Origin of the sequence: Paralteromonas sediminis (assembly GCF_003820355.1) — a bacterium.
GTDB classification, from domain to species: Bacteria; Pseudomonadota; Gammaproteobacteria; order Enterobacterales; family Alteromonadaceae; genus Alteromonas_F; species Alteromonas_F sediminis.
In genome coordinates this window covers 229,025-286,695 of record NZ_RPOK01000004.1, presented here as the reverse complement: position 1 = coordinate 286,695, position 57,671 = coordinate 229,025, and the positions used below count along the sequence as shown (strand labels likewise).

Genomic DNA, 57,671 nt, shown 5'->3' with positions numbered 1-57,671 from the left:
GATGAAGTCCCGAGTATTTATTGTGTTCGCCTTCATTGATTTGCACATTAATGTGAATGACCCCATTGTTGCGGATTAATGCCGACATATTCTTTAGAATTAATAAAGGATCTTCTGCATGGTCTAGCGCATTACAACAATAGACAAGGTCAAAACTAGCAGATGGATAAAGGTCTAATAGTTCTTCTCCAGCTCCTCTTTTAGGTTTGACCGGAGGATGAAAATTAAATTTTTCATAGAGTTGATGATAGAAATCTGCAAGCGGGTCAACCATCTCAAGGTTTATTTTTGTACCTTTGGCTACGTAACCTAATACTGAAACAACACCAGAACCAACGTCTAGCACATCCAAATGCTTTGGATTTTTAAACAAGGACAATAGTTCGGGTTTAAATTCAGTGGCTGGGTTTGCACGAGTATTCATAGACGGTTCAAATATGTCGCGACATCCAATTTTAGTCGTCCAATAATGCACTTCTTCTTTCGCGCCATTTATCCATTCATCATTATGAGCATGGCTAAAATCACCCACTAACTCATTTTGCTTTACCAAGAAGATGCGGTTTGTGTTTATTCCTTTTTCTTCACTAAGGTAAGTTGCGATAGATTGACTAGCTGAGAAATTAGTAATAAAAATTCGCTCAAACATGCCCTTGTCGGCATCTTTGGGTGAGGAAACAGGAAAAACAGGGGAGTCTTTGTTTATTTCATCAGCTTTAATATCATAAACAGCGACCAAGTGATCTGTGTTACCAGCTTCTTTTGTCTGAGAATATAGCAGCTTACCTGTTGCTGCAAATCCATATATGGCAAAAGGAACTTCCGATTTGCACATAGCGATTGCTTCATCAAGGGATACCGTTCGAATAGTCATCTGAAATAAATAACCTTTTTACATTTCAAGGAAACGTTACAAACATACGATCACACAATTACTATTACTTTGGAACTGATTAGATGTTTTTAATATTTTTTGTAGCTTCAAGACACATCAAAATGATTTTCGATTGACTTGCCAAATGAATAGAAATTTACATTAACGATGATGATTGTCTAAAAAACATCTCTCTCAGCAGAGAAACTTTCCTACTCTTTCTGCGTATGTTTGGCAAAGCCGGTTAGCTTCACCGGTTCTGCCGGTTTGCTTGAGTACTGCGGTAAGTCCCTTAGTTGCCATAGCGTCAAAGGGTGCAAAGCTCAAAACATGCCGAAACCATAATTCTGCTTCATTCAGATTGCCCCGTTGAAGGTATTTTTCACCGATAAGACCGCCCAAATCTGCCCGCCAGTTATTGCCGTGATTTTCCTCATCAGGCAGTTGTAAGCTCATAGCGTTGAGTGCCTTTTTGTAATAGGTAATAGCGTCTGTTTGCTGACCCAATATTTCATGCACATCACCCATATTTATAAGTACATCCCAGGCGTGAGGGTTTAACTGAAGCGCTTTATTGTAGGTATTTACTGCGTCGGTTAACTTATTTTGTGCTGACAACACAAAACCAAGGGCTTTGTATGCCTTTGCATTCTCGGGAGCTAGTGAGATAGCTTTTTGGGATAGCATGAACGCTTTATCTAATGCACTTTTTGCACTGTCAGAGAACAACCTCCCGTCTGACAAGGAAAGGCGCAAAGTTGTGTTTTCCCACACTGACGTCTGGTTATCAGCCGGCATTCTGATCGCCCTTTGAACTAATGTGTTCGCTAGCCCCGCATGGGCCTCAGGTGAGTTAGGGTTAAACGCCAGTGCTTGTTGATAAAGTTCGAGGGCCATTTCATTATCCTGACGACTCACTTTATGATAGTACCTGTCAGCCTGCTGAATAAGCGTTGTTACTTCATCATTCTCGATGGAAGAAGGGACTAGAGGGTAAATTAAATAGACGGCTACCACAACGAATAACAAAACTATGCCTACAGCAGATATCGGCCAAATCTTTAAATTGAGTTTCTCTTTCGGCTTGCTTAGCTCGTCAGTATGCGATGAGGCAGTTATCCATTCTGCATTAGAAGCAACAAGGCGATAGCCTCTTTTAGGTAAGGTTTCGATGTAACTGGGATCTCTTGGATTGTCGCCCAACAGTTTCCGCACCCGAGAAACACAACGAGACAAAGCATCATCAGTAACGACAACATCGGGCCAAAGAGTCGAGAGTAAGGTGTCTTTGCTAACCATGTTTCCATTCGCTTGGACTAACGCAATTAGCAAGGTTATTCCGATTGGATCAATACGCTCTTTGGCGATCTTGTTCGCCCGTGTATCAAACAGTTCGCCCGTTTCTGTATTGACATGCCAATGATTGATACGCAGAGTCTTTTTTTCAGTGATCGTCATAAAATGATTGATTTTCAAACCCATTTACAAGTTTTGTCAGGTAAACAAGAGGCTTTTGTCAGGACTTTCAGGTAAGAATGGGGAACGCTATTACACACCATTTATCTAACTAAAACACCATTATGAAGCACTCGATACACGTTTTGAAAATAGCCTGTTTGGTTGTCTGGTTCTCACTTTCGCAGTTAAGCATGGCAAAGGAGTTTGCACAAGAACAAGTGATTAATGACTTTGATACGCTCTACCAGTCTTTGATTGATACACATTACAACCCATATGCTTATGTAACACCGCAAGCGCTCGAGGGTGAGTATAAGCGTTTAAAGCAAGCGCTACGCGCGCCATCTTACACCAAATTGCAAGCCATCAAGCACTACCAGCAACTGGTGTCTTTTATTAACAATGGTCATACTGAAATTGACTTTCCCGTGGGCCCCTATCTCAACTACGCAGAGGCTGGCGGTAGCCTTTTTCCCCTGGATTTAGCATTTGAAAACGGAAAAGCCTTAGTAAGGACTAATTATTCTAATCATCGTCAAATAAACGCAGGCGCAGAAGTCGTAGCCATTAACCACACACCAATAGCTGAAATACTGAAAGCCATTTATCCGTTAATTTCCGCAGAGCGAGAGTACTTTAAACTCGCCAAACTCGAAGTGTTATCTTTCCCCCGGTACTTTTGGTATGCCTTTGGTGAGCAGGAAGTCTATGTGGTTGATATCGTTCAGGAGGGGAAGCGCAAGCGTGTACAAGTAGAGCCTGTGCCTGTTTTTAGTGGTTTTGAAGAAAAGAAAGATGAGATACTGAGTGCCCAGCAAATACTGACGTTTTATCAACATACGGCATATTTAAATCCCGGACATTTTTCCGGTGACGAAGACAAATACAAACAATTTATCGACAATTCTTTTGACACAATAAGTCATCGCAAGGTCGAAAATTTGATTATCGATCTGCGCAATAATGCAGGAGGAAATGATTCTTTCAGTGATTATTTAGTAGCCTATCTTGCTGACAAGCCGTTTAAGTGGCACGCAAGGTTTAGTCTCAGAACCAGTCAACGCTTAAAAGAAGATACAAAGGAACACCGAGATTTGAGTCATCCATATTGGCAGTCTGTGATGGACAATGAAAACGGCGCCCGTTACATATTTGATTTCGAACCTCATCAACCTGTCCCAGAAAGTAAAAGATTTAAGGGAAATGTTTACGTTCTGATCAATCGGCACAGTCACTCTCAAGCCAGCGTAACAGCGGCGCAAATCAAAGACTATGGCTGGGCGGTCACTGTCGGAGAAGAAACGGGCGATTATCCGACACTTTATGCCTCTCAATTTCAGTACACTTTGCCCCTTACGCAGATTTCAGTGAAAATTTCAAAAGGCTATATAGTTCGTGTGAATGGAAGTGAAAATCCACAGGGTGTAATGCCAGACATACCCATACGTGACCACTTGCTCGACAAGAATGATGAGATACTTGACGGCGTATTGGCACATATCGCTGAGCGGTATTAACACGCCTTTAGGGGCCGCTTATGCCCGCTTCAGTGCAATGGCCGTTCGCAATTTTGATTTTCCGAATGCACAGAGCGTATCAAAACGCGCACGTGCAATGGGCACATGCTGACAGTCTAACGGGGTTTGTTGCTCGCCAACGTCGGGATCGTGCACATAGATAAAATCTTTATCGATATGGGTTACCGCTACCCAATGGGGGGCCTTTCGTTTATCCAGCTGATAGGTACTTATCAGTATGATGACGCTGTAACCACCTTGTAAGTGCTGTTCAATCCAGTCTTGTGTCGGCGCTGTGTATTCCAGCGGAATTTTTGCTTGTGACAGCTGTTCGCTAAACGTATTGTGAACAGCTGTCATGACCGATTTTTTATGGTCACTTCGCACGCTATCTACAAAAAGTGGGGCGTTGTCACTTACCCGCACTTTTACCGCAAACCCCCTTTCCTTAGCCGCCAAGGCTAAACCGAAAGGGTGAGTACCACCGTGCCCGGACGTCATGAAAATAGTGGTGGCTTTACGCCAAATGTCCAGTTCCGTGTTTTGATTAAGCTGTTCGCGGGAACCGTAATTTGCCATGGCCATCATGAGTGCAGCGGGTCCACAGGTAAAGTCTGTGGTTTGGCTAAACCAAGGAAGTGGATTCTTCAGCCGTAATACTTTGTTTTGCCAAATACTTTTTTGCATTCGCAGTGCATCGTCATGGTCATCATAGTAATCGGTATATTCACCAAATTCCCGATATCCCATTCGTTTATACAAATCGATGGCATGTACATTCTTTTTGGCTACTTCAAGTCGCATATAAAGTCTGCCAGCCTCAACACTCTTTTGCTCGAGTGTTTCAACTAGTCTTATTGCAATACCTTTACCTTGAAACGGCGGCACAATTGCCAACGAATAAAGTCTTGCCAAAGAGGTGCCTGGATGGCTAATGACAAGACCATAACCGACTACCTTTGCGTCCACTATCGCCACCAAAAAAACACCATTTTCATGTTTTATCCAGTGCTTGAAACTGCGTTTTGATAAGCGGTCGGATTGGAAACACATACTTTCTATCGCCAACAATTCATCGAGATGGCTAAGGTCAGCAGAAATCACTGAAGTCTGTGTTTTCATTATGGTCTGCCGCGCGCTTCGAGACGTTGCCGAAATTCAGTCATGACTTGCATGTATAATTCGTTACCTAAATAAGCATCCTCGACCTTGTGTTCAATACTGGGATTGTCATTGACCTCAAGCACATAAGGTTTGTTGTTCTTAACTTTTATGTCGACACCATAAAGGCTCTTGCCAATAATGTTGGACGCTTTGATGGCGACGTCGAGTACTGATTTCGGTACTTCAAAAGTGGGTAGGGTTTTAAAACCACCGCTGATCCCTCTTTTGGCATTGTGATTGTAAATTTGCCAATGGTTACGTGCCATTTCATATCGGCATGCGTATAACGCACGACCATTTAACACCCCAATGCGCCAATCAAAGTCTGTGTACATATACTCTTGAACCAGTACTAATGCTGAAACGGAAAACATTTCTGTAAGCTTTTCTCGCAACTCCTGGGCATCATTCACTTTAAATACGCCTTTAGAAAATGACCCTTCAGGTAATTTAAGCACCATAGGAAACGCAAATTCTTCGGCCAAAGAAAGCAGGGTATCGTCAGTTATTCGATGTAAGATTCTGGTTTTCGGTGTCGGAATGCCTTGGTAATTAAATGCATCGTGTAAAAAGACCTTATTGCAGCAACGCAAAATTGATTGTGGGTCATCAATGACCACGAGCCCCTGATTTTCAGCCTCTACTGCCAGCCGGTATGTTGGGTGATCAATGGCGGTTGTTTCACGCAGAAACAAAGCGTCAAACCTCGCTAATGACGATAACTCGGATTGTGTGATCAGGGTGGCATTGATTGACACTTTTCGCGCTGCTTTTATAAATGCATTCAGTGCTTTTTCATCGCTAGGTGGATTAGGTTCGTCAGGGTTGACCAGAATGGCCATATCCCAGCGCAACTGTTTGCGTTTTGCTTTTGACGACCATGTTCGCTCGGTAAAACTGCGCACTTCGTTCCAAAACGCATTTTTTTGTTGGTTAGTGAGTGAGGATAGCGCGGCTCTCTGCACCGACACTCTTATAGAATTGTTCGATGATGGCTTTAACCATTCTATTTTTAGTAAAGGTAAAGGAAAGGCCTGAAAAACAAGCGCCGCAATATTTGTATAGGCGGAATCTTCCGTTTTGCCAAAATAGATAAAGTGATCGCCGCCCTTGTGGACTCCCTTAGCAATGTGCTCAGGAACGTCAATGTATACAGGTACTTCTTCGTCTTTTGTTCGCAAGCTGTTGATTTGCTTCACAGAAGGCATAACCTTATGTTGCCTGGCCTCTGCAAGCAAAGAGCAATAGTAGCCCTGACTGAGATAATGCTCCGTATCACACAAATTGATAATGGTTGTGGTTGGAGCGTTTTTTTTGGGGTACTCGGTGAGGTAAGTTTCAAAGTCAATGACAGAGCAACCCGCCAACTCCAAGTCTGGCCAATCGTTAGTATCGACAACAATCAGCGTTTTCTTCATCAAGGTTCACTTATTAAAAAGACGTCTTTAGCAGACAGGAAAAATGCCACTATTGACACTAAACCAGCCTGCCACTGACAAACGTTGCCGAGAAGCTGGCAACACCTCGTGAGGAAAATCCTCGCTTAAAAACAAGGCTAAGGTGGCGAAACCGGGCTGAACCTTAATTCCATTGCGATCTATATCATCCTTATAAATGACTAACTCTCCGCCATCATCGAGCGTCCAATTGTGATTTAGATAAAGCACCATTGATACTTTTCGGTTCGAGTGGCCTTTAAACGCGTCTAAATGACGCTTGTAAAAGTGACCTGCGGGGTAGCGCGCAAAGTGGCTTTCAAATGATGTTAGACCTAAAAATAAGGTGCGATTAAGATGCCGCATCAAAGCATCAGAAAATCCTAGCCAGTCTTGTTCTACAGGGTCATCGCCGTAAATCCAGGCAATGTTGTCATTGCGAACAAACTGATTGACTTCATAATCTGATTGACGTCCTATTCCTGCAGTTTTAAACGCGTCTCCTGGCAATCGGCAGGCTAGATCATGAAGTCCTTGGGCGATGTCAGTGGGGACAGCAAAAGGATTGATGCTCAACCCCTTTTCTCGTAAATCTTCACTTATTTTTTCAAATAAATAGTCAAGTGCAGGCTTGCTTTCTTCGCCTGCACTGAATAATTCAAGATTTGTCATTAAGAGATTAAGCGCCCGTCATTCCAATCATTTTCTTCACATCCGAGAGAGACGTAAACGTTTGATAGCTCAGAGTGCTTAGCTCCTCGTTGATACAGGTCAACATGATTTTCTCATCGTTGACGTTGGTGTCATTAATATCAGCGCAGTACTCATAGATATCGACGAGTGTTTCTTTGTCAACGGGGTCGAGATCTTCAGCCATAACGCTGGTAGAGGCCAACAAAAGTAGTGTAATCAAGCGTGTATTCATAAGGTTGCTCACCGGGTTAATCGCGCCGAAGATAGCAGTGTTACAGTGAGGCAAAAAACGAATTATTTTGTTCGTGAAGACAAAAAAATTATTATTTGTTCGGCAATTACAGCCAGCATTAATAAATCATAAACGGCCATTCAAAAAGGAGAGCGGGCTATATTGATAGCTGATAAGCACAAATCCCAACCGAGCTTGCCAGATTGAGTGAATCAATGGTGCCGCTGCCCGCAATAGTAAACGCCTCAGCGTTAAATTCGGCCAATGCTTGATTGGGCACACCGCGTGCTTCATTGCCAAAGAGGTAGCAATCAAAATCACCAAACTCTGGCGCTGTAATTGCGGTGCCCTGCAAATCTAAATACGCCATCTTATTGAAGCGTTGTGGTAATGCCTCTATGGGGCAGTCCACTTCAATTGGCAGGTGAAAGATGGCCCCCATACTGGCACGAACTACTTTGGAGTTGAAAGGATCAACACTGTTAGGGCTTAGTAGCAAACGGAACCCGCCAAACCAAGCGAGTGTGCGAATGATCGTGCCTAAATTACCGGGGTCCTGTACTTGGTGTAAAAAAATGTTGCGCACATCATGAGTTTGAGGCGCATGGCTTTCTGAATGCGTCGGTAAAGGCACGCATGCGACAACCCCCTGGGGAGTTTGTGTATCGCTGAGCTGGGACATCTTTTTATCAGAGACAACGACCCGTTTAAAATCATCAGTAAGACTTTTTGCCCACGACAAGCGAGATTCAGTAACATATAGTGTTATTTGCTTGGCTTCTGAGGTTTTTGCAAGGGACTTTTGTAGCTCCATCACAAGGTGTTCACCTTCAATCAAATAGTGTCCAAATTCTGCACGATATTTCTTTTGATGCAGTTTTTTAACGTCATCTAATTTCATTTAAGTTAGCCTAATGATGGGGGGAGCATTTTGCATTTCTGGCCGGCAAGTTTACAATACTCCACCTTTTTGCGATACCGAAGTAGGCAAACTAAATGGCGCGATCAAAAACTAGTAAAAAGTGGCTGGACGAACATGTAAATGATCCCTATGTCAAAAAAGCGCAAGTTGACGGCTATCGGTCTCGTGCCAGTTACAAACTAATTGAAATAAATGAAAAGGATGCTTTGTATCGAACTGGAAGCGTCGTGGTGGATCTGGGGTCTGCACCTGGAGGGTGGTCTCAAATCGTGGCCCCTGTGGTAGGCGATAGCGGACGTGTTATCGCGTCCGACATTCTGCCTATGGATTCTATAATAGGCGTAACCTTTATTCAGGGCGATTTTACCGAAGAGGCCGTATATAACGAAATACTCCAAGCTCTTGATGGACAGCAAGCTGATTCTGTTATTTCAGACATGGCGCCCAACTTAAGCGGGGTAAAGAATACTGATCAGTACGCCGCCATGTACCTTGTTGAGCTAGCGCTAGATATGGCCCGCAATGTTCTCAAGCCGGGAGGACATTTTTGTGCAAAGGTATTCCAAGGCGTGGGCTACGATGATTATGTCAGAGCGGTTCGTGAGTCTTTTCAAAAGGTGATTGTGCGCAAGCCCGCAGCGTCAAGACCTCGCTCTCGCGAAGTGTATCTAGTAGGGAAGGGCTTTAAGGGGTAAAACTCCTATTTACGACCCTGCTTCATTCTTTTACTCTGTGCTTCGCGTTTCTCAACCCGTTTTTCTTTTCGGTCACGTTTGTCCGGCGTCAGAGACCCGTCTTTAAAGCGTTGTTTGCGTTTGGCTTTATCTTCCGCCTTTTTCTTTGCAGCAGCTGCCATTTCTATTTTTTCATGTGCTACCATCTCGGGCGTTTCAAGACTTATTCTACCCAGCTTTCCGGCTTGCAACTCGTTAATCAACACTTCACATATTTTGTGAAGGTTAATTCTACCGCCCCGCATAATCGCACCACGTTGTTTTGCTGCTGCTTCTAAAAATGCCAATTCTGTATCGGGTATTTCATCTAGTTTAAAGCGTGCTTTCATCAATTCGGGATACGCTTTTATAAGATAATCCGCGGCGAAAAAACCGACGTCTTCATATTCCATAACCGTATTTTTAACAGCGCCTGAGGACGCCAAACGGTAGATAGAATGCGGGTTTTCTAATTTTGGCCACAGCACGCCCGGTGTATCATACAAAACAATGCCACTGCCCAAATTAATGCGTTGCTGGCTTTTTGTAACCGCTGGCTCGTTGCCCGTTTTGGCGATGGTACGTTCCGCCAATATATTGATTAACGTCGATTTACCAACATTGGGTATGCCAGTGATCATGGCATTAATTGATTTTATCGAGGCGTCTTTTTTTGCAAAGTGTTCGCGTAGAAGGCCTAAGACTTGCTTACTCTCAGCGGGCTTGTCACTGGATGTTGTCAAGGTGAAAACGTTCCGATCGTTTTCTAGTGATTTTTGCCATTGCAGGGTAACCGCTGGGTCTGCCAAATCAAATTTATTGAGAATCTTCAAGCAGGGTTTATCTCCCCGGATCTTGGCGATTTCCGGGTTTTCACTGGAGTAGGGGATCCGTGCGTCAAGCACTTCAATCAATATGTCGACCTGACGTAACGACTCTTTTATCTCTTTGAGGGCTTTATGCATATGCCCTGGAAACCACTGTAAGGCCAAATTCACCTCTCCCACTGCCTTTCTTTGTTGTATTCTACTGCATTGGCAACAGATAAGCTCTGCTTAAAGACGAATACTGAAACAAGGTCGCCGGTGCTTCTATATAACTTAGATTACATGATGGAAAAGTATTCAAATAGGATGCTATTTTGCAAATACCACATATAAGATTTTGGAATGGGAATAAATCGACACCACGCAGAATGTATGAAAAAGCATTGATTGCCATGTGTCTCCAGCACGCAGAAATAGGCGACTTTTCACTGCATATCGACGAGACTGACTACCCAAAACCTGAAGATGAAGGACAAATATTAGATTCAAAGTGTGACGTGTTAGTGACGGTAGAGGGCAATAGTAAATTTGCTGGGCAGTCTTTCATTAAAATTGATACGCCATTGTGCAATGACTTATTGAGTCACAGGCTTTGTATCATTAGAAGTGACAAACAGGACGTATTCTCAGTTGAACTAACGGATAGTAAATTGAGACGATTGAAGGCTGGTATACCAGCTACGTGGGCGGACGCTGATATTTTGCGTTACAACGAATGTCACGTGGTTGAACAAGGCGACCTAAATCATATTCTTGAGGCTATACACAAAGGAGACTGTGATTACATCCCTTTAGGTGCAATTGAGATTGAAGCAATAATGGCAAGTGGTTTTGGCAATCAAAATGCGCTGACTATTGAAGCTAATCACATCATCCATTACCCGCTACCATTGGTGTTTTATGTCGCTCCAAGACGTCCTGAATTGGTTTCAATTATTGAGTTTGGATTAAATAGGGCAATGAGTAGTGGGGATTTTCAGCAATTGTTCGAGCATCACTTCCCTTCTGTAAAGAGTCGGCTGAACTTAGCTACAAGAAAGATACATACTTTTTCTAATCCGAAATTGACCGATAAGTCCGTGAATTAAACTCTTTCGGATAGTGCCTAGCCGAATACGGGCTTAATACAGCAATTGAAAACAGCGTCGCTGTAAAAAATTGAGGTAATAAAAAACCGACTTTCGTCGGTTCAATAGGGGACTAGAGGCCGGACCTGAACCAGTAAACTTACGGTTACCGGCATGGGGTATTTCACTTCATATCGACCTTGCGCATAAGATATTCAGGCCAAAAATTTCCTTAATGTTAGAAAGTACTTCAGCGGTCTTTTCCCTTGATGCTTGGCTCCCCTGAACCAAAACATCTATCAATTGTGCCTTATCACTTAAAAACACATTTCTCCGGTCTCTTATAGGTCGAATCATGTCTTGCAAACACGTTTCAAGTATCTTTTTCGTGGTTCCATCACCAAGACCTCCATGTCTATAACGTTCTTTTAACCGACTGACATACGCCTTATCAGTATGAAATGCATCGAGGTAGGTAAACACCACATTTCCTGCGACTTCCCCAGGGTCTTCAACCCTAAGATGATTGGGATCTGTGTACATCGATTTTACCGCTGTCCTAATTTCTTTTTCACTCGCTCCAAGATTAATAGCGTTGCCCATTGACTTGGACATCTTATTTTTTCCATCGGTGCTAGGAAGTCGCGGAGCGTCACTCAACAAAGGTTTACATTCTCGTAAAACAACACGCCCTGCCAGTGAGTTAACCTTTCTTACAATTTCATTTGTTTGTTCAAGCATGGGCAACTGGTCACCTCCTACAGGCACTAGAGATGCGTTAAACGCTGTGATATCAGCAGCTTGTGATATTGGGTATGTTAGAAAACCTGCTGGAATAGAGCGTTCAAACCCTTTGCTTGCGATTTCACTTTTCACTGTTGGATTTCTTTCTAACCGACTTATGGTTACAAGGTTGCTGTAATACATAGTTAACTCAGCAAGAGCGGGAAGTTGCGATTGAAGGCAAATAGTTGTTTTAGAAGGGTCAATACCTACAGCGAGATAATCAGCAACAACATTAAGAATATTAGATGAGACTTTTTTTGGATTGTGGGCGTTATCAGTCAGACCTTGCATATCAGCAACAAGGATCGTTTGTTCGTGAACTTTCTGTAGCGTGACGCGCTGCTTCAAAGAGCCAACATAGTGACCAAGGTGCAAGGGGCCTGTTGCTCTATCACCGGTCAAAATGATTTCTGGTTTATCGGAACCTTGTATTGGGTTCATAGGGGTATCTCCAAATTAAAAAATCGCTACCGGAGATACAAAAGATTTTACAGTCTAAGCTACCTACCAGCAGCGTTAGAATGCAAGGATTCTGTGCCGCTCTAAATAGAGCGCCACCAGAAGAAAAGTGATGTAAGGTTAGGTGCATATATCATGGCGATAACTTAACGTTAAGTACTCAAGAACGCAACGCCATTAGGTGTTTTATTAAGAAAAACTTTTGTAAAAATATAATTCTGAGAAAAGACAATTTGAACACTCATAGAATGCGATGGCGTTTACATCTTGTGTGCAGTTCGATACTGACTTGGTGTCTGGTCAGTGAATTTCCTGAACGCTTTATAAAATGAGGATCGCGAGTTAAAACCGGTTGCTAGTGCAACATCGAGGACTGATGTTTCTGTCTCTACGAGCATATGCTTAGCGCACTCTATTCTCGCATTATTAATGAAGTCAAAAAATGTCGTTTGCAAATGCTGCGATAATGTTTGCGATATATACTGAGAAGGCTCCAGAGCAATCGCTGAGAGTTTTGCCAGTGTTAATTCAGGATCAAGGTGGGCTTTGTCCTTTTCCAGTGCATGTGTCAGCCTTTTGGCTATTGCAGCTAAGTCTTTGTCAGTTAACGCTGACTTTTCGTATGTTTTGGTAGATGGTTGTTGTGCGGTAGCTTTTATTGGAGGTGAGTTGTTTTCAAAAATGGGCCTCTGTCGGATTCCATTTGCACACATTATCCAGACAATAATTACAAGTAACACTAGTACACCGCTCTCAGAGACGCCCATATACGCAAACTTGTTATCAACAGCTAATACAGCAAGCGCATAAACCCACGAAAATGCTATCAGTACAGAGACGCCAACTAGCCAGTTCAGGCTCTTACCTTGCTCATTTGAAAACACATTTTTTAGCTGGTTTCTGTGTTGCACCGTTCGTTTCAGTAACATAACCATGTAGCAACAGCTGAGCACACACCAAAGTACAACCGCGATAAAGAAAGCACCGGCAAGTAGTTTGACACGAAAGTCATTGCTTCCCTGGTCGGAAAAAAACATTGCGATGAAAGCCGACTCTGGCAACAGGAAAATTGCACTTCCTAAAGCAAATACGAATGGCAGCGGTAAAAGGTGTTTCCACACAGCCGATGTCCACTGCCACTGCTGTTCTGCAACTAACGTTTCGTGATAGAACCATAAACTGGGCAATAGCAAATAAAATAAAAAAGGCAATACACTAATATATGCTTGAGTGAGCCAAGGAAAAAAAGCAAAAAAGAGAGGGCCAGTAGACAGCACTCCCAAGCAAATTAAAACAAGCATCAAGGGCTTTTTTGATGGTGAGGCTGTTTGTAGTGGCATCAACAACAATGTAAAACTTGCCACCGCCACCGTCATTGTTGCTAAGAAAACGTCAAGCATACCGCTAATCCCATACTCTCTCTTTCACAAACCTATTTGACACTAAATTGAGTTTTTTACGCTCAATGTATGCAACCAACTTACCACAAAGCAAATGATTGTAGAGCGACACAAATAAAATAAGCACATAAGCAGCGAAAAACTGTCCGCGTTACTTAGAAAGGACGAATCGAGACACGTAGTTCCCTATTGTGGACATAATGATTACGTCGCTTAAGGATGTAAACCTGTTTATGAAGAATGAAAAAGTGGATGAACTGCGCGCTTCAAACCGAATGTTAATGAGGTATGGCGCTAGCGCTTTTTTTGGCATGCCAATTTGTTATATCGTTATGTTTTTAGTCTTTGGTGTTGCGCTATCCATTCCTCCGACCGCGACTGTAGGCGAAAAAATTGCTTTCATTGAGTCACAACAATCACTAATTAGCTTCGCGTATATCGCTGGGTATTTACTGTTCGGATGCTTACTTCTTGTTGCAGTTCAGGCAACGCATAGGCGTCTTAATATGGTGCCGTCTCACCTTCTCAACACCGCGAGTATATTTGGCTATATATGGGTCGTGTTGATGTTTGGAGCTGGAATGACCGCGTTAGTCGGTATGAATACTATGCTTTCACTGAATGCCAAAGGTAGCCCCTATTCTGACACCCTGTTTTATGTCTATACCACAGTGACAAACGGATTAGGGGGGGGGATTGAGTTGGTGGGTGGAATGTGGGTATTGCTTATCAGCCTTTATGGACTGCAGCAAGCACAATCAGAAAAGCGATTGCATACGGTAGGTCTTGTCGTAGGTACCCTTGGAATACTCACGCTGTTTCAGTCAGTAGCTGAGATAAAAGCAGCATTTGGTTTAAGCCAGATCGCGTGGTTTATCTGGATGGGATACGTTTTACTAAAAGATACTACTCATAACTATGAGAAACCACATTGACGTGCTAGAGATTGTTATTTGTGGCCTTGAACGAATAGAGTGGCAAAAGACATTTAATTGAGGAGTAGTCATGCCAAAACCAACAAAAATCCTTTTCGCATTCTTCCTGATAACAACAGGAGGTGTGCATGCAAACGAAGTGAAGACAGTAAATTTTACACAATCATCCCCTCTTTTGGATGGTCGTTGTGAGGCACAAGAATGGCAATACGCCATCAAGTCTAATCTAGCCGCAAACACTGGTGTTTACCTTATGCACAACGACGAATCAATCTTCGTTTGTGCAACGGGAAAGGCGGAAGATTACACAGTGTTAGATATATATATCGAAGATCCCAAAACCGGTTTGCTGCACAACCTTCATGCATCAGCGCAGCTGTCTGAGAAAGTGATGAAAGGCAACGAATGGGAGAGTGTCGGTCAGTGGGAACTGCACCAATGGAGTGGTTTTTGGGTGCCTTATGCAGGACAGGAAGGTGATGAAAATCGCAAGCGCCCGATTTTTCTTAAAGGAAAAGACAGAGAAATTCGTATTCTCAAGGAAAAGTTTTCGGGCAACTCATGGAATATGATGTTTGGTTTAGGCGGCGTGAAACAGGACGGGGAATTCGGGCCAACTATTCTGTACCCAGAGGGTGGAGTATCTACAGACAGTTCTACGTGGATGACGTTTTCGTTTGTGGGGGCTGCCAACATGCAGGAGTAGTAATGAAAGTTAACTCAGTTAGAAACAGCTTCAGAGAAAAAGCAGGTTAAGAGCCTTAAGAAATTAGCGCTGAGACGCCAGACTTACAGATATTCGCCTTCAAGTCCCTGAGCGCTATTTTTACGATACCCACTTTTTTAAATTTTTCTGTAACCTTTTAAGGTTTTCACAATATTTATCTTTAAACGCAATCAAAATTAAGAAAAGGTAAATTCATTGTTTAAAACGTTATTGAAAGTTTCAGGTGCTTATATTTTGTTTTCCGGTGCAGCATTTGCTGAGCCTAGTCCGAATAATATAATAGGAGAATACCTCCCTAGTTTGTTCAGTGAGCGAGTACTCAGTATTACCAATGATGCCAACGGTTTGATGGCTCACTCCAAAGGTCAGGGGGCATTCAAATTGATCAAGAAAAGTCATGCAGAATACCAGTTAGACGGCCCGCCAGTGACACTCAATTTCAATGGGTTAGAAAACCAGAAGTTCAATGAAGTCACGCTGGCTACACCCAAAGGTGGTGTAGATTATTATCGTAAGTCTTATCTTTTCAAAAAGTACAAGGAAGTCGCCCACAATGTTCGACCAAATGGATTGTCAGATGCAATTTTGATGGACGATTTTGACGCAGTAAAAGCTCTCATTGATAAAGGCATCGATATTCACGAACTGGATACTCGCCGACAACTTGGTGGGGTTAATGGTCGCAAGCCACTAAATTGGGCGGCTCAAAAAAATGATTTAGATGTTATTGCACTATTGGTGATATCAGGCGCCGATATCAATAGTACCAACCTGTCAGGCTATTCACCATTGCATCATGCGGCTGAATACGATGCGGTGGAAGCCATTGAGTTACTCATTAAGTTAGGTGCTGATGTGAAATTGAAAACTAAAGCGGGTCACACAGTATTGGAAGTTGCAGCAATGAACAAAAGCGCCAAAAGCCTGGGTGTTTTGCGTGCTAACACTTCCGCTGAATAACTTCGCAGCTTTCGTCATTCTTACATGAAAAAGTACGTAGCGTGTACAGCACTCTGTAGTCTATTGCTTCTGCCTGTAAAAGCAATAGCTGCGCAGTGCAATCGAATTTGGCTTAGTCCTGACCTGCCAGGTGCTGAACATTCTATAGCACAGTTCGAACGCGCTTTTGCCAAACAAAAATTCGGCTACAGCATGGTTAAACAACGCATGCAGTTATTCCGAGTGCCGGGTGTGAGTGTCGCTTATGTAAAAGGAGATCACGTGCTGTGGGCCAAATCATACGGTGTTCTGCAGCAGGGCAGTGAGCAATGTGTTGAAATAGATACGGTATTCTCTGTGGCATCGATTAGCAAAGTGGTAGCGAGTATGATGACTTTGCTGCTAACTCAACAGCGCACTCTTGGTTTGGATACAGACGTAAATTCATATCTTAAAAGCTGGAAGGTAGAAGGTACCTCGCTTTCTCGAACCAACCCTGTCACATTAAGGCATATTATGTCTCATACAGCAGGCTTTAATGTACATGGTTTTAGTGATTTTCAGCCTAATGAAACATTGCCTAATACAGTGCAAATTCTAAAAGGGCTAGCGCCAGCAAAAAACTCACCAATCAACCTTATTTATGAGCCAGGCAAGGTATATAGCTACTCAGGAGGTGGCACGACTGTTATGCAATTAGTCATTGAGGATGTGATGCATATGTCATTCGAACAAGCTGCTGATAAGTTGCTATTTCACCCCTTAGGAATGGATAACAGTAGTTTTGAAACACCAGCAGAAAAATTGAGTGATAAGGTTGCAAAAGCGCATGACCGGTTCGGCCAAACAACAGCATTACCCAGAGGCTGGGAAAGTATGCCTGAAAAGGCGGCATCTGGGCTTTGGACTAACGCCTATGATTTGGGACTACTTATGGCTGAACTGCTACGCGCTTTTAACGCGAGTACTACCACACTATTTGAGCCTGAAGTGATAAGAGCCATGATGACAAAACAGGCAAACAGTAAACATGGTTTAGGGCCGATCCTTGACGGTGAAACCTTCTATCATGGTGGTGCTAACGATTCCTACCGTGCACTTTTTCACGGAAATTTATCGACCAGCAGCGGTTTTATTATTCTCGCCAATAGTGCTTCAGCAGATTCGCTTATCGATGAAATTCAGGATGCAATGAAAGCAATGGGTAATCATTAATCATGCCTTCATTCGATACGCAATCTTTTAACGCACTCTATGACACGTATTACGTTGATGTTTATCGGTTTTGTTACTGGCTTTCTGGTAATAAAGATGATGCTAAAGATATTGCTTCAGAAACGTTTGCCAAGATATGGACAGTTGAAACTGAGTTGAATGCAAAGACTGTAAAAGGTTACCTGCTAGTGGTCGCTCGCAACCTGTATTTACAAGGGTTTAAGAAGCAAAACTCTCAACTCAGACAAGAAATAAGTGAAGTAGAAATAGTAAGCACCGCGGACACAGAGGCCGAAGTGGAAGCAAAACAATCCGTCGAAAAAGTCGCTAGCGCGTTGAAGAAAATTAGTGAGCCAGATCGGAGTATCTTGATCATGAAAGCTTATGAGGGAGTTTCATATCAAGAATTAGCTTCAATTTTTAATATGACAATAAACACATTAAAGACGCGGGTACACAGAGCCCGGGTGACATTGGCATTGAATGCTAATTTAGGAGATTAAAATGACTATTAAACAAGAAGTCATCATTGATTTGTTACCTCTCTATTTTGCTGGTGATGCCAGTGAAGAAACACAAGAATTAATAGAGATGTACTTCGAAAAACACCCCAAATTTGCTAAAGCAATGATGCAAATGCACGAGCAAATTAAGAATAATGTCGAGGAAGAACTGGGTGAAAATATTCAGGTCGAAGTATCGCCAGAACAAAAGCTAAAAGCATTGCAACGCACAAAAGTACTATTGAGAATGCGAGCAGCATTATTTCTCAGCGGCACTCTGTCTCTAATTTTGCCAGTTTTATTTATGGTGTTTGTTAAAGAGTCGGATGCTGTTGAATGGGCAAAATATGTTGTGACAGGCATATTAATTGTTGTCATGCCAACTACCTGGATTGGTTACGCTTATCTTCGTTATCGTATGCGCAACTCAGGTGACTTAAAATGAATAAAGGCCAGAGCAATACAATCGTTAAATTCTTTGATGGTAAAGCATTGAGGTGCCAGCGTTTAAAACAAACCCTTTCGCTTTTGGCCACTTTTTATGTGAGTTATTTATTTTTACATTTTGTTATTTTGGAAATTACTCCGATTGATAGTCCGTTTGTAATCGTTGCTGTCATCTGGGGAGGCCATGTTTTGCTCAACGTAGCAACAATCGCGATGATGCAAAAACAAACCTTTGGTGACCTTATTTTTCGTCTCCATTACATTGCGATTGCTAAACAAGAGGACTCATGCGTCGCTAGAAAGCTATTAATTCGCTCACTGGTGAGCACAAATGCGCTATACCTGCTAATTATTCTGAATATACAACTGCGTTTTTCTATGGATGTCTTATTGGGTAGTTTTTGCTTTGGTGTATTTCTATTGTTATTTCCTGTCAGACAGCAAGCGCACCAAAGTGCAAATTTGTTAGACTGGATTTCAGGGACTAAAACAATGTTTCCTGGACTAAAAAATAAACCATTCACAAAAATAACAGCGAGAGTCCTTCGGGCGAAGTAGTAGCAATTCAGCTGAGTATCGGCTGCGAGGCTCAGTTTCGATCCTGAATTTCAGGCAATAAAAAACCGACTTTCGTCGGTTTGATATGGTACCAGAGGCCGGACTTGAACCGGCACACCATTGCTGGCGGTGGATTTTGAATCCACTGCGTCTACCAATTCCGCCACTCTGGCACTGAGCTGCTACACATCTGGTAGGACGCGCATTATAACCAGACCGTGCGCGTGTGCAAGTCGTTTTTTACTTTGCACATTTAATTGCTTATTTGTTAGGCGTTTTGTCGGCAACGTTGATTATTTTGCGACCTGTTAACAGGGATTAACACCGCTTTTACTAATATGCACTGCGTTTTTGTTGTCGCTTGTGGCAATATCAAATCAATAACGTAATGCACTGTAAAGTGACAATGGCAAAAAAACGACAAAAGAAAGTGAAACCCGACACAACTAATAATATGCCCAGAGCCGGCTTTATACGGAGGCTGGCGGCTATGGTTTACGATGTATTAGTGGCAATAGCGGTGGGGATGGTGGCGGCACTGGTCATGTCTCTGACTTTGGTGGTGTTGATTGGTAATGATGTACTGCCGGCCAATGGTGCAACCGACCCTAGCGTCGCGATACGCGAGTCATTACTGTATACTAGTCTGCTGCAGGTATGGGTTGCATTGTGGGTCATTGGCTTCTTTCTTTGGTTTTGGAAAAATGGCGGACAAACCCTTGGTATGCGAGCGTGGCGATTGAGACTTTTTAGCATTAATGATCAGCCGCCGAGCTGGGGCCGGCTCGTTATTAGAATGCTTTCGTCATTATGCGGTTTGGGCACACTTCTGGTATTGCTTGATGTGAAGCACAAGTTGGCTTTACAGGATCGTGCATCAAAGATGGAAATGCTGGTATTAACCAAGTTTGCTAACGACCACAAGAATTGGTAGCCGCTAACGTTTTAGCAGAACCCCGGCAATACCCGCAAATACTAAACTTGGTATTAACGCGCCTAATGCGGGCGGCAACTGATAGACCAGGCTAAGTGGTCCAAATACTTCATTGGCAATAAAAAAGCCAAACCCAGTTAGCACGCCCATGATCACTCTGGCGCCCATAGATACGCTGCGTAATGGCCCGAAAATAAACGACAGTGCCATTAGCAACATAACAGCAACCGATACTGGTTGGAACAACTTTCGCCAGTACGCGAGTTCATAACGAGAAGAATCCTGACCGTTATTGATAAGGTAATTCACATAATCGCTTAAGCCCCGGACTGACAGGGCTTCAGGTTTAACTGCCACTACCCCTAATTTATCCGGAGACAGCGTTGATTGCCATTCCACGGAGGATAAATCAGTAACGTCTATTTTATCTAGACCAAAGGTCGTCACAGTCACACTGTCTAGGCGCCAACCTTGATCGTTTTGATAATTCGCTTGTTTAGCATAGACGGTCTGTTCGAGTAGTCGGCTATCGTTGAACCGATATACGGTGACATTTCTGAGTGTATCGCGATTGATAACTTGTCCGATACTCACAAAATCATCGCCGTCTTTCGCCCACACCAGCTGATCAGAACGAAATAATGCTCCCCCGGAAATCGCTTCAGTTCTAATTTGCTTGGCTTTAGCTTCACTGACGGGCGTGACAAATTCACCAATGGCCATAACGGCGATAATCATTAAAATCGTCGATTTCATTGCTGATGAAATGATGTTCCAGCGACTTAGCCCCGAAGCTTGCATGACCACCAACTCACTATTACTTGCCAGTACGCCCATGCCGATTAAGGCCCCGAGAAGTGTGGCCATGGGGAAAAACTGTTCGATATCGCGAGGTAAGCTCAACAAAACATAGAGTGCTGCAACTGTCATGTCATAGTCGCCTTCACCAATTTTTCGCAGCTGCTCTACAAATTTGATGAGTGCACTTAACCCGACGAGCACTGACAAAGTAGTGGTAATGGTCGAAAGCAGTGTTCTGGCAATATACCAGTCAAGGATGCGTATCATGACACTCTCCTTGTTATTAGACTGCGCAGCCACGAGCCCGTTTTGCGCTCTCTAACCAAAAGCCCCATGGCTATCAAAAGCACCACAAAATGCACCCACCATAAACCAAGCTCAGGTGGCAGCTTCCCTTCTTCCATCACGCGTTTTGATGCCAGCAGCAGTAAGAAGTAGCCTAAATAGAGCAAAATTCCAGGGAAGATTTTACCAAACCGGCCCTGCCTTGGGTTAACGGTAGCGAGTGGAACAGCGACGAGCATAAGCAAGGGTATCGAAAGAGGAATGGCTAGACGCCACTGCAATTCGGCATAACCTTCATCACTGTTTTGTTGCCATAGATCTTTGGTGGAAAGCACTGACATTTTGGTGCGTTCTTGCTCGGGAGATTGCTCACTAATCTGAATCTTGTATTCATCAAACGTCAACACCCTAAAGTCAGCTTGTCCCTGACTCCCTTCGTACTGATTGCCGTTGCGTAAGATGAGATAACGTGTTCCGTCAATATCAGATTGAACCTCTCCGCTACTGGCATATACCACTCTTACTCTGTCGTCATCGTTTTGCTTTTGAGACAAAAACACGCGTTGTAGGGAGTCGGAGCTGGTATCAATATCATGGGCAAAAATGACCGCTTGTTGATTGCCTGTTTGCTGAAACCTTCCCGGTACCAATGCAGTTAACCCCGCTTCAGAAGAAGCTTTTTCTCTAAGTGAGTATTCACTTTCAGCTGCGAGAGGAGCTAAGTAAAATGTCGTCACTGCAGTAATCGACATTACCACGAGTGACAGCACCAGCATCACGCGGGCGACATACCACTCGCTCACGCCACACGCGCGTAGGACTGTCATCTCACTATCTACATATAGTCTGCCATGTGCCAGCATTACCCCTAAAAACGCACTGATAGGTAACACAAGAGAAGCCAAAATAGGGGTATAAAGGGCTAGGAAACCCGCAACAAGGCCAGCAGGAATATCGCCATCAGATGCATCACCCAACACGCGAACAAAGCGCAAGGTCACAAATATCGCCATTAAAATAAAAAATACGGCGACCTGCGATTTGATGGTTTCTTTTATCAGGTATCGGGCAATTAACATATTTATGTAGGAAAATTGGTAATAATAATGAAAAACTCACGTTAGTTGAGTAAACTTCAGGTTTCGAACAGTTTTACGCGTTTACGCGCGCTCTTAACTACTATTAAAACACAATGCGCGTAGAAACGTTAGATCGCCCGCGACAGAAAACCAAGGGGTATATTGAGTGGAATTTAGTGTAAAAAGTGGAAGTCCTGAAAAGCAGCGTAGTGCCTGTATTGTAGTTGGTGTGTTTGAACCCCGCAGATTAACGTCTGTCGCCGAGCAGTTGGACGAAATTAGTGAGGGATATATCAGTAATTTACTGCGTAAAGGCGATTTGGAAGGTAAAGCTGGCCAAATGTTGCTTTTACATCACGTGCCCAACGTGTTGAGTGAGCGCGTTTTGCTAGTCGGATGTGGAAAAGAGCGCGAACTGGACGAACGCCAGTACAAACAAATTATTGCTAAAACGATTAAAACGCTTAACGAAACGGGTTCTATGGAAGCGGTTTGCTTTCTCACTGAGCTTCACGTTAAAGGGCGGGATACCTATTGGAAAGTTCGCCAAGCCGTAGAAGCCACGCAGGACTCACTGTATACCTTTTTACAGCTGAAAACGAAAAAAGGCGAACCTCGTCGTCCTTTGCGTAAAATGGTGTTTAATGTGCCGACTCGCCGCGAGTTACATACCGGTGAAAAAGCGGTTGAGCATGGTTTAGCCATATCTGCAGGCGCAAAAGTCACGCGTGATGTAGCAAATATGCCGCCGAATATTTGCAACCCAGCCTATCTATGGGAGCAGGCTCAGGCACTCGGTGAACAATACGACGCAATTGAAACGGAAGTGGTCAACGAAGCGAAAATGGCGGAGTTGGGTATGAATGCTTATCTTGCTGTCGGTCGTGGTTCAGACAATGAATCAATGATGAGTATTATCCATCATAAAGGCGGTAACGACGGTGATGCGCCTATCGTTTTCGTGGGTAAAGGCTTAACGTTTGATTCAGGGGGTATTTCACTCAAGCCTGGCGAAGCCATGGATGAAATGAAATACGACATGGGTGGCGCTGCTACCGTACTGGGTTTAATGCACACTATCGCAGAGCTTAATTTACCCCTAAATGTTATTGGCGTGCTGGCAGGGTGTGAAAACATGCCCGATGCTAACGCCTATCGACCAGGTGATGTATTAACAACTATGTCAGGACAAACCGTTGAAGTGCTCAACACTGACGCAGAAGGTCGTTTGGTACTGTGCGATGCGCTTACTTATGTGGAGCGTTTTGAGCCAGATTCAGTGGTCGATGTAGCCACCTTAACCGGGGCCTGCATTATTGCTTTAGGCAAACATGCTACTGGCCTGATGAGTACTCATAACCCATTGGCACATGAATTACTTAATGCGTCAGAGCAAGCTTCTGATAGAGCATGGCGTTTGCCGCTGTGGGATGAGTACCAAGAGCAAATAGAAAGTCCATTTGCTGATATGTCTAATTTAGGCGGTCGACCCGCTGGCACCATTACAGCAGCCTGTTTCTTGTCGCGATATACGAAAAAGTACCACTGGGCGCATTTGGACATTGCTGGTACGGCATGGGTGAGCGGTAAAAATAAAGGAGCAACTGGTCGTCCGGTACCTATGTTGACACAATTTTTATTAAATCGTTCCGGAATGGCAAACGAAGACTAAATAGCTGACAGTGACACAAGTAACCTTTTACTCCCTTCCGGCAGACGACCTTGATGGGCAGCAGCTGGCTTGCCAGCTTGCTGCTGATTTGTATGGCGATAAAATAAAAGCCAGTGTGTGGTGCAAAGATATTACCCAGGCGCATGCTTTTGATGAACTGCTGTGGCAGGCGCCTATTGACAGGTTTATTCCACATAACCTCAAGGGAGAGGGGCCGGTTAATGGCGCGCCCGTAGAGGTATGTTGGCTGGAGAGTGACGTAAGAGTCAGACAGAGTGTTATTGCCTTGTCAGGTTCTACACTTTCTGAACCACAGCGTTTTAATCACATTATCGATTTTGTTCCTGCGCAAGAAGCAGCTAAGCAAGCTGCAAGGGAACGCTATAAATATTATCAGCGTGCTGGCTGTGCAATGCAGTTTGCACAACCGCCAGGCGCGTGATCTTGAGAGATACCATGGAAAAAACTTTCGACCCTCAATCAATTGAGCAAACTTGCTATCAACGCTGGGAAAACAGCGGCCATTTTGCTGCTAGCGGCAAGGGCGATCCCTACTGTATTTTACTTCCGCCTCCCAATGTGACAGGCAGCCTGCATATGGGCCATGCTTTCCAGCATACTATTATGGACGCCCTCATCCGCTATAAGCGAATGAAAGGAAATAATACGTTATGGCAGGTGGGAACCGACCACGCGGGTATTGCTACGCAAATGGTCGTAGAGCGCCAGTTAAACGCCCAAGGTCAAACACGCCATGATTTGGGCCGTGACGACTTTGTCAAAAAGATCTGGGAATGGAAAGCACACAGCGGCGGCACAATTACCGGGCAAATGCGTCGGTTAGGGACGTCACCTGACTGGTCCCGTGAAGTATTTACCATGGACGACAACCTGTCAGAAGCGGTGACAGAAGTTTTCGTGAAGCTACACGAAGAAGGGTTGATTTATCGAGGCAAGCGCCTGGTGAATTGGGATCCGGTTTTACATACTGCCGTGTCTGACCTGGAAGTGGTGAACGAAGAAGAAAGTGGCCACCTGTGGCACATGCGTTATCCACTGGCTGATGGCAGTGGTCACCTGGTTGTCGCTACTACCCGTCCTGAAACTATGCTGGGCGATACAGCCGTTGCAGTGCATCCAGACGATGAACGCTATCGGTCGCTCATAGGAAAAGAGATCAAGTTACCATTAAGCGACCGTCTTATTCCTATTATTGCCGATGATTATGTCGATCTGGAGTTCGGTACAGGTTGTGTAAAAATCACCCCCGCACATGACTTTAATGACTATGAGATGGGGAAACGCCATAGCCTTCCCATGATCAACATCTTTACCGCCGATGCAAAAGTCAATGACGATGCGCCAGAGGCGTATCGTGGTATGGACCGATTCGATGCACGTAAGCAAATTGTGGCAGATTTGGACGCGCTGGGGTTGATTGAGAAGATAGACGATCACAAACTCAAAGTGCCAAGAGGGGATCGTACCGGCGCGGTAATTGAGCCTTATCTTACCGATCAATGGTATGTGGCTGTGGAAAGTCTGGCTAAGCCTGCAATAGAAGCGGTTGAAAGCGGCGAAATACGGTTTGTCCCTGAAAACTGGAATAAGACCTACTACCAATGGATGCATAATATTCAGGATTGGTGTATCTCACGACAATTGTGGTGGGGGCACCGGATCCCAGCTTGGTACGATAATAACGGTAATGTCTATGTTGGCCGCACTGAATCCGAGGTAAGAGAAAAGCAGGGTTTGGCAAACGATGTTGTCTTACATCAGGATGAAGACGTACTTGATACCTGGTTCTCCTCTGCGTTGTGGCCTTTTGCCACTATGGGATGGCCCAAGCAAACACCTGAGCTTGAAACTTTTTTGCCATCTTCAGTATTGGTTACTGGCTTCGATATCATTTTCTTCTGGGTTGCCAGAATGATCATGATGACAAAAAAGTTTACGGGTCAAATACCGTTTAAAGACATCTACATTACAGGGCTTATACGCGACGAAAACGGCGACAAAATGTCTAAGTCGAAAGGAAACGTGCTTGATCCTATTGATCTGATCGACGGGATTGAACTTGAGACCTTAGTAGAGAAGCGTACTGCTGGAATGATGCAGCCTCAAATGGCAGAAAAAATTGCAAAACGTACTCGTAAGCAATTTCCAGAGGGGATCAATGCCTACGGTACAGATGCGTTGCGTTTTACGTTTGCAGCGATGGCTTCTACCAGCCGTGACATCAATTTTGATATGGCCCGTGTTGAGGGCTACAGAAACTTCTGTAATAAAATATGGAATGCTTCGCGATTTGTCCTGATGAATACGCAGGATGCCGACACGGGAGCCAAGGGAGGGGAGCTACAATTGTCTGTGGCAGACAAGTGGATCCTCGCGACGCTTCAAAAAACACGGGCTGACATAGAAACAGCACTTGCTGACTACCGTTTTGATATTGCGGCTCAGCATATGTATGAGTTTACCTGGAATCAATTCTGTGACTGGTACTTGGAACTTACAAAACCAGTATTGAATAATGAAGATGCAACAGACGCCCAAAAGCGTGGTACCAGACATACTTTGGTGAATGTACTAGAGCAGTTGATGCGCTTGCTTCACCCCTTCATGCCATTTATCACCGATACTATTTGGCAACAGGTAGCGCCGCTTTGCGGTCATGCGCTTGAAGCAGACGCCACGATTATGGGGCAGCCTTTTGTTGAAGAAGTGCCTGAACTAATTGACGAAGAAATAATTGCGGACATCGATTGGTTGAAGAAGTGCATAGTGGGCGTGCGCAATATTCGAGGCGAAATGGACATATCGCCCAATAAGCCACTGAATGTGCTGTTTAAGAACGCGTCTGCGTCAGACCAGCGTCGGACCCAGGATATGCAAGTATTCCTAACGCGTTTGGGTAAACTGGAATCTATTACACAGCTGGCTGACGGAGAGGAGGCGCCACCAAGTGCGACTGCCATTGTGGGTGATATGGAAGTGTTAATTCCGATGGCGGGTCTAATAGACAAAGATGCAGAGCTAGCCCGCATCGACAAAGCATTAGATAAGCTGAGTAAAGACATTCAGCGCGTTGAAGGCAAGTTAGCTAACGAAAAGTTTGTGGCCAACGCGCCCGATGCGGTGATTGCTAAAGAGCGTGCAAAAAGTGAAGATTTTCAGTCACAACAACGCACTTTAATGGCACAAAGGGAAACGATCGCCTCGTTGTAAAATGTATAAGCACTATTGAGTCGACAGATAGTGACTAAGTCGGCTTAATAGTGCACTTCTTGAAATGGGTTTGGTCAGATAATCGGTCATTCCTGCCTCAGCGGCGACTTCTTTGTCATGTTTCATTGCATTCGCAGATAATCCAATGATAGGTTTTGAGAAACCTTGTTGACGCAACTGTCGGGTTGCTTCCAAACCATCCATGATCGGCATTTGAATATCCATTAAGACCAAATTGTAGTTATTTGAGTGCTGCAGCTTGTTCACTGCTTGCTCGCCATTTTCAGCAATGTCATAAGTAATACCTGCCGTTGACAGCATTTCCCCCGCCACCATCTGGTTAATGTCGTTGTCTTCTACCAATAGCACGTGGCCGTCAAGACGGATATCGTCTAGTGCGACAGATAAATCAACCCGCTCTTCACTTTCGTCACCCACAAGTTTATTGATAAACATGTAGTATTCAGCGGGCGTAAAAGGATGGCTTAGCATAGGGCCTTGCCAGTCAACTTGCAGCTTTTCTTTCAACTGGCCAGACATTGTGGGGAAAACCAATCCAATGTTCGGATATTTTGATAACAGGGTATACAGTGCCTGCTGATGTTCTTTAAATACTGAGTAAGAGGGAATATCGAGAATGGCGTAATTATGGTCGTGTAGTTCATGATTAAAACACGCAGCAAAGGGGAGACTGCTGTCAATACTACTGCAGGCTAGGTAGTCTGTTTCGATTAGGTGGATGTCTGAAAAATAGAGAATATTGGGGGGGACCTGCTCAAAATAAAGCAGCTTATTGGCATTGGGTTTAGGCGAGAGTTCAAACCACACAGAAAACACACTGCCTTCATTAGGTTGACTGTGCACGCTTACGCCCCCTCCCATCAGGTCTGTAAGCTGACTAACGATTGCCAAGCCAAGACCGGTTCCCTCAAAGCGTCGGTTTGATGCATTATCTGCTTGCGTGAAGGGCTGAAAAACACTGGCAGATTGTTCCTCGCTCATCCCTATACCTGTGTCGCTGATCACTGCCCGCAATGTATATTTTTTTGTATGGGGATTAATGGCGCCGCTAAAATTAATTGACACCTCGCCTTCATGGGTAAATTTTATTGCATTCGCACAAAGGTTAAGAACAACCTGTGTAATTCGTTTTTCATCTCCTATGAAGCTGTCTGGCAAAGTGGGGGTTGCGGCTAATCTAACTTGTAAATCTTTTTGTGCCGCTTTCATAGCGATAACAGTCAGGATATTTTCAAAAACAGAATGCAGCGCAAAGGGAGCCTCGACTATATCCAGCTTGCCTGCTTCAATTTTGGAAAAGTCCAAGACATCGTTAATAACAGAAAGAAGTAGCCTGCTGGAGTGTTCAATCTTCCCAATATAGTCTCTAACTGTATTGGGCATTGGATGTCTTTGGACCAATTCCGTCAGTCCCAGTATGCCATTGATAGGTGTACGGATTTCATGACTCATATTGGCTAGAAAACGGCTCTTTAGTGCGGTTGCCTGTTCTGCTTTTACTTTTGCCTCACTGAGTTCGATGTTCAATGATTCCTGTTGCTTATTTAATTGAGTTGCATCAATAAGAAGCTGCTCCGTTTGCTTGTTTTTATCTTTAAAAACACTTGCAGCTGCAGCCAGAGAACCAATCTCGTCTTTACGGTTTTGGCCCGGGATGACGCTGACGTCACCTGCTTTGGAGAGTTTATTGAATACGTCGGTGATAAAGCCAATAGGTTTAAGAATACGCAAGTAAGTGATCATAGCGAGCAGAAGCACCAGTGAAATACCCACGATTAAAATCAGCTGACTTCCTTTCTGCGCCTCTACGATACTGGCCTGTATGTCTTTATTCGTTTGCTCAGTAGATTCATTGACTAATTTAACTAAGCGGCTGCTCAAATAAAGAAACTCGTTTGCTGACCCAGCCATAACCACATTGGTCAAAAATAACTCGCCTCGTATCAGTTGTGAATATAACAGCATATCTTGTTGCAGATCTTGAATGCGTTTATAGGTGGAATCCGGGAGAGGGTTGAGCAGCAATATATCTGTAAATTGTTGAAAACTTTCTAAATGAGAAGCCTCTGGCTCGAGTTGAAACGACAACATCGCTTCTTTGGCTTGCTGCAGCAGCTGTAACTGAAACACATTCCCTTCAAGTTCAGGTTTTAGAAGCTGCATAGCATTGGTCAGACGCTGCTCAAAAATCGCCTCACCGTATTGGTGATTACTGACAAATTCGGCAAAGTTACTGGCGTAGTCTTCAACGTGACGTTCCATTCGTTCAAACAAGGCTTCTTCCGCTACTACAGCTAGGCGAGAGACAGAAGAGGTAGATAACGACAATAGACGGCGATCAATATCCAGCTTAACGCGGTCAAATCGATTTACAATGGCATTACTTCGAGTGAGCTTGTAGGTGAGGACAGTGCGCTGTAGGTCTACGATGTTGCGCTCGAGTTCTCTTACTGCACTTATATCTTCCCCCGCTTGCTGGGTTATGGCTAATTGCTCTTTCAAAAATACCTGATTGCGATAGCCTATGTACGCCTGCGCAATGATGATCATTGCGAGTATGAAAAACATGGCGAGAAGTTGTGTGCGAATACTTGTCATCATGCGGTTATGAACTCATACCATTTCTGTAAACTGTATTCATAAGTAGGCATTACCGTATTCCATACCGCTATATTACTCAGTCGTTTTTCATAGCTGCCGCCAGTTCGTGTTTCCCCTTTTTTTACGGTTACCTGACCAGTAGGACCTTTCAGATCACTGTCAGCAGGCAATCCGCCATACCAGTAATCCCATTCACTGGGGCTAAGGTATTTGGATGCCCTTTGAGGATTAGAAATATAGTAGCCCTGCCGGGCAATAAAGGCGCCAGGCCAACCTGATAGCCACCAGTTCATGTATTCATACGCTGCATCTTTTACGCGCCCCTCTGTTTTTGATGACAAGCACATCACACCATGCCAGCCTCGATAGCCCTCTTTGGGCGCCGCGAATCGAACATCTATGTTGTTAGCTCTTAGGTCAGACACCGCAGGAGAGAACATACTCTCAATGACTACCCGTCCCGAGCGCATAAACTCAACTGATTCTGGAACCGATGTCCAAAACCCGCTGAAATGGTCGGTCTGTTTGAGTTCAATTAAAATGGTAAAAAGCTCATCTAATTCTGTTCGTGTAATCGCACCGATATCATTAAAGGTGATGAAGCCTTTGGCTTGAGCAGCTAATGCTAAATCAAATAAGCCTATAGTAGGCGCGTTAACAATGGCTACAAGGTTGGAATATTGAGCATCAAGCAGCCAACCCCAGCTTTCCGTTTCATACTCTATGCCCATATCGACAAAGGCTGTGTTGTAGCCAAAGGAGTCTACATTGTGTACGTAGGGTAAAAAACTGATAAGGTCAGTATGTTGCTTTCCGAGGCTACCATCGTCCTGAACATTCAGTAGCCGGTATGGCGCGTCACCTGCACCAATATTGGCGCTTTTGGTTAACTTTCCTGTTTTGGTTAGTGCATTAATTTCATCCCAGTAGGTCAAACGTTTTTTTTCTATGGGTTGAATAGCACCAGCGCGCCACAGCACCTGCATACTATTTGACCACTGTTCATATAAGTCGAATGATTCGGGTTGGGTTGCTGCTATTTGTAGCACTGCCGCACTGCCTTTGGGTTCAAAGACAATGTTGATGCCAAGATCCTGCATTGCGTATTGGCGCAGCGTTTCCTGAAGTGTGACGTGAGTGCCCAATACCCTTAACGTAGGCCGTTCTTTGCCAATGGCAAAGGGCGAAATGCCAGCGGGGAGAGCGCCGCTGGCAAGAACTGATAATATGGATTTTACAAATCGTCTGCGGCTGGTCACTTTGCCAAATACTTATATATGGTTCGTCCTTAACAATGTTATAGCCCAGATAGGTTAGAAAATCAGGGTTTGGTGCGGAATAAAACTAATGGCAGCAACAAGCTTCCCACGAAAAGCAATGAAAATGCGCCCCCGTGATGTTCGACAACCAGACTCTGCTGATAATACTCCACGTCAAAGTTACTGCTTTCCAAAGGCTGATAACCAAGGTCGGCATCGTCATAGAGATTGTTGTAAGCGAGTAGCACATTCGAGTAAGCATCGTATATTTCAATCAGTATGTCATAGTCTCTGGTCGGGTAGCCGGTCAATAAATCGATGTCGAGAGTAATAGTGTCACTGCTGCTATTACCATAGATCTCAAATACGCTAGTCTCATATAGCGATGTATAGTGGTCGTCGTCGCCAAGGTAAACAACGGCGTAAACCTCTGAGTCACTGAAAACGGTGTCTATATCTAAGGTTAGTGAGAACGACGATGCATAACCATCATGGTCTCTGTCACGCGTTAACGTGAGCCAAGTGTCGTGAAACCAGTAGTCACTTTGTGCCGCCGCGGTTTGTGATTGAGCCTGGCTAACAACTTTTGTCGATGGCAAAGGTTTAAGCGCGGACTTCTGCGTATTTGTCACTGTCGGTATTTGTGCGTTGACCTTTACATCATTGGCTGATGCGGGTGCCATAAGAAAAAGCAGTAAGGCGCAAACAATAGCAGTGAATGGTGCTTTCATAGTCGGATTCTCCTTTTCAGTGTGAATCTGACTATGCGTTTCTCAGCCTGAATAGTAAGTGATTCGTTTGTGAATCAAAAATGAATGACCCTCAGTGCGTGAGGGCCAAGTGAATGCATTTAGTCTTCGGTGGGAATAAAATAAGTACCCCAGCCATCGTAGTGTACCTTGTGCTTATCTGCGATTTTCAGCAGTGCGTCTGTGTCATTTTTTAACGTGTCCAGGTTCAAGGTGCGTTCGGCAATGGCGTCAAAACAAAACACCATACCACCATCATCAAGCATCAGTTCCTCAGCATCAGTCACTTCAAAACCAGCCTTGAAGGCATCCACAGCCGCTTTTTCCAATAATTCAAAGTTGCTGCTCGCAAGGTGATGCTCCATGGTATAAGTTGCATCCTCTTGACTGCCATCTGCTAGCAGGGCTTCAACCGTTTCGTTATTAAATTCGTACCATTCTTCTCTTTCATCAAACTGCGACATGGTTTACACCTTTGTGTTTTCTCTTGCATTAAGTTTAGCAAGTTCTGCCTGCATTTTTGCATGAAAATATTCAGACCATTCTCGCGGTGTTTTTGATTGGTCTATTTTTTCTGGGGCGCATATGCGAATGTATATGGTGCCATTATCCCAGCGATTGAGTTGTATCTTTTTATGGGTATCACTCGCACACACCATCACTACTGGTTCATCGGTCTCTAATGCCAGACGAAAGGCACCCGATTTAAAAGGTAAAAGGCCTCTGCCATAGCTTCGTGTTCCCTCTGGAAACATCCATACTGATAACCCTTTTTCTTTAATTTTTCGCGCTGCGACAGACAAGGTGTTTTTCGCTTTACCCGAATTTCCACGGTCAATCATGATGTTGCCAGAGAGAAAATAAACCTGACCAAATATTGGGATCCACTTAAGACTCTTTTTCCCTATTGTGACTACACCGGGTTGTGCTGCCCGACAAATTGTAAAAATGTCATAACTGTTCTGATGATTTGCGATGTAGACGTATTTTTCGTCTTTTTTTACCGCCTCATCCACTTCTATTTCTATTTTTATACCCAGTATGGTGGAGATTTGGGAGTACATCTGTCCAGCAAAGTGAACATTGTTCCTATGAAAAGGCCGCACTATACACGCGGCCAAAACAATGATGTTGACCACTAAAAAACCAATGGCAATAAGAATGATTCTAAGTAAAGCTAACACGTGTACGCTCAAAATTTTTGGCGAAGTATAGCGATTTACGCATGGCTCTGCCAGCGCTACTTTACGTTTAACAATGCGTATTTCAAGATAAGACCCTATATTAAGTTAAAGACCTGTTCGCAAAAAAACGATACAGTGAAAATAACCCCATTAGATGAGTAGCTTTTATGCAGACATTTCGTCCAGAAGATCTCGAAGATGACATTCTCAATGACTTAATTGAGGAAATAAATGAACTCTACGAGTCTAGTGAACAAACACTCATTGAGTTAGAACTCAGACCGGAAGACAACGAATTACAGCGGGCTCTTTTCAGGTCGGTCCACACCATTAAAGGCGATCTTGGTCTTGTTGGGTTTTCTCCCATGATCCCCTTATTGCAGCATATGGAAGATTTGCTGGATTATCTGCGCAAAGGACAGATGGAATACAGTAGTTTATTGTCGGATTTAGTTTTACAGACAATGGATATCGTCAAACACTTTGTTGAAGGGATCATGAGTCGCGGGGTGGCTGAATATGACGACGTATTGCAGGCAGATTTAGTTGAAGCCATAAAGCAGATTACACCTGAAAACCGCGATGAGCACGAAAAGAGACTGATAGACGCAGTCAAAGTATTAAACCCGTCACTCATTGTCGATGAAACCAAAGATGGGTTGGAAATTAAAACAGCTGATGACGGCTTGACGTTGTCTAAAACTGGTATACCAAAAGATATTAGCGCAGAAAAGCAAATGGACATTTTGTTTTTCCGCGACATGATGCAGGTGATTGAAAAACGCTCAAACTTTTGGCGAGGGCGCGGTGATAGAATTGCGAAAATGGCGCTGTTAATCAACCAAGTGGCAGGTAAGCCTATTGAAGAGGACCAGTTGGCGGTGGCGTCATATGTGCACGACTTTGGTATGGCGTTTATGCCCTTAAAGTTACTGCACAAAGAAGGCTCATATTCAGACACCGAATTTAACTTGATGCGTTCTCATGTCTACAAGAGTTCGCGCCTACTGGAACATTTAAACCAGTGGGACGTGGCACGTAAAATTGTGCTACAGGTGCACGAAAGAGCCGATGGCTCTGGTTATCCGCTGGGGATCAAAGACGAAGAAATGTGTGATGGGGCCAAACTTCTCGCGATCCTAGATACCTTTGATGCGATGACGCATCCCAGAGCCCATAATGACAAGCCCATGGCGCGCAAAAAAGCGGTCATTGAAATTAACCGCTCTGCCAAAGGGCAATTTAGTATGAAATGGATGCGGCACTTTAATGTTGCTATGACCAAGTTACTGACCCGATAAAGCCGGTTAATCAACTGGGAAAGTCGAGCTCTTTTAACTTCCTAGTAAGGGTGTTTCGGCCCCATCCCAATCGCTTTGCCGCTTCTTGTTTGTGTCCTCGGGTATATTGAAGTGCGCGTTCCAGCAATACTTTTTCAAAAGTATAGCTTGCGTTGTTGAGAATATTGTCCTTTCCTGAAGCGAGCTCAGCATCTGCCCATTTTGCCAGCAAAGACGGCCAGCCATCAGTATTGCTGTGCTCTGGAGGCGGGGTACTCTCTGTATAAATTTCCGGAGGTAAATCGTGTGGTAAAACCTCCTGACCACTTGCCATTACAGTTAGCCATCGACATACATTTTCTAACTGACGTACGTTTCCGGGCCAAGGGATCTGCATCAGCAGCTTCTTGGTTTCGCTATTGAGTATTTTAGCTTCTACTTCGAGCTCTTTTGCCGCAACACGCAAGAAATGGTCAGCGAGTAGCGGAATGTCCTCTTTGCGTTGAGCCAGTGATGGAATATGTATTCGGATAACATTCAGACGATGAAATAAGTCTTCTCTGAACTTACCATCAGCGACGCGTTTTTCTAGATTTTGGTGTGTTGCGGCAATAATACGCACATTAACACTAACGGGTTGGTGCCCTCCCACGCGATAGAACTGACCGTCTGCGAGTACCCGTAACAATCTCGTTTGTACATCAAGCGGCATGTCTCCAATTTCGTCGAGAAATAAGGTTCCACCATCGGCCTGCTCAAAGCGGCCTTGCCGTGCATTCTGAGCCCCCGTAAATGCCCCTTTCTCATGACCAAACAACTCTGATTCCACCAAATCAGCCGGTATTGCCGCCATGTTCAACGCTATGAAGGGTTGCTTATTTCTGGGGCTGTGACGGTGCAATGCTTGGGCAACCAGTTCTTTACCGGTACCCGATTGACCATTTATTAATACGCTGATTGATGAACGAGAAAGACGCCCAATTGCACGAAAAACCTCCTGCATGGCCGGTGCCTCACCAATAATTTCCGTTTGGCTACTGTGTTCTTCAGGGGCTATAGTCTGTTTATTTTCTCTGGCATGAGCCAATGCGCGCTGCGTCAGTGAAACGGCTTCGTCGATGTCAAAGGGCTTTGGCAGGTATTCAAAAGCACCTTTTTGGTAGGCTTTTACCGCACTGTCCAAGTCCGAATGCGCGGTCATGATAATAATAGGAATGTGTGGATATTGCTGGTGGATGTCCTTCATCAAGGACATGCCATCTTGCTGAGGCATTCTAATGTCAGAAATAATAACTTCAGGGCTTTGTCCTGCATCCAGTTGAAGCAACACATCCTGCGGATTTTCAAAGGTAACGCATTCGATGTTTGCTGCCTGAAGTGCCTTTTGTAAAACCCATCGTATAGAGCTGTCATCATCGACAATCCACACGGGTTCCCAGGACCTTGCATTACTCATAGGGTTGTTCCTGTTTTTTTATGGGTAAATAGAGAACAAATGCCGTGAAACCAGGGCGGCTCTCTACGTCTATTTTTCCGCTGTGGTGGTTAACCAATGTCTGCGCAATAGACAAACCTAAACCACTGCCATTTTCTTTTGTTGTTACCATGGGATAAAACAGAGTGTCGCGGATATCCAAAGGAATACCGGGCCCGTTATCTATGACTTTGACTTTTGCTACTAAAGGATAGCGTTCACCGTGGATCGTGACTTGTCTGTCTACGCGGGTAACAAGCCTAATTTTAGGGTGGTTGATATTGGCCTGTTTTATAGCTTGAATGCTGTTGCGAGCAATATTTAGCACCGCCTGCTGAATCATATCTGTATCTACGCAGACCATGGGAATACTGGGGTCGTAGTCTCTTATCACCTGAATTTTGTTCCCCACTTCAGCTGAAATAAGGGTCCGGACCTTTTCGATGGCTTCGTGGATATTGCACCACTGCATCGTGGGCAGCGAATTGGGGCCGAGCAACCGGTCAACCAAAGCCCGCAAGCGGTCTGACTGCTCTACGATCAACTGGGTAAATTCTGCCTGCTGTGGACTGAGTTCTTTTTCTAATAACTGTGCTGCCCCCCTAATGCCGCCAAGTGGATTTTTGATCTCATGAGCAAGACCGCGAATAAGCTCACGTGCGGCAAAATGCTGCGCATTTTGTTGATTTTCTCTTGATATCCGCTTCTGCTTATCAACTTTCTTTACTTCGAACATAAGCATGGGTTCATCTTTGAGGCGCATATTCGTTACCGTAAGGTCAGCCAGCACCATTCGTTGCTCTTTAAATAGCAATGTCACTTCATTCTCTGTGAAATCTTCTCCTTTACGAAGTGCTGCTTTCAAGCGAGACGCGTTAATTGTTTCAGGACGAAAGAAGTCAGTAAGAGGATGGTCGCAAAGTTGTTTGAAGCCCGTCTCAAATAATGCGAGGCCAGCATGGTTTGCGTACTGAATATGAAGGGATTCGTTCACCACTACAATAGCGGTATGTAAACTATCGAGTAATGCTGTTAACTCGATATCGGCTTCGCACATATTTGCCCCATAACCCATGCACTATATTGGTGCATTATAGATCATGCGTCGCCATTATGGTTAGTTAAGATCCCAAAGAACCCTTATTAACGGTTGCCCGAATTGACCAATGCCGACGCTTGATGCATGTAAAATGTCTGTGGGTCAGATGATGCAAGAGTCTTGCCTGTATTGTCAGTTGCGGTAACAAAAAATGTATGCGCTCCGCGATTTAATCCTTCAACCATAAAAGAGCCACTGGTTTGGCTTCCTACTTTCTGATTGTTCAACCATAAATGGAATTGACCATTAGCAGTAGGAGATAGACGGGCAGTAATTGCTATCCTCCCCTGATTATCTCTTACCGTTGTTTCAGGTGCAGGGGATACAACTTCTATCTTATAGCTTTCACCTTCAGGTTGCTCTGTGTTTGAAGATTGCGATGGCGGGGTGGCCAACCTTGGCATAACAGCACTGTTCACTTCACTCAAGTCGAGCGGTTCTGCGCCTGGAATGGGCTGATCAGTGTAGAGCACGGTACCGTCTTCTTGGACAATTTTGTAGATGACCTGTGCACTGACAGAGAATGTGGCCAGTGCCACTAACAAAATAATTGCTGTTGATTTACCTTTGACCGCATTCATATAACACTTCCAACTCATTCCCTACTAGTACCAACATAAACTAAACTACCACAACTGTCACTGTACGTGCGAAGCTTTTTTGAGCAAAAAAAAGCCCGGGTTTATCCGGGCTTATTGTGTGTTATACCTTTTACACGCTGTAGTACATGTCAAACTCTACAGGGTGAGTAGTCATGTTTAGCTTCTCAACTTCTTCAGCTTTAAGTGCGATGTACGCATCAATCATGTCATCGGTCATTACACCACCGGCTTTAAGGAAATCACGGTCACTGTCAAGTGCTTCAAGTGCCTGCTCCAATGAGCTTGCCACTGTTGGGATTTCCGCCGCTTCCTCGGCAGGCAAATCATAGAGATCTTTGTCCATTGAATCGCCAGGGTGAATCTTGTTTTTAATCCCATCTAGGCCAGCCATTAGCATTGCTGTAAATGCAAGGTATGGGTTGGCTGTCGGGTCAGGGAAGCGCACTTCAATACGACGTGCTTTATCGCTGGTAACATAAGGAATACGAATTGAAGCAGAGCGGTTACGTGCAGAATATGCAAGCATAACAGGTGCTTCAAAACCAGGCACCAAACGCTTATAGCTGTTAGTCGATGCATTAGAGAATGCATTGATAGCGCGTGCGTGCTTGATAATACCACCAATGTAGTAAAGTGCTTCGTCAGAGAGGCCTGCGTACTTGTCACCCGCAAAGACGTTTTTGCCATCTTTCGATATAGATTGGTGACAGTGCATACCAGAGCCGTTGTCGCCGACTAATGGCTTAGGCATAAAGGTCGCTGTTTGACCATACGCGTGAGCTACATTGTGAACCACATACTTGTACACCTGAATTTCGTCAGCTTTAGTTACCAAGGTGTTGAACTGACAAGCAATTTCATTTTGACCCGCAGTAGCTACCTCGTGGTGATGTGCTTCTACCACCAAGCCCATTTCTTCCATTACCATGCACATTGCTGCACGGGTGTCGTGTGCTGAATCAACCGGAGGAACAGGGAAATAGCCGCCTTTTACGCCCGGACGGTGAGCCATATTGCCTTCTTCGTACTCAGCACCAGAATTCCACTTGGCTTCTGTTGAATCTATCTTGTAAAAAGAACCTGCCATGTCGGTATGAAAGGTGACGTCGTCGAACAAGAAAAACTCTGGCTCTGGACCGAAATAACACGCATCACCGATACCTGTAGATTTCAAATATTCTTCTGCACGACGTGCAACAGAACGTGGGTCGCGCTCGTAACCCTGCATGGTTGACGGTTCAAGAATGTCACAGCGGATATTAACCTGAGTTTCTTCTGCGAAGGGGTCTACAACTGCAGACGTAGGATCAGGCATCAAAATCATGTCTGATTCATTGATACCTTTCCAACCAGCGATAGACGACCCATCAAACATCTTGCCTTCTTCAAAGAAGTCTTCATCTACTTGATGAGCAGGAATAGAAACGTGCTGCTCTTTACCTTTGGTGTCAGTGAAGCGCAGATCAATAAATTTTGCTTCGCTTTCTTTGATCAACTCAAGTGCCTTGTCTATCGACATGGTGTCCTCCAGATTAGTTTTGTTTTGCTCGCATTCGGATAGAGCGAGCCTGATTTCGAATATTCATTCCACTTCGATTCATTTTCTTTTGCGATTATCGTGCCACAAAGGAGCTTCCCATAAAACCGAGACTTCACGTACATTTTATGAATTGTTTGTGACGTCCATGCACTATTGTAGTGCACAAATGGATCATTTTGGTGAGATTTATTCGTAAATGAACCAATAAAAGGCAGAGGCTGTTGCGATGCATTTCGCTTTTTTATCGCCTTAAAAAAATACAAATATCATCAAACTTTAAAATCAGTATAATACGCGCCAAATCGCGGAACGGGCGCTAACGTGTAGGCTGTACCCGAACTCGTAAAATTAACACTTAGGGTATATGAATTGTGAACGATATTAGTCACTTACGTAATATTGCTATTATAGCACACGTTGACCACGGTAAAACGACGCTGGTTGATAAGTTGTTACAACAATCAGGCACATTGGAGAGCCGTGGTGAAGCGCAAGAGCGCGTGATGGACTCGAATGACATAGAAAAAGAACGTGGTATTACGATTTTGGCAAAAAATACTGCCATCAATTGGAATGATTACCGCATTAATATCGTAGATACGCCTGGACACGCTGACTTTGGTGGCGAGGTAGAGCGCGTTATGTCGATGGCAGATTCTGTTTTGCTATTGGTTGATGCACAAGAAGGGCCTATGCCTCAAACGCGCTTCGTTACGCAAAAAGCGTTTGCGCAAGGGCTCAAGCCTATTGTAGTTATTAACAAAATTGACAAACCCGGTGCGCGTCCGGACTGGGTCATGGATCAGGTTTTTGATCTCTTTGATAATCTTGGTGCTACCGACGACCAGTTGGACTTTCAGGTGGTTTATGCGTCAGCACTAAATGGTTGGGCCTCGCTCGATTCCGACACCGCTGGCGAAGACATGACGCCACTGTTTGAAACAATTGTTGAGCAAGTCGCTCCGCCTGCGGCAGATCCTGCAGGTGCATTCCAAATGCAAATATCGCAACTTGATTACAATTCCTATGTGGGTGTTATCGGAGTGGGACGCGTAACTCGAGGAAGTGTGAAGCTAAATCAACAAGTCACAGTAGTAAATAGCGAAGGCAAAACGCGTAACGGAAAAGTGGGCCAGGTTTTGGGTTATTTAGGCTTGGATCGCCATGAGGTTGATTCTGCTAATGCCGGGGACATTATCGCTATCACAGGCTTGGGTGATTTGAAGATCTCTGACACTATCTGTGACGTAAACGCGGTTGAAGCCTTGCCGGCCTTGTCGGTTGATGAACCTACAGTCACTATGACATTTCAGGTCAATACGTCGCCATTCGCGGGTAAAGAAGGTAAATATGTAACGTCGAGGAATATTCTTGAACGTTTACATAATGAATTAGTTCACAACGTGGCATTGCGTGTGGAAGAAACAGATGACCCTGATAAGTTCAGAGTATCTGGTCGCGGTGAATTGCACTTAGGCATACTGATCGAAAATATGCGTCGCGAAGGCTATGAACTAGCGGTATCTCGACCAGAAGTAATTATCAAAGAGATTGATGGTGAATTACACGAGCCATTTGAAAATCTAACCATTGACTGTGAAGAAGAGCATCAGGGTTCAATTATGGAGCAGTTAGGTCTCCGTAAAGCAGAACTTACTGATATGTCGCCAGATGGAAAAGGACGCGTACGTATGGACTTTACCGTACCAAGTCGCGGACTTATTGGCTTCCAGACAGATTTTATGACGATGACATCCGGCTCGGGCTTGTTGTACCACACGTTTGATCACTATGGGCCACACAAAGGCGGTAAAATTGGACAGCGTAAAAACGGTGTTTTAATTGCGAACGCAGCGGGTAAGGCGTTGACCAATGCACTATTTAATCTGCAAGAACGTGGTCGCTTGTTTATTGGACACGGTGTAGAAGTGTACGAGGGTATGATTATTGGTATTCATAGCCGTGACAACGACTTAACGGTCAACGCGCTTAAAGGTAAACAATTAACCAATGTTCGTGCGTCGGGTACTGACGAAGCACAAAACTTGGTGCCGCCTATCGTGATGTCTCTAGAGCAAGCTCTAGAATTTATTGATGATGATGAACTGGTTGAAGTAACGCCAGAAAGCATCCGCATTCGTAAAAAGCTGTTAACTGAAACAGAACGCAAACGCGCATCAAGAGCTAAAGCATAAGTATCGTCTCATAAGTACGTTATTCAAAAGGGCGCCCCTTATTGTGGCGCCTTTTTTGATTTAGAACATTTCGATTTGGTCTAATTGCTTGTATATTGAAACGAATCCACAAATACCTATACACCCCTATGAGCCATACCATAGTTGTCATTGATGATGACAGTATTACCTTAGACATCATAGTTTCTGCGCTAGAGGAAAGCCTTGACGTGACGGTATACAGTTTTCAGGATAGCCGAATGGCTAAATCATTTCTTACCGATCCTAAAGCCGGGCGGTTAGATTTGGTGATCACCGATGTGCAAATGCCGGGTTATACTGGCATAGAGATCTTGGCCTACATGCGCAGACAGCAAATTAAAACACCTGTAATGCTTGTTTCGGCTGAGGGCACTCGCGAAGTAGCCGTGGAGGCTAAGCGGTTTGGCGCTAATGGCTTTATTGTGAAGCCGTTTAAAACGGATGACCTGTTGCAAAAAGTGAAAACCCTGTTGAAATAAATTAGTGGCCATCTAGACGTCCAGTTGTTACTCTTTACACAAATTCATTAGCAGACTGAATCAATGGCGACATTTCCTCAATTACCCAACAGAAAACCCACATTTTCATTTAAATGGGAAAAATACAAAGGCAAAGATATCCTACCCATGTGGGTAGCCGACAGCGAGTTTGCCTGTGCTCAACCAATTCTTGATGCACTGACATCACGTATTCAACACGGCGTACTGGGATACACACTTCCTGCGCAATACTCGCCTGCCAGTGACGCCGTGGTGAGTTGGCTACGCAGACGCCACAACTGGCAGATTAAACCAGAATGGATAGTGTGGACGCCTGGCGTTGTTCCTGCTTTTAATGTGGCATGCATTGGATTTGGTCATGGCGATGAGGGCAAAGGTAGAGTGCTCATTCAGGAGCCAAACTACCCGCCGCTGCGTGCTGCTCCCGGGCTTCACAATTTGGAAAAAGTCAGCATTCAGACACGCATGGTTGATGGCCGCCTCACGCTTGACTTTGATCAATTAGAAGCTGAAGCATCAAACCCTGATACACATTTGATGATTTTATGTAACCCAATGAATCCAGTTGGGACGGCGATGACACAGTCTGAATTAGATAGGGTGGCGACAATCTGCCAAAAATACCAGGTCACTTTGTGTAGTGATGAAATTCACTGTGACCTTATTTTGGACGAGGGCACGACGCATTTACCGGCCTCTGCACACCCAGCATTGGCTGACAATAGTATTACCCTGATGGCAGCGAGTAAAACGTTCAACATTGCGGGTTTAGGTACCTCTTTTGCCATTATCCCTGATGCTACTTTGCGTCGACGTTTTAATCAGGCTGCCGCGGGCATAGAGCCTTGGGCAAATATCCTTGGTTTAGTGGCTACAGAAGCAGCGTTCACGCAGTGTGATGAGTGGTATGAGCAACAACTGACGTATCTGCGAGAAAACAGGGCCCTAGTCAGAGATGCTATCGATAAGATCCCTGGGCTGACGATATACCCAGCAGAGGCCACCTTTCTCGCCTGGATTGATGCGTCAGGGCTTGGCGTCGATAACGTGCAAGACTGGTGTGAAGAGAGAGGCGTTGGGCCTTCACCGGGTGCTGACTTTGGCTGGAAACATTGCTTTAGGCTCAACTTTGCCTGTGGCAGAGACGACTTAACGTTAGCGCTTGACCGATTATCTAAGGCGTAAGCCATAATGTGGCTTACATCAGTTTGTAAAAGGCAAGTACAGTAATAACCGTTAGGCAAATTAGCGCCACGATATTAAGCCACTGGGGGTTCCTCAACTGGCTTAATGCCTGGTGACGGTTCATTACTCCAATTAGCAAGGCAACGACCAGCGGCAGCAACAGTGCATTGGTCACTTGAGCCACTAAAATCATAGTTAGAGGCTGCGTACCAAAAACCGCAAAAAGGGTACCCGTTAAAATGATGGTAGTGACAATGAATCGAAAGCCTGCACTTGATAAGGTGCTCTGCCAGCCGAACAAGCCACTTAGCGCATAACCGGCGGCGAGTGGCGCTGTTATTGCACTGGTGAGTCCAGCGGCAAACAGGCCAAGGGAAAAGAAGGTTGTCGCATATTGACCTAAGACTGGCTCTAGCTGCTTTCCGATATTGTCAGCGGATAGCGGCTCACCCTGAGTAAAAAATGTCATAGCGGCTGTCGTCATGATCACCAGAGTAATTAAACCGCCTATGGTAATGGCAAGCGCACTGTCTTTTCGTGTTTGAATCAACGGTTGACTGTCAGTTGCATTAGAGTGTGCAGTTAAGCTGGCGTGCAAAAACAGATTGTAGGGCACTATGGTCGTGCCAATAAGGGCCAACGCGAGTGATAAAGAATGGGTAGACAGCGAGGGGGATAACAGCTGAGAAAAAAGTACCGCCCAATCTGGTGAGGCAAAAAACAGTGTGGTGACAAAGACAAGGGACATTATGATAACTAAGGCAACCAGTACCCGCTCTATGTACTTGTATGAACCTGAAAACAAAAGCGCAAGCGCTAGACCACCTATTAACCCGGCAGATTGGGCCGCTGTGCCGGTCCCTAGTGAGGCTAAACCCAACCCTGCGCCCGTCAAGTTTCCACTTTGATAAGCTGCATTGCCAACGCCGATTGCTGCAAGCACCAACAGTCCAGCGACACCTTTGGCGAGAGGGTGACTAAATACGGCCAGTATCGCTTCACTTAATCCTTGTCGCGTGGCAAAGCCAAGTCGAATTACCATATCCTGTAACACTACAGTGGAAACAACAGAAAAAATGAGTGCCCATGCGAGGTGCAGCCCCATTTGTGCGCCAGCCATACTTGCCGTTGTTACTGTGCCCGGCCCAATAAAAGCCGCAGCAATGATTAAACCAGTCTTGTTTTTCATCATGTCATCCTAACGTTGACTTTATTTGTCTGTCAGCTCATCCTGTACCCGAACATTCGGAATGTCTAATGCTAAGTCCAGAATTAACGGTTTTTATTCATCAAGCTGAAAACAAAAGAACACTGATGCCCGGTAGTTTTGTTGCGGGCCTTGTATTTGGTGTGAGTGCCTCCCCCGAAATCCCTATGCCTGAAAAATGGATGCCATGGACCTTGTCTTCTGCTGCATCGTCTTTAGACAGTCATCAGGCGGATGCATTGGCTGACGCATTAATGGGGCAGTTGCGCTGGCAACTCGATACCATGCGCAACAATCAAATTAGGCTACCAGTAGAGTGCAAGTGGGATGCCGACAAAACCAAACGGACAACCTTAGAAAACTGGTTGTCAGGATTGATGTTTGCGCACCAGCAATGTGAACCAGAATGGCAAGTGGCATGGAATAACCGGCAAATTGACGATGCAGTTTCGCGTCTAACCCGTTGTATAAAATGTTTTTCTTTGCTAGCTGATGCGGATGCTGCATTAAAAGCGTCACCAGATGACAAAAAAGACCAGTTGATTGAGAACCTGCCAGTGCTAACATCGCAATTAACGAGTCTTTTACAGGATTATGTAGCGCTTGCTGGCGAACTCGCCGGAACATTACCCGGCCAATTCGAGCTGACTAGCGAACCAGCAAACAAGCTGCGCTAGTGGTCATCGCCTAGACGCCTTCTAACGTCCATGACATAAGAATTCAGCTGACGCTTTGCGAGTTCGTATTGGTTGTTAAGCTCGTGAGAATCTGGCTCCCGTAACAAGGCCTTAAATGCTCGGTCAGTCTGTTCTAACAGTGATTTGAGGTGTTCATTACTTACATCCATGTTGCCTCCGCAAGTAAAAGTTAAACCGACAGGTACATCCTCCACCCCCTGTTCTTTAAATTTTAGCAAAGGATGGGCGATTTGCTATGCCGACCCTTAAAAAGGTTTAACAACAGCGAGGATGACTATGGCGAGAATAATCAAAACGGGGGCTTCGTTTAAAATACGATAAAATTTACTGCTGTGTTTATTGGTATCTGCAGCGAAATCTTTCATCAAGAAATACAGATAAAAATAGTAGGCGTAAATTAAAACCAACAGAAGCAGCTTCATATGCAACCAGCCAGAAGCCTTGAACCAGTGTATACCGTACATGTGAATAAGCGCTAAGCCAAAAAGGAGTGTTAACAAGGCAAACGGCGATACAAACCAAAACAGCCGTCTTTCCATCACTTTATAAGCATCTTTGACCGCTTGATTGTCGGTGCTGGCATGATAGACAAACAACCTCGGCAAATAAAATAGCCCTGCCATCCAAGCCAACATAAAAAATAGGTGAAGCGCCTTAAGCCAAAGTAGGGTCATGAATGTGTCCTTTAAATTTGTCCCTGATGAAGGTGCTTTTGTACTTGGGCCCAAGAGAGTACACCCATAACCTCATCAGGGTTGGTATCGTAGATATAGACCGCACCAGCCCGTTGATTTTTCATTTTGTCATAAGCTTCAGCTAATGTGGTTTGCGCACTTATGCCGGCCAAATCAACAAAAACAATCGCGTCCGCATCGTGGTCGAGTGATGTATCGAACTGCGCCAGCTTAAAGTTGGCGGCAAGTTCAAAGCTGTGTCTCTGCACAACAATATCTGTGGGGTGTTCTGCCAAATAATCTGCAATGGCTTTTTGTGGTGCGTCGTGAAACTGTTTAAATTGGGTCTCCATTACAGAGAGTACACCGACTTTTTCTAGCGTTTCTCTTATTGGATTGACTGCGTAGGTTAGCTTCTGATAATCCAGCTGCTGGAGAAACACTGAACGATTTTTGAAAAACTGCGTCGAGGTTACATAGGCCGGTACAATAACGAACATGGCAGGCACAATAATTTGTGGACTGTAAGACAACTCCATCACTGCAGTGAGAGCAGCAAGTGGGGCGTGAAGCACTGCCGTGAGCATACCTGCTAGTCCTAGCAGAGCAAAACTACTGATGTAGTCAGGTATGTCTAGCCAGGCTGCCAGAGGACTGAGAAGCAATGCGCCAGCTAACATGCCAATGAGCATAACCGGGCCGATAATACCGCCTGGAATACCAAGACCGATCGCTGTGATCGCCAGTAACATTTTTACAACCAATAGAAGGGCAATCAGTATGGCGTCTGGGTTGCTGTCGAACAGGCGTCGCACTGAATCAAAATCTGCGCTCATCGCGTCTGGTAAAAAGAGCCCCGCAGTACCTGTAATAAGCGCTGCGAGTATAAGCCGCCAGACCATCCCAACCGGCCTGAACAGTCGCATCACACGCATTAACTGGCGATTAAACAATGTCGCCAGCGCCCCGAGTGCAACACCAAAAACAATTAAATATGCATACATCCACTGGCTAAAGGCAGCAAAAGAAAAAAAGTACAATTCATGTGCATCACCGAAGACTATCCTGGTCATTACTGACCCACAGGCAGCCGCTAGCATAACGGGCACAAATATATGAATACGGTATTCCCTAAGCACAACCTCCATAACGAAGATCACTGCTGCCAAGGGGGTGTTAAAGGACGCTGAGATACCCGCTGCAATGCCGCAGCCCGCCAGTATGCGAATGCTGTTGTAGGGAAGCCTTAACCACTGGCCCAAAAAGCTGCTGCTTGCCGCGCCCAAGTGCACCGAAGGGCCTTCACGACCCACAACAAAACCGGAGGCCAGTGCAAACATTCCGCCAAAAAATTGGTTGATGGTTGCACGAAGCGGAATCAATCCAAAATGCGTCTTTATGCGATGAATTACAAAGGGAATACCCAATCGATAATGCTTGAACCCGGTTAGTTTAGCCACAATAAGTATGCAGAAAACACCGACTAACGGCATGATAAATCGCTGCCAAAATGGCGCATTGCTAAAATCGCCTTGCGAGTTCAGAAGCATACTTTGAAACCATTCAATGCCTAGCCGGAACAATATAATCATTGACGCGGCACATAAGCCGCCAACAATGCCCAAGGCGCACACATGCGCGCTCGTGTGAGGCTGAGCAAGCTGATTGCGAAGTGACTGAATGAAGGTTAAAGGTTGAGACACTGAGACTAATTCCTTAAGCTGTCTTCACCTTATCAAAAAATGACAGTAAAGAGAAAGACTTAAGCATGCCTGGTTCTGCTCAACATTCGCGTATTACAGACAAGCGATACCGCTGGTCTGGCTTATTTGTTGCGCTCTTATTTACGCTTTGGGTGGGTTATCAGCTTGCTGAGTCAGAGCGCAATAAACTAAGAGCTGAAATTACCTTGTTGAAAGGCAACGTTGCGGCACTCAATGCTGAAAATCATGTCATCACCCAGCAGGTTAATGAACTGAATGCGCGACAAAGTGTTTGTGATTCACAGTTGCAGCTCACTCAGGAAGCAAAATATGAAGAACGACAAACGCTGTCTGCCTGTGAAGAGCAAGTTGCATTTTATCAGCATGTAATGGCACCTGAGTTGTCTCAAAAACTGTTGTCAGTCGACTTAATGCAGGCCCGATGGTCGGCTGAAACAGCGAACACCATTAACATTGAACTGGTATTGTTACAGCCCCGTACACAAAAATCGACAATATCAGGCAAGTTGAAAGTGGAGCTTGTCGTTGAGGGTCAAACCACGCCAATTTTGTTAGACAATATTGATTATCGCTTTAAATTTTTTCAGCAAGTCAGCCAATCCTTTACACTGCCTGGCGATGCAGTGCCAGTGGCTTTGCGATTTTCGTCGAGCGTGATGCAATATAAACGCGTACGAGAGCAGTATAGTCAGGAAATTCCCTGGCCTTCAAAAGGGCTGGATAACGAAGAAGGCCAATCATCGCAGTAACCCCTAGCTCATTGTTGGCAATGGTGTTTCGCTAACAGGGCTTCGGTACCTGAAAAGTAGGTTTTTGCTGATTTTTTTATCACGTCTGCTTTTATACTTTCTGACGCCAGGTGCACTTCTTCCAGCGCCTGTGCTGTTTCCGCTATGGTGGTTTTCAGCCGGGCCAGCGCATTCTCCAAGGTGTAGGTTAATTCGTGAATTTTCACCATACTTGCAGTATCGATGTTTTCCGCAGACGTGAGTGCTGCCAATTTTTCATTATAAGTTTGAATATTGCAAAGCGCTGTCGCAACGTCAGGTGCTTCAAGAGATGGGAAGTGATCGTACTTTTCTTCGGCATAAGCTGAAGCTGATAAAAGAAGCCCTGTTGCTAAAGATAACGTGATGAGTTGTTTCATTATTTTCCTTATTCGTGGCAAACGTGACTCTGTAGTGGTTGAAAGTCACTCACAACAGCTAATGATAAATGGGTAGTTTATTGGTAATAATAATTATTATCAATAAGTCATTTTCTTTGGCTTTTGCTTACAGCAATGGTTGCAGTGATAAATTCCATATATTAGTGCGAGATATCAAAACACACCTATACTTAAAAACGCTATGATGTATCACGCTGAGTGTGCAGGTAAGCACATTATTTAAAGGGTTGTTTTTTCTCTATGGATCACGTTTTTTCGCTCACGCGCTTTTTTGAATTGTCTGATGAACCCATGCTAGTGACAGATGCATCTGGGGGCATAATGACCTGCAATAATTATATTAAACAGCGTTTCACGCTTTCTGATACGCCACAAAGCACTAATATTAAAGATATCGTCCACGCACAAGATACCAATCTGCTGACACGCTGCTTGGCATCAATCAATGAAAAAAATACAAGCACGACTGTCACGTTAAGACTAAATTCTCAATCCAATCGAGATATCTATATTTCATGGAGCATTCAATTTGATACAACGTCGACGTCTTTGTATTGGATAGGTAAAGACATTTCAGCATTTAAGCAGCAAGAAGCATTCTTAGACATCTTGGAACAAGTCACAGGTACGGGCGTTTGGGAGCTGGCATCTGACGGCGATGTGGCGCACTGGTCGGCGAAGATCCATGAAATTCATGAAACAGATAAAGAGACTTATCAGCCGATAATTCAGGAAGCCCTCTCTTTTTATCCAGAAAAAGCAATTCCCACATTAATGGCCGCGTTGGAGCAGCAGGAAAGTACAGGGAAACCCTATAATTTAAATCTGCCTTTTGTTACGGCAAAAGGCCATGAAATTATGGTTAATGCCAGAGGGTTCACTGAAAAGCGTGATGGCGTAGTTTCGCGACGTTATGGCACCTTTAAAGATATTACCGATGAGCAGAGGGAACACCTTGAGAAAAAGAAATTATCGCAACGTACCGCATTAGCATTAGAACTCTCTGGAATAGGTATTTGGGAATACGATGTGAAGTCGCAAAAGCTTATTTGGGATGAAAATATGCTGGACTTATATGGCGTAAGAAAAGCGGATTTCACGGGAACATTTGATGATTGGTCGAATGCAGTCTTGGATGAAGACCTTGAACAAGCGAGTGCCGAGTTTACGCGTTCTATGGAGACTGGTGAATCCTTTGTTTCTCAGTTTCGTATAAAAGTGCCAAATGGCGGTGTGCGGTATGTCAAAGCCGCAGCGACCAACATTTATGATGACGAGGAAAATCTCGTACAAATTGTTGGGGTGAATATGGATGTAACCTCCGACGTAGAAAAACGCCAGCTGTTGCAGCAGGCGAAAGAAAAATCAGATGCAGCAACACAGGCTAAGTCCCAATTTTTGGCCAACATGTCACACGAGATTAGAACACCATTGAACGGTATTATGGGAGGGCTGCAAATCTTGTTGGAGGAAGTGCTCTCAAAGCAAGGCCGTGATATTGCTGAAAAGTCGTTGGACAGTGCAAAGTCCTTGTTAGGAATAATCAACGATATTTTAGACTATACCAAGATAGACGAAGGCAAGATTGAGCTTGAGTATATACCTGTAGATGTCTGTCAGTTAGTTGACCAGATCATTAACGAATACACATTACTCAATCAAGAGAAGCAGGCAGTTGACTTTTGCGTGGTTTGCGACCCATTTGCTCGCGGATCTTATATGACTGATCCAACAAGACTTAGGCAGGTGGTGTCAAATTTGCTCAGTAATGCGGTCAAATTTACTAAAGCGGGAACCATTACCGTTAAGGTAGGCTTAAAGCAGGATTCCTCCCTTGAGCTCAGTGTTGAAGATCCTGGCATTGGTATGACCCAAGAGCAGGTCAGCAAGTTGTTTACACCTTTCGTTCAGGCTGATGCGTCTGTTACTCGAAAATACGGTGGGACAGGACTTGGGTTGTCGATAGTTAAACAACTGACACATTTGATGGAAGGCGAAATTTCCGTCACAAGTGAACCGAACCGGGGAACCTGCTTTAGACTGGTATTCCCTTTCCAACGCATAAATGTTCAGGGTAATGAGCAAAAGTCAGAAGGTTCAGAGGTGCCAGATTTGACAGGCATGCGGATAGTTATTGCTGAAGATAACGAACTCAATCAAATTCTTATTGGCGCAATGTTAGCTGAAACTAATGCTGACTTGGACATTGTGGATAATGGTGCCTTGTTGGTTGAAGCAATAGCGCAAGATGTCTATGACCTTGTGCTATGTGATATCAATATGCCCGTTATGGGAGGTGTGGAAGCCTGCAAATACATCAGGCAACGTGACAGCAGTACGCCTGTGTATGCGTTTACTGCAAATGTCATGAAAGAAGATTTAAAACTCTATTCCGAGGTCGGTTTTAACGGTGTCGTGAGTAAGCCAGTTATAAAGGCCGATTTGTTTTCAATGTTACTTGCATTTGCATCAGAAAAGCGAGATAGCGAGTAAAACTGCGCGCGTTCGCGCTTTAATTTTTATCCTAATTTTCCGGCATCTATTAAATAAAAATAGGATGTATGTAACAAAATATGAGTATTTGACGGCAAAATGCTGCTCAATACGTCCATTTATCAGAAAAAATCCACTTTTTGTCGCTTCGTCGAGTGAGCCTGTACTTTGTCGGTTTTTAGTAAGCAGTTTTGCTTTCTTTCGCGACTATTAATACAGGTGCCCAACATTGGGCGACTGGGAAAACGACAAGTAAAGGGTTTTATTATGAAAAAGTTTGCCGCAATCGCTATATCATCACTATTTACAATTGGTTTAAGTACTCAGGCTTCTGCTGATGTCGGCATGCCGAAGTATCTGGAGAAACAATTAGTTTCAGTTTGTCACGCGTTGAAAAACGACGATAAGCTAGCTTTAAAGAAGATTATCAGGAAAGCACATTTTGACTATGACGATGTTGTCACAGGATTGAAGTGTAATGGTCAAAATGCACACGAATATGCGTTGCTTAACGGCGCAAGTGATACCGCCAACTATATTGCCAAGCGTGCAGGGTTGGATATGAGTCAAGTAGTCGCAAAACGTTAGAGGCACTATTTCATGCCCGATATTGATGCAGTTCTTCTGGGTAAAGAGTCAGAAACACTGGCAACACAAATTGCTTGTGTCGATTCCGCTCAACAGTTTCAGATTAAGGTTGCAGCATCGTTTGAAGCTGTTGAGCAGTGCATCGATAAACAAAACGCAGACAGCAGTGTCCTTTTCCTTTCAGGGGATGACGTCTTGCATCATGTGAAAAATGCATCGGATTTTGTTCAGGTTGTTGTTGTGTCAGAGTTGAAAGAGCGTGCCAGTGAGTTACTGTCTTTGGGGGCAACAGACTTTCTTCCACTCCCACTTTCAAGTGCTCGATTGCATCGTTGTTTAGACCATTTTGCTCAGCTGGTTTCATTACGTGCAGCAAAGCAACAAAACGATAGAATTGATGCACTTCTGCGCAGGAAAAATGGTATGTCGATAGCGGCATTTTTGTCTGCTCTGGAAAACCTCAAAAGCAGTAGTCTAAATGAATTGTGTTCCACGCTATGCGTTAAATCAGGCAGTGACTGGATCCGACTTAATCTGGAAGAAATTCTATGGTTTGAAGCAGCGGGGGACTATGTGTGTATATACACTCAATCCGGTTCGCACATAGTATGCCGACCACTAAAGCAGTTTGAAAATGAGCTGTGCGGCGATACTTTCAAGCGTGTCAGTCGAAGCGTTATTGTGAATCTGGCCAATGTTAAAGGCTTTACCCAGTGCCATAATGGTGGGCTACAAGCCAATATCCAAGGTGATCATCAGGTTAAAGTGGGCCGTCGGTATCGCCATACACTCGACATGGTTTCACCGTAGCTGAGGTAAAGCCGCTAACCATCACCCCTTACCGAAGCAATGACAGTCTGAGGAGCTCATCTAGTGTAATACTTGATTGAATTACTCGGGTATTAGATAATGTTGCCATTCAGTTTTACCAGCAGATTGTACATGAGTGTAGAAACAGCCTTACCCATTGAGTTTTCTGATGCCGCAGCGGCAAAAGTGAAAGCTCTGGTTAGTGAAGAGGAAAACCCAGAGTTAAAGCTTAGAGTGTATGTAACCGGAGGCGGTTGTAGTGGTTTTCAGTATGGCTTTACCTTCGATGAAAAGGTCAACGAAGGTGACATGACAATTGAAAAAGACTCTGTAACACTGGTCGTGGATCCTATGAGCTTACAATACCTCGTTGGCGGCATTGTCGATTATGTTGATAACCTGGAAGGTTCACGTTTTCTGGTTAATAACCCAAATGCGACGACTACATGTGGTTGCGGTGCAAGCTTTAGCGTATAAACTAATATTCCTGTTTAGCAATAAATGATGGATGCAGTGTTATGAAGTTATTTGGTTCAATCCCGTCGCCCTATGTTAGGCGCTTGCGAATGTGGTTGTGTAACACTGAGCACGACTTTATTGATATGCAAATTTATACAGGCGAAGACAGAGATCGCTTGCTCGCTGTCAATCCCACGGGGAAAATACCCATGCTGGAAGACGGCGATACCATTATCTTCGATTCAAGAGTCATCTTCCGCTATCTCACCAACAAGCTCGGCTATCCCACGTTGAATTGGGAGCAGGAAAACCACCTTACTTTAATTGATGCTGCCAATGACAGCTTTGTTTCTATGTTGCTGCTTCAGCGTAGTAATGTGGATACAACAGGTGACGATTTGTTTTTCAAACTTCAGCGGGACAGAATTGAAGCCAGTTTGTCTGAACTTGACCGCTTGGTGGAAAAAGGTTTTTTCAACGATTGGCACTACCCTTCAATATGTTTGTTTTGTTTGATCGATTGGATAGAGTTCAGAGAGCTACATGACTTGCAGGGTCTTGAGCAGCTAAAAGCCTTTCACCAGCGTCATCATGACCGTATAGAGGCCACGGCAACGAACCCCAGGTAACAACTGGTTTAATAGCCTTGGTCAAAATCTAACTGATACTGTAAAGGCTCACCGTTAAGATAGCGCTTTGCGTTGTCTATAAAACACTCTGCCACCTTTGTTGTGTCGCTGATTGCTGCGGTGTGATGGGTAATGATCGTTTTAGGGTGTCGCCAGAAGGGGTGGGTTGTAGGTAATGGCTCTTGTCTGAATACATCCAGTACCGCCAGTGCGGGTTTATCGTGTTGCAGGGAATGTAGCAGTGCTGCCTCGTCTATGGCTTCGCCTCTGCCAGCATTTATTAAAACTCCGCCAGGTTTCATGGCTGACAAAAAGTCACCGTCAATGGCGTGATAGGTTAAAGGCGTATCAGGTAACAGGTTGACGATAGCGTCACAATGGGCTGCGAATGTTTGCTTATCTTCAAGTATGTACATACTCTGATAACCAGGATGCTCATTACCTGAACGATTTAACCCGATGACTTTCATGGAAAAGGCTTGTGCCACTGGCAATAGCGACGCTGCAATGCTCCCTGCACCCATAATTCCCAGTGTTCTATTGGCCAAGTATTGGGGCAATACAGCTTGCCAGTCTGTTGCACTTTTCATCGCTTCCACTTTTCTAAAGTGATGCAAAATATAAGTAAATACATATTCACGCATTTGCGCTGTAAAGATGTTTTTCACCGCTGTCAGGATGTAATTACGTTTAGACAACTTAAGCAGAGGTGCATTACCCGCCCAGGTAGATTGTAACCATTTCATGTTGTTGCAGCGTTCGACTATTTGGCTTGCCAAATCTGGACTTGCCAACAAAATCTCCACAGAGTCAGTGTCTATTTTATTTGCAGTCTCAGCGTGCTGAACAACCTCAATATAGGGTACATCAGCTAACAATGTGACCAGTTCAGAGGCATCTCTGCTGCAAATGCTGGTGCGTATTTTTTGCATATAATTGTTTAAAACTCGTTAAAAAAGTATTAAATTCTAAAAAAATAAATATATACGAATTAAGTTCATTTTTGAGTCAGTGAGGTTACCCTATGAGCTCTACTTCTTCAGCGCGTGTACTTTCGCCTAAACGCAACACTACTGATGCCCAGGATATCAGTCAATTGGTTGCAGAACAGTTACAACATTTTGGCATTGATGCTGATACTGATTACGGCAAAGCATTGGGCTCAGTTGCTAACAATTTATATCATGCGCAGGACAATTTGAGCCAGTTGTGGGAAATCACGCAACAAACGTTGGCTTCATTACCGAAGAGTGATCGTATTGCGTATTTTAACGCGAAGAAATTTTTGTCCTTTCAGTTAGCAAAATTACTGGATAATCTTCAAAATCCGTTCAGAGCGACTTATCAAAGCCTGAACAACAAAACACAGGGCACTCACCACTATCCTTTGTTTGACAATGTCACGGCGCTCTTTTCTGCAACGCCCGTTGTAGTGAGAACCGCAACCTATGTATATGCCTGTACAGAGTGGGTGGATGATGCTTTTCAAGGTAAAGAGTTTACGCACCAAATCTATTCCCGCTTGCTTAACCCAACCAATATCTCCTTGGCAAACGCTATTGTTGACATGGAGGCGGGTGAACATTCAGCAAATTATTTAGCCTGGAACTACAACTCAGGTATGGCCGCAATAGATGGATTACTATCAAATGTGTTGCACCACGGCGACATTTTGATTGTATCGAGAAACGTGTACGGCGGCGTCTATCAGCTCTTACATGATTACATGGCCAGAAAGAACCGATTGGATATACAGCTTGTCTGGTTTGACGGCTATTCTGCACAGGATTTTGATAAGTGTATGGCAACAATGAAAGCCGAATATGCTGACAGAATTGCTAAAGGGGCAAAGTGGCATGTCTATATGGAATCGCCCTGTAACCCACACGGTTATGTATTGGATGTGCCCGAAATTACTCGTATGGCGCACGCTGAAAATGCGTTAGTCATGCTTGATTCAACACTCGCTACGCCAGTGCTGCACAAACCTCTGCAGCACAAAGATCCAAGCGCACGTCCTGATTACATTGTGCATAGTTATACCAAGGATATTTGTGGCAGCGGTGCTACCACGGCAGGTGTTGTTATTGGTGAAGCACATCGCATGTTCCAGCCAAAAGGCACATCGATGAAAGGTGTGGACTGGTCTGAAACCATGTTTTGGGATGTGTACTACATCAAAGGGGCTTTCTTAGACTCAGAAAAGGCTTTTGATGTATTAAACGGCATGAAAACTTTGCCGCAACGCATGGTCAGTAAGGTGATCAATACGCGTGTATTTACTGCCTTTTTGCACTCTCATCCCGCTTTCAGAGTAAACAGTCATGCAATCCCCACTCACGAAAATACAGGATTGGTAGAAAAACAGCATGTTCATGGCTGGCCAAGTGCTTTATTTACTGTTGATATGGCAAATGTCGACATTGGCAGACAGGCATTCACACAGTTTTTTGATGCGCTGGAGCCTGCTTTTGGTCACCAAGTGAGTATTGGCCAGACCAACACCATCATATTGTGTCCTGCGCTGACCTCTCACTCTGAATTGAGCCGAGAAGAACAGCAGCGAGCAGGCATTGAGCTCACAACCATGCGCATTGCGATGGGAACTGATGATGTAAAAAATCTAATGGCGCATTTTATGCTGACCGCCAAAATCCATATCGATCCTGTTTCACCAGGATTTAGCGACCAGTTTATGAAAGCAGAAGAGGTTGATGATTTATATGCACGTGTACACGAGCAGGTCCATCAGCAACTCGTCTCTCAGCAACCCTCGATGTCGGATTACCTGTCAGGCAACCACTAAGTCTGTTTCGTTAGTCGTCACCGTAACCCCAGGGCGGCGGTGGCGGCGCAATAGGAGACGTCAGGTCGAAGTCTACCCGAAACTCCCGTCCTTCTCTTATCAACCTGTAGCTAAAGGTGTCTGGATAAATATACATTTGCCATATATTGGTTAATGACTGAGGGAGTCCTTTTTGCGCAAAAAGTTGCCTTGAATACTCATCAACCGGAAACGATTGAATGTGGTCAAAACCTGCGTCCAGTGTGTGGCCACCGTACATAGTGACAGGGTCATAGTGACCATCACTTTTTCTGTGATCGTGTTTCAGACTAAGGCCACTGCCTGTTTTGGTAATAATCCAGGTACGTGAGGCGTTATCCCCAACGTGGAACGGGATGTGCAGTTGGGTATCGTTGCACATTCTTACATGCATCACCAGTTTCTCCCGGGAAAACGTGCTGGGGCCTTGGTTATCCACGCTAACTTCGCCTTCAAAGGCTTTTCCGCAGTGCTGTTTGATAGCATCAAAAAAGGCATTATGTGTGGGTATTGACACTAAGGGAGCGGGTTTAGTGACAGCATGGCTTTGTGAAACCCCAAAAAGGGCTACGGCGATAATAAATAGTCTAGTCATCGATTTATCTCTTTTATTGTTTTTTTGCCGTCAGCTTGGCGAAGAGTGCACCCCCAATCGCCCCAGCCAGGATCTGTGCATAGAAGCCCGCCTCTCTGGCACCAGCGATAATCGTAATTTGCATGATGGGCTGCATAGCAGATAAGAGCACGGCAAATGCTGCTGCACCCGCACATAAAAATAAAATAAACCGCTTTTCAGGGGCTTTTTTAATAATAAAGCCCACAACGATAAAAGCGAGTAACAGCCCAATCGCAATAATAACGCCATAGGTGGGTAACAAGCCTACCCAGTCGTCGATTGTCAGACTTAGCCTGTCTAATAGTCGGATTTTTACCCCAACATTGACTAATTCGTTGACAACAAATTGACTATGCAACACGCTAGCAAGAGTGAAAGTTAGTATCCATGTAAACAGGAATGGGGGCAGGTAGCGTGTTAAAAATTGCATTGGCGTCTCAAAGTAAACCCAGTTTCATAGGCAACTTTATCAAAGCGGTTGCAGGCAGACAATGTCGCTCAGTCGTGTTTCTGTGGATGCTCACCCTGAACATAGGCATTGTTTTGCCTGCCACAGCATCATTACCTGTCGAACCTTACGTAAAAACTACTCTAGCAGAAGGGTTAAATTCACCCTGGAGTGCTGTGGTTACGCCTCAGGGAGAGTGGTTGGTGACTGAACGAGATGGCCATGTAGTCATTGCAACTTCTCCCAGTGATCAACGTAGGGTAAAGCTGACACTGAACAACCTATACGTAGCAGGGCAGGGCGGACTACTGGATATTGTTCTCAGCCCTTCGTTTACTCAAACCCAAGAGGTATTTATATCTTTTGCGCAGGGTGACAGCAGCGCTAATCGTCTTGTCGTCGCCAAAATGAAATATGACGGCAATACGTTCACACAGCCCAAGGAAGTTTTTGCGGTTTCTCCCGATAAGTCAACACCAGTCCATTACGCTGGCAGGCTATTGTTTTTACCCGATGCAAGTTTGCTGGTTGCCAGCGGCGATGGTTTTGATTACAGAGAAAAAGCACAGGTTAGAGAGAATCAACTGGGTAAAATTTTACGCATAAATCAAGACGGTAGTGTGCCAACAGACAACCCCTTCACTGAGAGAGAAGGCCAAGGCGCTCACGCGGTGTATACCTATGGCCACAGGAACCCTCAGGGCCTTATTTTGGACACCGATGCAAACCGAATATATAGCCACGAACAT

Annotated in this window: 56 protein-coding genes and 1 tRNA gene (2 of these 57 running past the window's edge); 27 read left to right on the top strand and 30 right to left on the bottom strand. The window is 44.5% G+C overall.

The window, feature by feature from the left end; translation table 11 throughout:
* Positions 1–874: the 5' portion of a class I SAM-dependent methyltransferase gene (locus tag DRW07_RS13455; RefSeq protein ID WP_124028448.1), read on the bottom strand. The gene continues 164 nt to the left of window position 1, outside the view; 874 of the gene's 1,038 nt are visible here — the first part of the coding sequence; its start codon is at positions 872–874; its stop codon lies off the left edge, out of view.
* 195 nt (positions 875–1,069) lie between these two features.
* A complete protein-coding gene (locus tag DRW07_RS13450; RefSeq protein WP_165870502.1) occupies positions 1,070–2,332 on the bottom strand; it encodes a tetratricopeptide repeat protein in 1,263 nt (420 codons plus the stop codon).
* A gap of 191 nt (positions 2,333–2,523) precedes the next feature.
* On the opposite strand from DRW07_RS13450, the gene DRW07_RS13445 reads away from it, so the two are divergent.
* Complete coding sequence (locus DRW07_RS13445; RefSeq protein WP_165870501.1) at positions 2,524–3,849, top strand: S41 family peptidase; 1,326 nt, start codon at positions 2,524–2,526, stop codon at positions 3,847–3,849.
* An 18-nt stretch (positions 3,850–3,867) separates the two neighbouring features.
* Here the strand turns inward: DRW07_RS13445 and DRW07_RS13440 are convergent, their stop codons facing one another.
* From DRW07_RS13440 to DRW07_RS13420, 5 genes are all read right to left on the bottom strand, one after another.
* Entirely contained in the window at positions 3,868–4,971 is a 1,104-nt protein-coding gene (locus tag DRW07_RS13440; RefSeq protein WP_124028445.1) for a peptidase C39 family protein, read from the bottom strand.
* Positions 4,971–6,431: a RimK family protein gene (locus tag DRW07_RS13435; protein ID WP_124028444.1), complete on the bottom strand. Its 1,461-nt coding sequence runs from the start codon at positions 6,429–6,431 to the stop codon at positions 4,971–4,973. The genes DRW07_RS13440 and DRW07_RS13435 overlap by 1 nt, the downstream gene beginning before the upstream one ends.
* 27 nt (positions 6,432–6,458) lie before the next feature.
* A complete protein-coding gene (locus DRW07_RS13430; RefSeq protein WP_124028443.1) occupies positions 6,459–7,121 on the bottom strand; it encodes a 2OG-Fe(II) oxygenase in 663 nt (220 codons plus the stop codon).
* A 7-nt stretch (positions 7,122–7,128) separates the two neighbouring features.
* Entirely contained in the window at positions 7,129–7,374 is a 246-nt protein-coding gene (locus DRW07_RS13425) for a hypothetical protein (RefSeq protein WP_124028442.1), read from the bottom strand.
* Positions 7,375–7,531: 157 nt separating this feature from the next.
* Entirely contained in the window at positions 7,532–8,275 is a 744-nt protein-coding gene (locus DRW07_RS13420) for a TrmH family RNA methyltransferase (protein WP_124028441.1), read from the bottom strand.
* 95 nt (positions 8,276–8,370) lie between these two features.
* On the opposite strand from DRW07_RS13420, the gene rlmE reads away from it, so the two are divergent.
* Complete coding sequence (rlmE, locus tag DRW07_RS13415) at positions 8,371–8,991, top strand: 23S rRNA (uridine(2552)-2'-O)-methyltransferase RlmE (RefSeq protein WP_124028440.1); 621 nt, start codon at positions 8,371–8,373, stop codon at positions 8,989–8,991.
* Between the two features lie 5 nt (positions 8,992–8,996).
* Here rlmE and ylqF read toward each other — a convergent pair whose 3' ends face one another.
* Entirely contained in the window at positions 8,997–10,001 is a 1,005-nt protein-coding gene (gene ylqF, locus DRW07_RS13410; protein ID WP_124028745.1) for a ribosome biogenesis GTPase YlqF, read from the bottom strand.
* 149 nt (positions 10,002–10,150) lie between these two features.
* Here ylqF and DRW07_RS13405 point away from each other — a divergent pair, with 149 nt between their 5' ends.
* Positions 10,151–10,924 carry a type 2 periplasmic-binding domain-containing protein gene (locus DRW07_RS13405; RefSeq protein ID WP_124028439.1) on the top strand — a complete coding sequence of 258 codons (774 nt, stop codon included), beginning with the start codon at positions 10,151–10,153 and terminating at the stop codon, positions 10,922–10,924.
* Positions 10,925–11,092: 168 nt separating this feature from the next.
* Here DRW07_RS13405 and trpS read toward each other — a convergent pair whose 3' ends face one another.
* Complete coding sequence (trpS, locus tag DRW07_RS13400; protein ID WP_124028438.1) at positions 11,093–12,130, bottom strand: tryptophan--tRNA ligase; 1,038 nt, start codon at positions 12,128–12,130, stop codon at positions 11,093–11,095.
* 278 nt (positions 12,131–12,408) lie between these two features.
* Positions 12,409–13,548 (bottom strand): helix-turn-helix domain-containing protein, encoded by a 1,140-nt coding sequence (locus DRW07_RS13395; protein WP_124028437.1) that lies wholly within the window; start codon positions 13,546–13,548, stop codon positions 12,409–12,411.
* Between the two features lie 233 nt (positions 13,549–13,781).
* On the opposite strand from DRW07_RS13395, the gene DRW07_RS13390 reads away from it, so the two are divergent.
* The 7 genes from DRW07_RS13390 to DRW07_RS13360 all read left to right on the top strand — a co-directional run bounded on the left by DRW07_RS13390 (position 13,782) and on the right by DRW07_RS13360 (position 18,872).
* Entirely contained in the window at positions 13,782–14,483 is a 702-nt protein-coding gene (locus DRW07_RS13390; protein WP_124028436.1) for a hypothetical protein, read from the top strand.
* 70 nt (positions 14,484–14,553) lie between these two features.
* Positions 14,554–15,189, top strand: coding sequence for a hypothetical protein (locus DRW07_RS13385; protein ID WP_124028435.1), 636 nt, complete (start codon positions 14,554–14,556; stop codon positions 15,187–15,189).
* Positions 15,190–15,405: 216 nt separating this feature from the next.
* Entirely contained in the window at positions 15,406–16,170 is a 765-nt protein-coding gene (locus DRW07_RS13380; protein WP_124028434.1) for an ankyrin repeat domain-containing protein, read from the top strand.
* A gap of 24 nt (positions 16,171–16,194) precedes the next feature.
* Positions 16,195–17,364 carry a serine hydrolase domain-containing protein gene (locus DRW07_RS13375; protein ID WP_124028433.1) on the top strand — a complete coding sequence of 390 codons (1,170 nt, stop codon included), beginning with the start codon at positions 16,195–16,197 and terminating at the stop codon, positions 17,362–17,364.
* A 2-nt stretch (positions 17,365–17,366) separates the two neighbouring features.
* Positions 17,367–17,867, top strand: a complete 501-nt coding sequence (locus DRW07_RS13370) for an RNA polymerase sigma factor (RefSeq protein ID WP_124028432.1) — start codon at positions 17,367–17,369, stop codon at positions 17,865–17,867.
* A 1-nt stretch (position 17,868) separates the two neighbouring features.
* Positions 17,869–18,312 (top strand): hypothetical protein, encoded by a 444-nt coding sequence (locus DRW07_RS13365; protein WP_124028431.1) that lies wholly within the window; start codon positions 17,869–17,871, stop codon positions 18,310–18,312.
* Positions 18,309–18,872: a hypothetical protein gene (locus DRW07_RS13360; RefSeq protein WP_124028430.1), complete on the top strand. Its 564-nt coding sequence runs from the start codon at positions 18,309–18,311 to the stop codon at positions 18,870–18,872. Before DRW07_RS13365 ends, DRW07_RS13360 begins: the two co-directional genes overlap by 4 nt.
* Positions 18,873–18,958: 86 nt before the next feature.
* Here DRW07_RS13360 and DRW07_RS13355 read toward each other — a convergent pair.
* Positions 18,959–19,045, bottom strand: a tRNA-Leu gene (locus tag DRW07_RS13355).
* Positions 19,046–19,278: 233 nt separating this feature from the next.
* On the opposite strand from DRW07_RS13355, the gene DRW07_RS13350 reads away from it, so the two are divergent.
* The gene (locus tag DRW07_RS13350) at positions 19,279–19,806 is read left to right on the top strand and encodes an RDD family protein (protein ID WP_124028429.1); all 528 of its coding nucleotides are present in this window, start codon (positions 19,279–19,281) and stop codon (positions 19,804–19,806) included.
* 3 nt (positions 19,807–19,809) lie between these two features.
* Here the strand turns inward: DRW07_RS13350 and lptG are convergent, their stop codons facing one another.
* Complete coding sequence (gene lptG, locus DRW07_RS13345; RefSeq protein WP_124028428.1) at positions 19,810–20,874, bottom strand: LPS export ABC transporter permease LptG; 1,065 nt, start codon at positions 20,872–20,874, stop codon at positions 19,810–19,812.
* Complete coding sequence (lptF, locus tag DRW07_RS13340) at positions 20,871–21,971, bottom strand: LPS export ABC transporter permease LptF (RefSeq protein ID WP_124028427.1); 1,101 nt, start codon at positions 21,969–21,971, stop codon at positions 20,871–20,873. Before lptF ends, lptG begins: the two co-directional genes overlap by 4 nt.
* Before the next feature lie 166 nt (positions 21,972–22,137).
* On the opposite strand from lptF, the gene pepA reads away from it, so the two are divergent.
* The 3 genes from pepA to DRW07_RS13325 are packed head-to-tail and all read left to right on the top strand — an operon-like array spanning position 22,138 to position 26,874.
* Positions 22,138–23,643: a leucyl aminopeptidase gene (gene pepA / locus DRW07_RS13335; RefSeq protein ID WP_124028426.1), complete on the top strand. Its 1,506-nt coding sequence runs from the start codon at positions 22,138–22,140 to the stop codon at positions 23,641–23,643.
* A 10-nt stretch (positions 23,644–23,653) separates the two neighbouring features.
* Positions 23,654–24,085, top strand: a complete 432-nt coding sequence (locus DRW07_RS13330; protein ID WP_124028425.1) for a DNA polymerase III subunit chi — start codon at positions 23,654–23,656, stop codon at positions 24,083–24,085.
* Positions 24,086–24,099: 14 nt separating this feature from the next.
* A complete protein-coding gene (locus tag DRW07_RS13325; RefSeq protein WP_124028424.1) occupies positions 24,100–26,874 on the top strand; it encodes a valine--tRNA ligase in 2,775 nt (924 codons plus the stop codon).
* Positions 26,875–26,886: 12 nt separating this feature from the next.
* Here the strand turns inward: DRW07_RS13325 and DRW07_RS13320 are convergent, their stop codons facing one another.
* The 5 genes from DRW07_RS13320 to DRW07_RS13300 all read right to left on the bottom strand — a co-directional run bounded on the left by DRW07_RS13320 (position 26,887) and on the right by DRW07_RS13300 (position 32,688).
* Entirely contained in the window at positions 26,887–29,496 is a 2,610-nt protein-coding gene (locus DRW07_RS13320) for a hybrid sensor histidine kinase/response regulator (protein WP_124028423.1), read from the bottom strand.
* Positions 29,493–30,755 (bottom strand): ABC transporter substrate-binding protein, encoded by a 1,263-nt coding sequence (locus DRW07_RS13315; RefSeq protein WP_124028422.1) that lies wholly within the window; start codon positions 30,753–30,755, stop codon positions 29,493–29,495. Before DRW07_RS13315 ends, DRW07_RS13320 begins: the two co-directional genes overlap by 4 nt.
* A gap of 62 nt (positions 30,756–30,817) precedes the next feature.
* Positions 30,818–31,486: a choice-of-anchor H family protein gene (locus DRW07_RS13310; RefSeq protein ID WP_124028421.1), complete on the bottom strand. Its 669-nt coding sequence runs from the start codon at positions 31,484–31,486 to the stop codon at positions 30,818–30,820.
* 119 nt (positions 31,487–31,605) lie between these two features.
* Complete coding sequence (gene rraB / locus DRW07_RS13305; RefSeq protein WP_124028420.1) at positions 31,606–31,968, bottom strand: ribonuclease E inhibitor RraB; 363 nt, start codon at positions 31,966–31,968, stop codon at positions 31,606–31,608.
* A 3-nt stretch (positions 31,969–31,971) separates the two neighbouring features.
* The gene (locus DRW07_RS13300; RefSeq protein WP_124028419.1) at positions 31,972–32,688 is read right to left on the bottom strand and encodes a 1-acylglycerol-3-phosphate O-acyltransferase; all 717 of its coding nucleotides are present in this window, start codon (positions 32,686–32,688) and stop codon (positions 31,972–31,974) included.
* A 167-nt stretch (positions 32,689–32,855) separates the two neighbouring features.
* Between DRW07_RS13300 and DRW07_RS13295 the strand changes: the two genes are divergently transcribed.
* On the top strand, positions 32,856–33,989 hold the full coding sequence (locus DRW07_RS13295) for an HD-GYP domain-containing protein (protein ID WP_124028418.1): 1,134 nt from the start codon (positions 32,856–32,858) through the stop codon (positions 33,987–33,989).
* Positions 33,990–33,999: 10 nt separating this feature from the next.
* Here the strand turns inward: DRW07_RS13295 and glnG are convergent, their stop codons facing one another.
* The 4 genes from glnG to glnA all read right to left on the bottom strand — a co-directional run bounded on the left by glnG (position 34,000) and on the right by glnA (position 38,662).
* Positions 34,000–35,424, bottom strand: a complete 1,425-nt coding sequence (glnG, locus tag DRW07_RS13290; protein ID WP_124028417.1) for a nitrogen regulation protein NR(I) — start codon at positions 35,422–35,424, stop codon at positions 34,000–34,002.
* On the bottom strand, positions 35,417–36,499 hold the full coding sequence (glnL, locus tag DRW07_RS13285) for a nitrogen regulation protein NR(II) (protein ID WP_124028416.1): 1,083 nt from the start codon (positions 36,497–36,499) through the stop codon (positions 35,417–35,419). Before glnL ends, glnG begins: the two co-directional genes overlap by 8 nt.
* Before the next feature lie 86 nt (positions 36,500–36,585).
* Entirely contained in the window at positions 36,586–37,122 is a 537-nt protein-coding gene (locus DRW07_RS13280) for a DUF4124 domain-containing protein (protein ID WP_165870500.1), read from the bottom strand.
* Positions 37,123–37,252: 130 nt separating this feature from the next.
* Positions 37,253–38,662 (bottom strand): glutamate--ammonia ligase, encoded by a 1,410-nt coding sequence (gene glnA, locus DRW07_RS13275; protein ID WP_124028414.1) that lies wholly within the window; start codon positions 38,660–38,662, stop codon positions 37,253–37,255.
* Positions 38,663–39,054: 392 nt separating this feature from the next.
* On the opposite strand from glnA, the gene typA reads away from it, so the two are divergent.
* The 3 genes from typA to DRW07_RS13260 all read left to right on the top strand — a co-directional run bounded on the left by typA (position 39,055) and on the right by DRW07_RS13260 (position 42,584).
* Positions 39,055–40,878, top strand: a complete 1,824-nt coding sequence (gene typA, locus DRW07_RS13270; protein ID WP_377923162.1) for a translational GTPase TypA — start codon at positions 39,055–39,057, stop codon at positions 40,876–40,878.
* A gap of 128 nt (positions 40,879–41,006) precedes the next feature.
* Positions 41,007–41,378: a response regulator gene (locus tag DRW07_RS13265; RefSeq protein ID WP_124028412.1), complete on the top strand. Its 372-nt coding sequence runs from the start codon at positions 41,007–41,009 to the stop codon at positions 41,376–41,378.
* Positions 41,379–41,441: 63 nt separating this feature from the next.
* Positions 41,442–42,584, top strand: a complete 1,143-nt coding sequence (locus DRW07_RS13260; RefSeq protein ID WP_124028411.1) for a MalY/PatB family protein — start codon at positions 41,442–41,444, stop codon at positions 42,582–42,584.
* A gap of 13 nt (positions 42,585–42,597) precedes the next feature.
* On the opposite strand, the gene DRW07_RS13255 is transcribed toward DRW07_RS13260, so the two are convergent.
* On the bottom strand, positions 42,598–43,776 hold the full coding sequence (locus tag DRW07_RS13255) for an Nramp family divalent metal transporter (RefSeq protein ID WP_124028410.1): 1,179 nt from the start codon (positions 43,774–43,776) through the stop codon (positions 42,598–42,600).
* Positions 43,777–43,841: 65 nt separating this feature from the next.
* Between DRW07_RS13255 and DRW07_RS13250 the strand changes: the two genes are divergently transcribed.
* The gene (locus DRW07_RS13250) at positions 43,842–44,468 is read left to right on the top strand and encodes a UPF0149 family protein (protein ID WP_124028409.1); all 627 of its coding nucleotides are present in this window, start codon (positions 43,842–43,844) and stop codon (positions 44,466–44,468) included.
* On the opposite strand, the gene DRW07_RS18350 is transcribed toward DRW07_RS13250, so the two are convergent.
* From DRW07_RS18350 to DRW07_RS13240, 3 genes are all read right to left on the bottom strand, one after another.
* Complete coding sequence (locus DRW07_RS18350) at positions 44,465–44,638, bottom strand: hypothetical protein (protein WP_165870499.1); 174 nt, start codon at positions 44,636–44,638, stop codon at positions 44,465–44,467. The genes DRW07_RS13250 and DRW07_RS18350 overlap by 4 nt on opposite strands.
* Positions 44,639–44,734: 96 nt before the next feature.
* Positions 44,735–45,163 (bottom strand): CopD family protein, encoded by a 429-nt coding sequence (locus DRW07_RS13245; protein WP_124028408.1) that lies wholly within the window; start codon positions 45,161–45,163, stop codon positions 44,735–44,737.
* A gap of 11 nt (positions 45,164–45,174) precedes the next feature.
* Positions 45,175–46,755 (bottom strand): chloride channel protein, encoded by a 1,581-nt coding sequence (locus DRW07_RS13240; RefSeq protein WP_124028744.1) that lies wholly within the window; start codon positions 46,753–46,755, stop codon positions 45,175–45,177.
* A 176-nt stretch (positions 46,756–46,931) separates the two neighbouring features.
* Between DRW07_RS13240 and DRW07_RS13235 the strand changes: the two genes are divergently transcribed.
* Positions 46,932–47,636: a DUF6776 family protein gene (locus tag DRW07_RS13235; protein WP_124028407.1), complete on the top strand. Its 705-nt coding sequence runs from the start codon at positions 46,932–46,934 to the stop codon at positions 47,634–47,636.
* 8 nt (positions 47,637–47,644) lie between these two features.
* Here DRW07_RS13235 and DRW07_RS13230 read toward each other — a convergent pair whose 3' ends face one another.
* Positions 47,645–48,034 carry a DUF6746 family protein gene (locus tag DRW07_RS13230; RefSeq protein ID WP_124028406.1) on the bottom strand — a complete coding sequence of 130 codons (390 nt, stop codon included), beginning with the start codon at positions 48,032–48,034 and terminating at the stop codon, positions 47,645–47,647.
* A gap of 261 nt (positions 48,035–48,295) precedes the next feature.
* Here DRW07_RS13230 and DRW07_RS13225 point away from each other — a divergent pair, with 261 nt between their 5' ends.
* From DRW07_RS13225 to DRW07_RS13205, 5 genes are all read left to right on the top strand, one after another.
* The gene (locus tag DRW07_RS13225; RefSeq protein ID WP_124028405.1) at positions 48,296–50,548 is read left to right on the top strand and encodes an ATP-binding protein; all 2,253 of its coding nucleotides are present in this window, start codon (positions 48,296–48,298) and stop codon (positions 50,546–50,548) included.
* Positions 50,549–50,815: 267 nt separating this feature from the next.
* Complete coding sequence (locus tag DRW07_RS13220) at positions 50,816–51,136, top strand: DUF3718 domain-containing protein (protein WP_124028404.1); 321 nt, start codon at positions 50,816–50,818, stop codon at positions 51,134–51,136.
* Between the two features lie 12 nt (positions 51,137–51,148).
* On the top strand, positions 51,149–51,946 hold the full coding sequence (locus DRW07_RS13215; protein ID WP_124028403.1) for a LytR/AlgR family response regulator transcription factor: 798 nt from the start codon (positions 51,149–51,151) through the stop codon (positions 51,944–51,946).
* 132 nt (positions 51,947–52,078) lie between these two features.
* Complete coding sequence (erpA, locus tag DRW07_RS13210) at positions 52,079–52,423, top strand: iron-sulfur cluster insertion protein ErpA (RefSeq protein ID WP_124028402.1); 345 nt, start codon at positions 52,079–52,081, stop codon at positions 52,421–52,423.
* 41 nt (positions 52,424–52,464) lie between these two features.
* Positions 52,465–53,034, top strand: a complete 570-nt coding sequence (locus DRW07_RS13205; RefSeq protein WP_124028401.1) for a glutathione S-transferase family protein — start codon at positions 52,465–52,467, stop codon at positions 53,032–53,034.
* Positions 53,035–53,042: 8 nt separating this feature from the next.
* Here DRW07_RS13205 and DRW07_RS13200 read toward each other — a convergent pair whose 3' ends face one another.
* Positions 53,043–53,966, bottom strand: a complete 924-nt coding sequence (locus DRW07_RS13200; RefSeq protein WP_124028400.1) for a D-2-hydroxyacid dehydrogenase — start codon at positions 53,964–53,966, stop codon at positions 53,043–53,045.
* A 92-nt stretch (positions 53,967–54,058) separates the two neighbouring features.
* Between DRW07_RS13200 and DRW07_RS13195 the strand changes: the two genes are divergently transcribed.
* Positions 54,059–55,840: a trans-sulfuration enzyme family protein gene (locus DRW07_RS13195; protein ID WP_124028399.1), complete on the top strand. Its 1,782-nt coding sequence runs from the start codon at positions 54,059–54,061 to the stop codon at positions 55,838–55,840.
* Positions 55,841–55,850: 10 nt separating this feature from the next.
* Here DRW07_RS13195 and DRW07_RS13190 read toward each other — a convergent pair whose 3' ends face one another.
* Positions 55,851–56,453: a hypothetical protein gene (locus DRW07_RS13190; protein ID WP_240630631.1), complete on the bottom strand. Its 603-nt coding sequence runs from the start codon at positions 56,451–56,453 to the stop codon at positions 55,851–55,853.
* 13 nt (positions 56,454–56,466) lie between these two features.
* Complete coding sequence (locus tag DRW07_RS13185; RefSeq protein WP_124028398.1) at positions 56,467–56,904, bottom strand: hypothetical protein; 438 nt, start codon at positions 56,902–56,904, stop codon at positions 56,467–56,469.
* Between DRW07_RS13185 and DRW07_RS13180 the strand changes: the two genes are divergently transcribed.
* A protein-coding gene (locus tag DRW07_RS13180) for a PQQ-dependent sugar dehydrogenase (protein ID WP_338067768.1) crosses the window boundary here: on the top strand, positions 56,889–57,671 show its 5' portion. The gene runs 414 nt beyond the window's last position; only the first 783 of its 1,197 coding nucleotides appear in the window; its start codon is at positions 56,889–56,891; its stop codon lies off the right edge, out of view. The two genes, DRW07_RS13185 and DRW07_RS13180, sit on opposite strands and share 16 nt — an antisense overlap.

What these genes read in the sequence shown, in the direction of transcription:
- DRW07_RS13450 (WP_165870502.1), bottom strand. Translation starts at nt 2,332, where the DNA reads ATGACGATCACTGAAAAAAAGACTCTGCGTATCAATCATTGGCATGTC.
- DRW07_RS13445 (WP_165870501.1), top strand. Translation starts at nt 2,524, where the DNA reads ATGGCAAAGGAGTTTGCACAAGAACAAGTGATTAATGACTTTGATACG.
- DRW07_RS13440 (WP_124028445.1), bottom strand. Translation starts at nt 4,971, where the DNA reads ATGAAAACACAGACTTCAGTGATTTCTGCTGACCTTAGCCATCTCGAT.
- DRW07_RS13435 (WP_124028444.1), bottom strand. Translation starts at nt 6,431, where the DNA reads ATGAAGAAAACGCTGATTGTTGTCGATACTAACGATTGGCCAGACTTG.
- DRW07_RS13430 (WP_124028443.1), bottom strand. Translation starts at nt 7,121, where the DNA reads ATGACAAATCTTGAATTATTCAGTGCAGGCGAAGAAAGCAAGCCTGCA.
- DRW07_RS13425 (WP_124028442.1), bottom strand. Translation starts at nt 7,374, where the DNA reads ATGAATACACGCTTGATTACACTACTTTTGTTGGCCTCTACCAGCGTT.
- DRW07_RS13420 (WP_124028441.1), bottom strand. Translation starts at nt 8,275, where the DNA reads ATGAAATTAGATGACGTTAAAAAACTGCATCAAAAGAAATATCGTGCA.
- rlmE (WP_124028440.1), top strand. Translation starts at nt 8,371, where the DNA reads ATGGCGCGATCAAAAACTAGTAAAAAGTGGCTGGACGAACATGTAAAT.
- trpS (WP_124028438.1), bottom strand. Translation starts at nt 12,130, where the DNA reads ATGAACCCAATACAAGGTTCCGATAAACCAGAAATCATTTTGACCGGT.
- DRW07_RS13395 (WP_124028437.1), bottom strand. Translation starts at nt 13,548, where the DNA reads ATGCTTGACGTTTTCTTAGCAACAATGACGGTGGCGGTGGCAAGTTTT.
- DRW07_RS13390 (WP_124028436.1), top strand. Translation starts at nt 13,782, where the DNA reads ATGAAGAATGAAAAAGTGGATGAACTGCGCGCTTCAAACCGAATGTTA.
- DRW07_RS13385 (WP_124028435.1), top strand. Translation starts at nt 14,554, where the DNA reads ATGCCAAAACCAACAAAAATCCTTTTCGCATTCTTCCTGATAACAACA.
- DRW07_RS13375 (WP_124028433.1), top strand. Translation starts at nt 16,195, where the DNA reads ATGAAAAAGTACGTAGCGTGTACAGCACTCTGTAGTCTATTGCTTCTG.
- DRW07_RS13370 (WP_124028432.1), top strand. Translation starts at nt 17,367, where the DNA reads ATGCCTTCATTCGATACGCAATCTTTTAACGCACTCTATGACACGTAT.
- DRW07_RS13365 (WP_124028431.1), top strand. Translation starts at nt 17,869, where the DNA reads ATGACTATTAAACAAGAAGTCATCATTGATTTGTTACCTCTCTATTTT.
- DRW07_RS13360 (WP_124028430.1), top strand. Translation starts at nt 18,309, where the DNA reads ATGAATAAAGGCCAGAGCAATACAATCGTTAAATTCTTTGATGGTAAA.
- DRW07_RS13350 (WP_124028429.1), top strand. Translation starts at nt 19,279, where the DNA reads ATGGCAAAAAAACGACAAAAGAAAGTGAAACCCGACACAACTAATAAT.
- lptG (WP_124028428.1), bottom strand. Translation starts at nt 20,874, where the DNA reads ATGATACGCATCCTTGACTGGTATATTGCCAGAACACTGCTTTCGACC.
- lptF (WP_124028427.1), bottom strand. Translation starts at nt 21,971, where the DNA reads ATGTTAATTGCCCGATACCTGATAAAAGAAACCATCAAATCGCAGGTC.
- DRW07_RS13325 (WP_124028424.1), top strand. Translation starts at nt 24,100, where the DNA reads ATGGAAAAAACTTTCGACCCTCAATCAATTGAGCAAACTTGCTATCAA.
- DRW07_RS13320 (WP_124028423.1), bottom strand. Translation starts at nt 29,496, where the DNA reads ATGATGACAAGTATTCGCACACAACTTCTCGCCATGTTTTTCATACTC.
- DRW07_RS13310 (WP_124028421.1), bottom strand. Translation starts at nt 31,486, where the DNA reads ATGAAAGCACCATTCACTGCTATTGTTTGCGCCTTACTGCTTTTTCTT.
- rraB (WP_124028420.1), bottom strand. Translation starts at nt 31,968, where the DNA reads ATGTCGCAGTTTGATGAAAGAGAAGAATGGTACGAATTTAATAACGAA.
- DRW07_RS13295 (WP_124028418.1), top strand. Translation starts at nt 32,856, where the DNA reads ATGCAGACATTTCGTCCAGAAGATCTCGAAGATGACATTCTCAATGAC.
- glnG (WP_124028417.1), bottom strand. Translation starts at nt 35,424, where the DNA reads ATGAGTAATGCAAGGTCCTGGGAACCCGTGTGGATTGTCGATGATGAC.
- glnL (WP_124028416.1), bottom strand. Translation starts at nt 36,499, where the DNA reads ATGTGCGAAGCCGATATCGAGTTAACAGCATTACTCGATAGTTTACAT.
- DRW07_RS13280 (WP_165870500.1), bottom strand. Translation starts at nt 37,122, where the DNA reads ATGAATGCGGTCAAAGGTAAATCAACAGCAATTATTTTGTTAGTGGCA.
- glnA (WP_124028414.1), bottom strand. Translation starts at nt 38,662, where the DNA reads ATGTCGATAGACAAGGCACTTGAGTTGATCAAAGAAAGCGAAGCAAAA.
- DRW07_RS13265 (WP_124028412.1), top strand. Translation starts at nt 41,007, where the DNA reads ATGAGCCATACCATAGTTGTCATTGATGATGACAGTATTACCTTAGAC.
- DRW07_RS13260 (WP_124028411.1), top strand. Translation starts at nt 41,442, where the DNA reads ATGGCGACATTTCCTCAATTACCCAACAGAAAACCCACATTTTCATTT.
- DRW07_RS13255 (WP_124028410.1), bottom strand. Translation starts at nt 43,776, where the DNA reads ATGATGAAAAACAAGACTGGTTTAATCATTGCTGCGGCTTTTATTGGG.
- DRW07_RS13250 (WP_124028409.1), top strand. Translation starts at nt 43,842, where the DNA reads ATGCTAAGTCCAGAATTAACGGTTTTTATTCATCAAGCTGAAAACAAA.
- DRW07_RS18350 (WP_165870499.1), bottom strand. Translation starts at nt 44,638, where the DNA reads ATGGATGTAAGTAATGAACACCTCAAATCACTGTTAGAACAGACTGAC.
- DRW07_RS13245 (WP_124028408.1), bottom strand. Translation starts at nt 45,163, where the DNA reads ATGACCCTACTTTGGCTTAAGGCGCTTCACCTATTTTTTATGTTGGCT.
- DRW07_RS13240 (WP_124028744.1), bottom strand. Translation starts at nt 46,755, where the DNA reads ATGATTATATTGTTCCGGCTAGGCATTGAATGGTTTCAAAGTATGCTT.
- DRW07_RS13235 (WP_124028407.1), top strand. Translation starts at nt 46,932, where the DNA reads ATGCCTGGTTCTGCTCAACATTCGCGTATTACAGACAAGCGATACCGC.
- DRW07_RS13230 (WP_124028406.1), bottom strand. Translation starts at nt 48,034, where the DNA reads ATGAAACAACTCATCACGTTATCTTTAGCAACAGGGCTTCTTTTATCA.
- DRW07_RS13225 (WP_124028405.1), top strand. Translation starts at nt 48,296, where the DNA reads ATGGATCACGTTTTTTCGCTCACGCGCTTTTTTGAATTGTCTGATGAA.
- DRW07_RS13220 (WP_124028404.1), top strand. Translation starts at nt 50,816, where the DNA reads ATGAAAAAGTTTGCCGCAATCGCTATATCATCACTATTTACAATTGGT.
- DRW07_RS13215 (WP_124028403.1), top strand. Translation starts at nt 51,149, where the DNA reads ATGCCCGATATTGATGCAGTTCTTCTGGGTAAAGAGTCAGAAACACTG.
- erpA (WP_124028402.1), top strand. Translation starts at nt 52,079, where the DNA reads ATGAGTGTAGAAACAGCCTTACCCATTGAGTTTTCTGATGCCGCAGCG.
- DRW07_RS13205 (WP_124028401.1), top strand. Translation starts at nt 52,465, where the DNA reads ATGAAGTTATTTGGTTCAATCCCGTCGCCCTATGTTAGGCGCTTGCGA.
- DRW07_RS13200 (WP_124028400.1), bottom strand. Translation starts at nt 53,966, where the DNA reads ATGCAAAAAATACGCACCAGCATTTGCAGCAGAGATGCCTCTGAACTG.
- DRW07_RS13195 (WP_124028399.1), top strand. Translation starts at nt 54,059, where the DNA reads ATGAGCTCTACTTCTTCAGCGCGTGTACTTTCGCCTAAACGCAACACT.
- DRW07_RS13190 (WP_240630631.1), bottom strand. Translation starts at nt 56,453, where the DNA reads ATGACTAGACTATTTATTATCGCCGTAGCCCTTTTTGGGGTTTCACAA.
- DRW07_RS13185 (WP_124028398.1), bottom strand. Translation starts at nt 56,904, where the DNA reads ATGCAATTTTTAACACGCTACCTGCCCCCATTCCTGTTTACATGGATA.